The organism is Streptomyces atratus (genome assembly GCF_014648655.1).
GTDB lineage: Bacteria > Actinomycetota > Actinomycetes > Streptomycetales > Streptomycetaceae > Streptomyces > Streptomyces atratus.
This window is the reverse complement of the sequence record NZ_BMRN01000007.1, coordinates 228,122-285,792: the sequence shown is the minus strand read 5'-3', so window position 1 is coordinate 285,792 and position 57,671 is coordinate 228,122. Positions and strand designations below refer to the sequence as shown.

Here is a 57,671-nt window from a genome sequence, read left to right as displayed (position 1 = left end):
GGCCTCGGCCCGCCTCGACGACCTCGCGGGCTGGCCCGGCGCCCGGCTCACAGCCCTGCTCGCCGTGGCCGCCGGGGGGCGGCCACGTGGAGCGGTACGGGCGTGGCGGGCCGACGCGGCGAAGCACCCGAGTCCCAACGCGGGCCCGGTGGAGGCCTCGTTCGCGGGTGCGCTCGGCGTACGGCTCGGCGGGACCCTCGCGTACGGCGGCCGGGTCGAACACCGCCCCGTCCTCAACGGGGAGACGGGCCGGGCGGTGGAAACCGAGGACATCGAACGCGCGGTACGGCTGTCGCGCCGGGTGAGTGCGCTGGCCCTCGGCGTGTGTGTGGCGGGACGACTGGGTGCGGGCCTCGCCGGACGACGGATCGCAGTAGTTCGGTCCGCGGGACTTCAGGTCACAGGACGTCGGATCGCAGGACGGAGACGGACATGAGCGGCGGGCTGCTGGTCGCCGGAACCACCTCGGACGCGGGCAAGAGCGTCGTCACGGCAGGCATCTGCCGCTGGCTCGTGCGCCGGGGCGTGAAGGTGGCGCCCTTCAAGGCGCAGAACATGTCGCTGAACTCGTTCGTCACCCGCGAGGGTGCCGAGATCGGGCGCGCCCAGGCCATGCAGGCCCAGGCCGCCCGGGTGGAACCGACCGCGCTGATGAACCCGGTCCTGCTCAAACCGGGCAGCGACCGCTCCAGCCAGGTCGTCCTGATGGGCAGACCGGTGGGCGAGATGAGCGCACGCGGCTACCACGGTGGCAGGCAGGAAGCGCTTCTCGGCACGGTCGTGGACTGTCTGGAGCAGCTTCGGGGCACGTATGACGCAGTGATCTGCGAGGGGGCGGGCAGCCCGGCCGAGATCAATCTGCGGCGCACGGACATCGTGAACATGGGCATCGCACGGGCGGCACGCTTCCCGGTGGTGGTCGTCGGCGACATCGACCGCGGTGGCGTCTTCGCCTCGTTCTTCGGTACGACGGCGCTGCTCGACGCCGAGGACCAGTCGCTGATCGCCGGCTACCTCGTCAACAAGTTCCGCGGCGACGTGTCGCTGCTGGAGCCCGGCCTGGAGATGCTGCGCGGGATCACCGGGCGGCAGACCTACGGGGTGCTGCCCTTCGCCCACGGCCTCGGCATCGACGAGGAGGACGGTCTGCGGGTCTCGCTGCGCGGAGCCGTACGCGAATCGGTCGTCGCCCCGCCGCACGGCGACGACGTGCTGCGCGTCGCGGTGTGCGCCGTTCCCCTGATGTCGAACTTCACCGATGTGGACGCACTGGCCGCCGAACCGGGCGTCGTCGTCCGGTTCGTGGACCGCGCCGAGGAACTGGCCGATGCCGACCTCGTCATCGTGCCGGGCACCCGCGGCACCGTGAACGCGCTGGCCTGGCTGCGCGAGCGCGGCCTCGCCGACGCCCTGGTGCGGCGTGCCGCCGAGGGCCGGCCGGTCCTCGGCATCTGCGGCGGCTTCCAGATCCTCGGTGAACACATCGAGGACGACGTCGAGTCGAGGGCCGGGCACATCGACGGCCTCGGCCTGCTGCCCGTACGTATCCGTTTCGACCGCGAGAAGACCCTCGCCCGCCCCGCCGGCGAGGCGCTCGGCGCCCCCGTCGAGGGGTACGAGATCCACCACGGCGTCGCCGATGTACGCGGCGGCGAACCGTTCCTGGACGGCTGCCGGGTCGGCGCCGTGTGGGGCACCCACTGGCACGGCTCGCTGGAGAGCGACGAATTCCGCCGCCGCTTCCTGACCGAGGTCGCGCGGGCCGCCGGCCGGCGCTTCGTCCCCGCCCCCGGCACCGGCTTCGCCGCGCTGCGCGAGGAACAGCTCGACCGCCTCGGCGACCTCATCGAAGAACACGCGGACACCGACGCGCTGCTGCGGCTCATCGAGTCGGGCGCACCGTCAGGACTTCCCTTCATCGCCCCCGGAGCACCTGGAGCACGCGCATGAACGCCCCTATGAGCACTGTGCTGTTGCTGTCGACCGCCGACACGGACCTCCTCGCCGCCCGCGCCTGTGGCGCGCCGTACCGGATCGGCAACCCCACCCGCATCGACGCCCACGAGGAACTCCCCGCACTGATCGAGGGTTCCTCCGTCGCCGTCGTCCGCCTTCTCGGCGGCAAGCGCGCCTGGGAGGACGGGCTGGCCGTCCTCAAGGCGTCCGGTATCCCCACCGTGCTGCTGGGCGGCGAGGCCGTGCCGGACGCGGAGCTGATGGCCGAGTCGTCCGTACCCGCCGGTGTCGTCGCCGAGGCGCTGCGCTACCTCGTGGAGGGCGGCCCAGGAAATCTCGTAGAGCTGGCCCGCTTCCTCTCCGACACCGTCCTGCTGACCGGCCACGGCTTCGCCGAACCGCAGAAGATGCCCGAGTGGGGCCTGTACGGCAGCCGCGAATTCATCGAGGGCCGCCCGACCGTCGGCGTGCTCTTCTACCGGGCGCACCAGCTGTCCGGGAACACCTCGTTCGTGGACGTCCTCTGCGACGCGGTCGAGGCCCGTGGCGCCAACGCCCTGCCCGTTTACTGCGGTTCGCTGCGCGGCGCGGACGCCGGTCTCTACGAGCTGCTCGGCAGGGCCGACGCCCTGGTCGCCACGGTGCTCGCGGCAGGCGGCACCCGTGCGTCGGACGCCTCCGCCGGCGGCGACGACGAGGCCTGGGACATCGGCGCGCTCGCCGATCTGAACGTCCCTGTGCTGCAGGGCCTGTGCCTGACCTCCTCGCGCGCCGCGTGGGACGCCTCCGACGCCGCGCTCTCCCCCATGGACGCCGCGATGCAGGTCGCGATCCCCGAGTTCGACGGCCGTCTGATCACCGTCCCGTTCTCCTTCAAGGAGCAGGGTCCCGACGACGTACCGGTGTACCGCGCCGACCCCGAACGGGCCGCGCGCGTCGCCGGAATCGCGGTACGCCACGCCGTCCTGAAGCACAGGACGAACGCCGAGAAGAAGCTCGCCCTCGTCTTCACCGCGTACCCGACCAAGCACTCGCGCGTCGGCAACGCCGTCGGTCTGGACACGCCCGCATCGGCGGTGCGGGTCCTGGACGCCCTGCGCGACGCCGGTTACGGAGTCGACGGGCACCCCGACAACGGCGACGAACTCATCCACCGTCTCATCAACGCCGGCGGCCACGACGTGGAGTGGCTGACCGAGGAGCAGCTCGCGGCAGCCCCCGCGCGTGTGCCGCTCGCCGACTACCGGGCCTGGTTCGACAAGCTGGAACCGGAGCTGCGCGACTCGATGCTGGAGCACTGGGGCGAGCCGCCGGGTTCGCTGTACGTGGACGGGGACGACATCGTCCTCGCCTCGCTCCGGTTCGGGAATGTGGTGGTGCTGATCCAGCCGCCGCGCGGCTTCGGCGAGAACCCGATCGCGATCTACCACGACCCGGACATGCCGCCGTCCCACCACTACATGGCGACGTACCGCTGGCTGGAGGCCGCAACATCGGAGGGGGGCTTCGGCGCGGACGCCGTCGTCCACATGGGCAAGCACGGCACGATGGAGTGGCTGCCGGGCAAGGGCCTCGGTCTGTCGGCCGGTTGCGGCCCCGACGCCGTGCTCGGCGAACTGCCGCTGATCTACCCGTTCATCGTCAACGACCCGGGCGAGGGCACCCAGGCCAAACGCCGTGGGCACGCCACGGTGGTGGACCATCTGGTGCCACCGATGGCGCGCGCCGACACCTATGGCGACCTGGCCAAGCTGGAGCAGCTGCTCGACGAGTACGCACTGGTCAGCGATCTCGACCCGACGAAGGCCCCGTCGGTACGGGCGCAGATCTGGACGCTGGTGAAGGCCGCCGAGCTGCACCACGACCTCCATGTCGACGAACAGCCCGGCGACGACGACTTCGACTCGTTCGTCATGCACATCGACGGCTACCTCTGCGAGATCAAGGACGTCCAGATCCGGGACGGCCTGCACATCCTGGGCGGCGGTCCCGTCGACGAGGCGCGGGTCAACCTGGTGCTGGCCGTGCTGCGCGCCTCCCAGGTGTGGGGCGGAACGGCGAACGCGCTCCCGGGGCTGCGGGCGTCGGTCGCCGAGCACTTCGGTCTCAGCGAGAAGGAGTTGCTGGCCGAGCCCGGCGCTGCGGTGAAGGTGCCGGTCGAGCTGACCGAACTGGTCGACGGCCCGGCGCGCACCGGTGCGGATGCGATCGACCTGCTGGAGCAGCTGTGCCGCCGGCTCGCTGAGGGCATGGAGGAGCGCGGCTGGGACCTCGCGGCCGTGGCGGGGCTGGTACGGGACGTACTGGGCTCCGAACTCCCGGATGCGGTGGCCGTGCTGGGCTTCGCGTGCGAGGAGGTCGTACCGCGGCTGGCCCGGACGACGGACGAGATCGACCACATTCTGCGGGCACTGGACGGCGGCTTCGTACCGGCCGGCCCGTCCGGATCGCCCACGCGCGGGCTCGTCAATGTGCTGCCGACGGGTCGCAACTTCTACTCCGTGGACCCGAAGGCGATTCCGTCCCGGCTGTCGTGGGAGGTCGGGCAGTCGCTCGCCGACTCCCTGATCGCCCGGTATCTCGCCGACACGGGCGACTACCCGAAGTCGGTCGGCCTGACCGTGTGGGGCACCTCCGCCATGCGTACCCAGGGCGACGACATCGCGGAGATCCTTGCGCTGCTCGGCTGCCGGCCGGTGTGGGACGACGCGTCGCGGCGGGTGACCGGGTTCGAGGTCGTGCCGGTGAGCGAGCTGGGGCGCCCGCGCATCGATGTGACCGTGCGGATCTCCGGGTTCTTCCGGGACGCGTTCCCGCATGTGGTGGGGCTGATCGACGACGCGGTACGGGCGGTGGCGGAGCTGGACGAACCGGCCGAGGCCAACTACGTACGGGCACACGCCGACGAGGACACGGCGGTCCACGGCGACCGGCGCCGGGCCACGGCACGCGTCTTCGGCTCGAAGCCGGGGGCGTACGGGGCGGGGCTGCTGCCGCTGATCGACGCGCGGAACTGGCGCAGCGACGCGGATCTGGCCGAGGTGTACGCGGTGTGGGGCGGTTACGCGTACGGGCGCGGGCTCGACGGGCGGGCGGCGCGCGGGGACATGGAGACGGCGTTCCGGCGGATCGCGGTGGCGGCGAAGAACGTGGACACGAGAGAACACGATCTGGTCGATGCCGACGATTACTTCCAGTACCACGGCGGGATGGTCGCCATGGTGCGGCATCTGACCGGCGAGTCGCCCGAGGCGTACGTCGGCGACAGCGCCACGCCGGACCAGGTGAAGACGCGGACACTGGGCGAGGAGACGCACCGGGTGTTCCGTGCGCGGGTGGTGAACCCTCGGTGGATGGCGGCCATGCGGCGGCACGGGTACAAGGGTGCCTTCGAGATGGCCGCGACCGTGGACTACCTCTTCGGCTACGACGCCACGGCGGGGGTCGTCGACGACTGGATGTACGAGAAGCTCAGCGCGGAGTACGTCTTCGACCCGGAGAACCGGGACTTCATGCGGAAGTCCAATCCGTGGGCGCTGAGGGGCATCACCGAGCGCCTGCTGGAAGCAGCGGATCGGGGCCTTTGGGCGGAGCCTGACCAGGAGACCCTGGACCGGCTCCGGGCGACCTACCTCGAACTTGAGGGTGATCTGGAGGGAGAAGCGTGATCTCCCTGGAAAGCCCCGCGGTGGCGGGGAGCGCGTCATCCCGCGCAGTGCCCACGGGTTCGACTTCGGACCACCCCCGCGTCGGCGGGGACTACGGCAACAGCCTGGCAGCCTCCTCGGACCGCGGCGCCCTGCCAGTGCATCAGCCACTCGAAGGAGTGATCGCAGCGTGAGTACCCCGTTTCCCTTCACCGCCATCGTCGGGCAGGACGATCTCCGGCTCGGGCTGCTGCTGAACGCCATCTCGCCGGCCGTCGGCGGCGTGCTGGTGCGTGGTGAGAAGGGCACCGCGAAGTCCACCGCCGTGCGGGCGCTGGCCGCGCTGATGCCGGAGGTTCCGGTCGTCTCCGGGTGCCGGTTCTCGTGCGACCCGGCGTCGCCCGATCCGGCATGTCCCGATGGCCCCCACGAGGCCGGGACCGGCATGTCGCGGGATGCGCGAATGGTCGAGCTTCCCGTCGGCGCGTCCGAGGACCGGCTCGTCGGGGCGCTCGACATCGAGCGGGCGCTCGCCGAGGGCGTGAAGGCCTTCGAGCCGGGGCTGCTCGCCGATGCGCATCGCGGGATTCTGTACGTCGACGAGGTCAACCTGCTCCACGACCACCTCGTGGACCTGCTGCTGGACGCGGCCGCCATGGGCGCTTCGTACGTGGAGCGCGAAGGCGTCTCCGTACGGCATGCCGCGCGCTTCCTGCTCGTGGGGACGATGAACCCCGAAGAGGGCGAACTGCGGCCGCAGTTGCTCGACCGGTTCGGGCTGACCGTCGAGGTCGCCGCGTCCCGCGAGACCGATCAGCGGGTCGAGGTCGTGCGGCGGCGTCTCGCGTACGACGACGATCCTGCGGGCTTCGCCGCCGAGTGGGCCGCCGAGGAAGGCGCGTTGCGGGCCCGGATCGTTGCCGCTCGTGCGCTGCTCCCCGGAGTGCGGCTCGGGGACGGGGCGTTGCGGCAGATCGCGGCCACCTGCGCGGCCTTCGAGGTCGACGGGATGCGCGCGGACATCGTGATGGCACGGACGGCCACCGCCCTGGCCGCGTGGGCGGGACGTACGGATGTGCTCGCCGAGGATGTGCGGCAGGCCGCTCTGCTCGCGCTCCCCCACCGGCGTCGGCGCAATCCCTTCGACGCGCCGGGCCTGGACGAGGACAAACTCGACGACACGCTGGAGCAGAACAGCGGCGAGGACGACGATCCGGACCCGGACGGCCCCGGTGGCGGCGGCCGGCCCCCGCAGGGCGACGGTCCCGACACGCCGCCGCAGCCCGAGGGCGAGGCGGGCGACACGCCCGCGCAGTCCGTTCCCGAGCAGGGGCAGGGACAGGGACAACAGTCTTCCGGGAGCGGCGAGCAGCAGCCCGTACGCGCCGGCGAGCCGTTCCGTACGAAGATGCTGAGCGTGCCGGGTCTGGGCGAGGGCGCGGCGGGGCGGCGGTCCCGGGCGCGTACCGAACACGGGCGTACGACCGGTGCGCGGCGCCCGCAGGGCGCCCTGACCAAGCTGCATCTGGCCGCGACCGTGCAGGCCGCTGCCCCGCATCAACGGACGCGGGGACGGACCGGGCGGGGACTGGTGGTCCGGCGGGACGATCTGCGGCAGGCGACCCGGGAGGGACGCGAGGGAAACCTCGTTCTCTTCGTGGTGGATGCGTCCGGATCGATGGCTGCCCGGCAGCGTATGAGTGCCGTGAAGGGTGCGGTCCTTTCGCTGCTGCTGGACGCCTATCAGCGGCGGGACAAGGTCGGGCTGATCACCTTCCGGGGCAAGGATGCCGAGGTGGTGCTGCCGCCGACGTCGTCGGTGGACGCTGCGGCGGCACGGCTGGAGATGCTGCCGACCGGTGGGCGCACCCCCGTGGCGGCCGGGCTGTTGAAGGCCCATGACGTGCTGCGGGTGGAGCGGCTGCGTGATCCGGCGCGGCGGCCGTTGCTGGTCGTGGTGACCGACGGGCGGGCGACCGGGGGGCCCGAGCCGGTGGCGCTGGCGTCGCGGGCGGCGCGGCTGCACGAGGTCGAGGGCACCGCGTCCGTCGTCGTGGACTGCGAGTCGGGGCCCGTACGGCTCGGCCTCGCGGGAAGCCTCGCGCGCGATCTGGGGGGCACCGCCGTCACGCTCGACGAACTGCGGGCCGACTCGATCGCCGGGCTCGTCAAGGACGTTCAGGGAACCAGCAGGAGGGCCGCGTAATGCCGCAGGGACAGCCGACCACCGTGCCGGACGACGGGCTCACCACCCGTCAGCGCCGCAACCGCCCGCTGCTGGTGGTGCACACCGGCATCGGGAAGGGGAAGTCGACGGCGGCCTTCGGGCTCGCGCTGCGCGCCTGGAATCAGGGGTGGCCCATCGGGGTCTTCCAGTTCGTCAAGTCGGCGAAGTGGAAGGTCGGCGAGGAGAACGCGCTGAAGGTCCTCGGGGCCAGTGGCGAGGGCGGCTGCGTCGCCTGGCACAAGATGGGCGAGGGCTGGTCCTGGGTGCAGCGCGACAAGCAGCTGAACAACGAGGAGGCGGCGCGCGAGGGCTGGGAGCAGGTCAAGCGCGACCTGGCCGCCGAGACGTACCGGCTGTACGTCCTCGACGAGTTCGCGTACCCGATGCACTGGGGCTGGGTCGACACCGACGAGGTGATCGAGGTGCTGCGGAGCCGTCCCGGTACGCAGCATGTGGTCATCACCGGGCGCAACGCGCCTCAGAAGCTGGTGGACGCCGCCGACCTGGTGACCGACATGTCGAAGGTCAAGCACCCGATGGATGCCGGTCAGAAGGGTCAGCGGGGCATCGAATGGTGAGGGGCCCGCGGTGAACGTTCCGCGTCTGGTGATTGCCGCGCCCTCGTCGGGGAGCGGCAAGACGACCGTGGCCACGGGGCTGATGGCGGCCTTCGCGGGGCGGGGACTTGCCGTGTCCGCGCACAAGGTCGGGCCCGACTACATCGATCCCGGCTATCACACGCTGGCCACCGGGCGGCCGGGGCGCAATCTCGACGCGTACATGTGCGGTCCCGAGCTGGTCGCTCCCCTGTTCGCGCATGGGGCGCGCGGCTGCGATCTGGCGGTCGTCGAGGGCGTGATGGGGCTGTACGACGGGGCGTCGGGGCAGGGCGAGCTGGCGTCGACCGCTCAGGTCGCGAAGCTGCTGCGGGCGCCCGTGGTGCTGGTGGTCGACGCGTCGTCGCAGTCGCGGTCCGTGGCCGCGCTGGTGCACGGCTTCGCCTCGTGGGATCCGCAGGTGCGGATCGGTGGCGTGATTCTGAACAAGGTCGGCTCCCAGCGGCACGAGGCGCTGTTGCGGGAGGCGTTGGACGAGTCGGGGGTTCCGGTGCTGGGGGTGTTGCGGCGGGCCGAGCAGGTGGCTGTGCCGTCGCGGCATCTGGGGTTGGTGCCGGTGGCCGAGCGGCGGGGCGACGCGGTGGGCGCTGTCGCGGCGATGCGGGGGCAGGTGGTGGCGGGGTGCGATCTGGAGGCGCTGATGGCGTTGGCGCGGTCCGCGCCTGCGGTGCCGGGTGAGGTGTGGGATGCGATGGGCGCGGTGGGCGCCTGCGACGGGGCTGTTCCTCTGCCCGCCCCTTCCCGCAACCGGGTCGCCGTTGCGTCAGGGGCGGCGTTCACCTTTTCCTACACCGAGCACACCGAGTTGCTTGCCGCCGCCGGGGCCGAAGTCGTGCCGTTCGACCCGTTGCGGGACGAGACGTTGCCCGAGGGCACTCGGGGGCTGGTCATCGGCGGCGGATTTCCGGAGGTGTACGCCTCGGAGCTGTCCGCCAACGAGGCACTGCGCAAGGCCGTGGCCGAGCTGGTGGAATCCGGGGCTCCGGTGGCCGCCGAGTGTGCGGGGCTGCTCTATCTGGCGCGTTCGCTCGACGGGCTGCCGATGTGCGGGGTCCTCGACGCCGAGGGGCGGATGTCCGAGCGGCTGACGCTCGGCTACCGGGAGGCCGTGGCGGTCTCCGACAGTGTGCTGGCGGCGCCCGGGACGCGGGTGCGCGGGCACGAGTTCCACCGGACCGTGCTGGAGCCGGGCGCCGGGGCCGAACCGGCGTGGGGTCTGCATCAGCCGGAGCGCCGCGTGGAGGGGTTCGTGCAGCAGGGCGTGCACGCGAGTTATCTGCATACGCATTGGGCTTCGGCGCCCGGTATGGCCCACCGATTCGTTGAGAGGTGCAAGGGATGAACCACGGTCACGGTACGAGCAGGCTGGTCGGCGTCGGTGTCGGGCCCGGTGACCCGGAACTGGTGACCGTCAAGGGTGTGAACGCGCTGCGTGGTGCCGCGGTCGTCGTCGTACCGGTGATGGACACCGGTGAGCGGGGGCGGGCCGAGGCGACCGTCCTGCACTACGTGACGGCCGACAAGGTCGTACGTGTGGTGTTCGCGCTGAACGAGCGGACGGACCGGGCGCGCCGGGAGGCGGCGTGGGACGCGGCGGGTGAGCGGGTCGCGGAGCTGCTGCGTACGCATGGTTCGGTGGCGTTCGCGACGATCGGCGACCCCAATGTGTACTCGACGTTCACATATCTCGCGCACACGGTGGGTGAGCTGCTGCCGGGTACGGCCGTGGAGACCGTTCCGGGGATCACGGCCATGCAGGATCTGGCCGCCCGCAGCGGTGCGGTGCTGACGGAGGGCACGGAGCCGTTGACGCTGGTACCGGTGACCGCCGGGGCCGCGGTGCTCAAGGAGGCTCTGGAAGGTCCCGGGACGGTCGTCGCGTACAAGTTCGGGCGGCTGGCCGCGGAGGTGGCCACGGCACTGCGTGAGACGGGGCGTACCGAGGACGCGGTGTGGGGTTCGGCGCTCGGGCTGCCCGAGGAGTCGATCCGGCCGGCGGCGGAGCTGGACGAGGGCCCGTTGCCGTATCTGTCGACGCTGATCGCGCCCGCGCCGCGCGACGGCGGGCGGGGCGGGAAATTGTGAGGCGCCCGGGTGCGGCGCGGTGGTCAGTCCGCGATGCCCACCACGAGCCAGATGAAGCCCACCCCGGCCACCGTGCACAGCAGCGTGGAGCGGGCCGGGTGTTCGTGGTGTGCCTCGGGGAGGATCTCGGCGGCGGCCAGGTAGAGCAGTGCGCCGCCGAAGAAGCCGAGATAGCAGCCGAGCGGTTCCTCCGGAAGGGTGAACAGCAGCGTCGTCGCCGCGCCCACGAGCGGGGCCACGGCGTCCGCGAACAGCATGAGCACGGCCTTGCGGCGGGCGTTCCCGTACAGGCTGGTGATCGTGTAGGTGTTGAAGCCGTCGGCGAAGTCGTGCGTGATGACGGCGAGGGCGACGGCGGCTCCCATGCCGGCGCCCACCTGGAAGGCCGCGCCGAGCGCGACACCGTCCATCAGGCTGTGGCCGACCATCGCCGCCGCTGCTGTGAGTCCGACCTGCGGCACCTTCTCCTCGCCCGCGCCGTGTGCCACCTGTCGTACGGCGAGCAGACGCTCCACCAGATGGGCGACGAGGAAGCCGCCGACGAACAGCAGCAGGGCCGCCGGGACGCCGAAGACCGGATTGCCCGCGGCGTCGATCGCTTCCGGCAGCAGGTCGAGGCCGACCACGCCGAGCATCAGTCCGCCGGCGAAGCCGAGCACCAGGTGGCGGCGGTCGGTGACGCGCTGGGCGACCCAGCCGCCGGCCAGGGTCATCAGGAACGCGCCGAGTGCCACGAACACCGCCATGCGCTCTTGCTAGCCGACTGACCCCAGTGCGCGCATCTCACCGCACCCTGCCCCTTTGTCCGCTTTTTTACCGTTACCCGTTTCCCGAAAGGACCCCGTCCCATGTCCGAAGCAGTCGACGCAGCCGGCACGGACGCCGCGCCCACCCACGGCAAAGTGACGTTCGTCGGTGCCGGCCCCGGCGCCGCCGATCTGCTGACCTTCCGGGCGGCGCGGGCCATCGCGGATGCCGACATCGTCATCTGGGCGGCCAGCCTGGTGCAGGCGGAAGTTCTGGAGCATGCCCGAAAGGGCGCGGAGATCCTCGACTCGGCACAGATGTCACTGGAGCAGGTCGTCGCCGTGTACGAACGCGCAGCCTCAGAAGGGCTGAAGGTGGCCCGTATCCACTCCGGCGACCCGGCGCTGTGGGGCGGCACGCAGGAGCAGGTCGACCGGTGTGCCGGCCTGGGGGTCGCGGTCGAGATCGTGCCGGGGGTCTCGTCGTTCTCGGCCGTCGCGGCGATCGCGCAGCGGGAGCTGACGATTCCGGAGGTCGCGCAGTCCGTGATCCTGACCCGTCTCGGTGGCGGCAAGACGCCGATGCCGCCGGGCGAGGAAGTACGGGAATTCGCGCGCCACGGCACGACGATGGCGCTGTTCCTGTCGGCCGCCCGGTCCGGGCAGCTCACCCAGGAGCTGCTGGAGGGCGGCTATCCCACGTCTACGCCGGTCGTGATCGCGTACCAGGCGACCTGGCCGGAGGAGCTGATCCTGCACTGCACGATCGAGACCCTGGAGGAGACGGTCAAGCAGCACAAGCTCTGGAAGCACACCCTCTTCCTGGTCGGCCCGGCGCTTTCGGCTTCGGGGACTCGCTCGCACCTCTACCACCCGGGGCACTTCCACGGTTTCCGCAAGGCCGACAAGGCGGCGCGGGCCGAACTGCGCGCCCAGCGGTCCGGCTCGTGATCCGGGTCTTCGGTACGGGGACGGGCGAGCCGCTCGGTCCCGAGGCCCAGGACGCGCTGGCCGGGGCCACGCTGGTGGTCGGCGCCCGGCGTCATCTGGACGCCGCGGGTCCGCCGGAGCAGGTCGGGCGCATCGTGCTCGGTCCGCTGGCGCCGGCGCTCGACCGGATCGCGGAGCATGCGCACGGGGGCGGGGCGCGGGTGGTCGTGCTGGCCTCCGGTGACCCCGGATTCTTCGGGATCGTACGGGCGCTGGCCGAGCGTTTCGGGGCGAGCGCGCTCGATGTGCGGCCGGGTTCGCCCTCCGTCGCGGTCGCGTTCGCCCGGCTCGGGCTGGCGTGGGACGACGCGGTCGTGGTCAGTGCGCACGGCCGCGACCCGCGTACCGCGGTGAACACATGTCTGGCGCACCCGAAGGTGGCCGTCCTGACCGGGCCCGGCGCCGGGCCCGCGGAGCTGGCGGCCGGGCTGGTGCACGGAGCCGAGGGGCGCACCCTGGTCGTGGCGACGGCACTCGGCGATCCGGAGCGGGAGCGCATCGAGCGGCTGACCCCTGCCGAGGCGGTGGCCCGCGACTGGCCGGATCCGGTGAGTGTGGTGCTGTGTCTGGACGAGTCCCGGGTGCTCTCCCCGGTACGGACCGTCGCGGGGCCGCCCGCGGGGCCCGGCCGGTGGGCGCTGGACGAGACGGAGTTCGAGCACCGTGACTCGATGATCACCAAGTTCGAAGTACGGGCGCTGGCGCTGGCGCGGCTGGGACCGCGCACCGGTGACCTGGTGTGGGACATCGGCGCGGGTTCGGGGTCGGTCGCGGTGGAGTGCGCGCGGCTCGGCGCGGCCGCCGTCGCCGTGGAGAAGACCTCGGACGGGGTCGAGCGGATCAGGGCGAACGCGGCCGCGCACGCGGTGTATGTGCATGCGGTGCATGGCTCCGCGCCCGCCGTGCTCGAGGGTCTGGGCGACCCGGACGCGGTGTTCATCGGGGGCGGCGGGCGTGAGCTGCCCGCCATCGTGACGGAGTGCGCCCGGCGGGCGCGGCGCTCGGTGGTGGTGGCGCTGGCGGCGCTGGACCGGGTGCCTCAGGTGCGTGCGGCGCTGGCCGGTGCCGGGCTCGTGCCCGAGGGCGTGCTGCTGCAGTCCTCCCGGCTGGCGCCGCTGCCCGGTGAGGTGACGCGGCTCGCCGCGACCAACCCGGTCTTTCTGCTGTGGGGCACCCGCCCCGCGGTCCGTGCAAGTGAAGGAGCAACCCAGTGATCGGCCTGATCTCCGCCACGGCGGCGGGCACCGTCGCCCGCGACCGGCTGGCCGCGGCCTGGCCCGGCCGCACCGTGGTCTACGAGGGACCGGTGCGCGAGGCCGTGCAGCGGGCGTTCACCGAGTGCGAGCAGCTGGTGTGTTTCCTGGCGACGGGGGCCGTGGTGCGGCTGCTCGCGCCGCTGCTGTCGGACAAGGCCTCGGACCCGGGTGTCGTCTGTGTCGACGAGGCGGGTCGCCATGCTGTCGCGCTGCTCGGCGGGCACGGTGGCGGGGCGAACGCCCTGGCCGGGGCGGTCGGTGAGGTGCTGGGCGCGGCGCCGGTCGTGACCACGGCGACGGACGCGGCGGGCGTGCCGGGGCTGGACATGCTGGGCCTGGCCGTGGAGGGCGATGTGGCGGGGGTGTCGCGCGCGATGCTCGACGGGGCGGGGGTGGAGCTGCGAGCTGATGCGGTGTGGCCGTTGCCGCCGTTGCCGCCGAATGTTTCCCCCGGCGCCGGGGGTGGTGCGGTGCTGCATGTCACCGACCGGATCGTGGAACTCGGGGCGCGGACCGCCGTGTTGCGGCCCGCGTCACTCGCTGTCGGGGTCGGCGCGTCCAAGGACGCGCCGGTCGAGGAGGTCCTCGGGCTGATCCGGGACGCCCTGTGCGAGGCCGGGCTGTCGCCGCTGAGCATCGCGGAGTTGGTGACGGTCGACGCGAAGGCGGACGAGCCGGGGATCGTCGCCGCGGCCTCGCAGCTCGGCGTACCGCTGCGGACTTACGCCGCCGACGAGTTGGCCCGTATCGAGGTGCCCAATCCGTCCGGCGCGCCGCTCGCCGCCGTCGGGACACCCTCCGTCGCGGAGGCCGCCGCACTCGCCGCGGGGGGCGAACTCCTCGTACCGAAGCGGAAGTCGAGCCCTGTGGGGCGGGCCGCGATGGCCACGTGTGCGGTGGTCCGCCGCAGCCCGCGCGGGCGCCTGGCCGTCGTCGGTCTCGGCCCGGGTGCGCGCGATCTGCTGACGCCGCGGGCCCGTGAGGAGCTGCGGCGGGCCTCGGTGCTGGTCGGGCTCGATCAGTACGTCGACCAGATCAGGGACCTGCTGCGGCCGGGCACCACCGTCCTGGAGTCGGGTCTCGGCGCCGAGGAGGCGCGGGCCCGCACCGCGGTCGCCGAGGCGCGCAAGGGGCATGCGGTGGCGCTGATCGGCAGCGGTGACGCGGGTGTGTACGCGATGGCGTCGCCCGCGCTCGCCGAGGCCGGCGCCGATATCGATGTGGTGGGTGTGCCGGGTGTGACAGCCGCGCTGGCGGCTGCCGCGATCCTGGGCGCCCCGCTGGGCCACGACCATGTGTCGATCAGCCTCTCCGATCTGCACACGCCGTGGGAGGTCATCGAGCGCCGGGTACGGGCCGCGGCCGAGGCCGACATCATCGTGACGTTCTACAACCCGCGCAGCCGGGGCCGCGACTGGCAGCTCCCGAAGGCCCTGTCGATCCTGTCCGAGCACCGGGAACCGGCGACACCGGTCGGTGTCGTACGCAATGCCTCGCGCCCTGACGAGAGCAGCCGGGTGACCTCGCTCGCCGGTCTGGACCCGGCGACGGTGGACATGATGACGGTCGTGACGGTCGGCAACACGGCCACCCGGGAGATCGCGGGCCGCATGGTGACACCGCGCGGCTACCGCTGGCAGTCGGCCACCACGGCACCCGCACAGGAGGGAGCCGAGTGAACCGGCCCTGGGAGAGAACCGTTCACCCCATCGAGCAGGAGTCGTTCCGGCGGCTGCGCGCCCGCCTGGACACCTCGCACTTCGCACCGCTGACCCGGGCCGTCGTGGAGCGGGTCATCCACTCCGCGGCGGATCCGGAGTACGCGACGGACCTGGTCTGCGACGAGGCGTCGCTCGTCGTCGCCCATGCGGCGCTGCACGCCGGGGCGCCGGTCGTCACCGATGTGGAGATGGTCGCGGCGGGCATCACCCGCCGCGAGACCGTGTGCCGTCTGAAGGAGGCCAGGTCCGGCCCGGGGCTGACCCGTTCGGCACATGCGATCCGGCTCGCGTACGAGCAGGTCGGACCCGGCGCGATCTGGGTGATCGGCAATGCGCCGACCGCGCTGGAGGAGCTGCTCGTCCTCGATGCCGCGCCCGCGCTCGTCATCGGGCTGCCGGTCGGTTTCGTCGGCGCGACCGAGTCGAAGGCGGCGCTGCGCGAGAGCGGTCTGCCCGCCGTGAGCAATGTGTCCGAGAAGGGCGGCTCGGCGGTCGCCGCCGCCGCCCTCAACGCCCTGCTGTACCACCCCCTGACCCCCACCCCCACGACCACCGAGGAGAACCTGTGACCACCCCGCCCACCCCGTCCACCCAGCCCGCACTGCTCATCGCCGGCCACGGCACCAGGGACGAGGGCGGGGCCGCTGCGTTCCGTGACTTCGTGGCCGAGCTGGGCGAGCGCCACCCCGAACTGCCGGTCGCGGGCGGCTTCATCGAGTTGTCCCCGCCGCCGCTCGGCGACGCCGTGACCGAGCTGGTCGAGCGCGGTGTGAAGCGCTTCGCCGCCGTGCCGCTGATGCTGGTGTCGGCCGGGCACGCCAAGGGGGACATTCCGGCGGCGCTGGCCCGTGAGAAGGAGCGCCACCCCGGCATCTCCTACACCTACGGCCGTCCGCTCGGCCCGCACCCGGCGCTGCTGAAGGTGCTGGAGCGCCGGGTCGACGCGGTGCTGGGCGACACCGACCGGTCCGAGGTGACGGTGCTGCTGGTCGGGCGCGGTTCGACCGACCCGGACGCCAACGCCGAGGTGTACAAGGCGGCGCGGCTGTTCTGGGAGGGCCGTGGCTACGCGGGGGTGGAGACGGCGTTCGTCTCGCTCGCGGCGCCGGACGTACCGTCCGGTCTCGACCGTTGCGTGAAGCTGGGTGCCGGGCGCATAGTCGTTCTGCCGTACTTCCTCTTCACCGGCATCCTGCCGGACCGGGTGCGTCATCAGACCGAGGAGTGGGCTGCCGCCCACCCGGAGCTCGATGTCCGCTCGGCCGAAGTCATCGGTGCGGCCGAGGAATTGTACGACCTTGTCATGGAGCGTTACCGGGAGGCCGTCAAGGGCGATCTGCGGATGAACTGCGACTCATGCGTGTACCGGATCTCGCTGCCGGGCTTCGAGGACAAGGTGGGGCTGCCGCAGCAGCCGCACTTCCACCCCGACGACGACGGCCATCACCATCACCCCCACGGCGGTCATGCACACTCCCACTGAAAGACCCGACGCGCCAGGCGCGGGCACGCACGATCTGCGGCACCACGGTGACGCGGAAGTACGGGGCCGGGATCTGACCGATCTCGCCGTCAACGTACGGGCCGATACGCCTCCGGCCTGGCTGAAGGCGCGGATAGCCGCGTCGCTGGGCACGCTCGCCGCGTATCCGGACGGCCGTCCGGCGCGGGCGGCGGTCGCGGCCCGGCACGGGCTCCCGGTGGAGCGCGTGCTGCTGACGGCGGGTGCGGCGGAGGCGTTCGTGCTGATCGCGCGGGCGCTGCCGGCCTGCTGTCCGGTCGTGATCCATCCGCAGTTCACCGAACCCGAGTCGGCGCTGCGTGCGGCCGGGCACGAGGTGCGGCGAGTGCTGCTGTCGGCCGAGGACGATTTCCGGCTGGACCCGGCGGCGGTGCCCGAGGACGCGGATCTGGTGGTGGTCGGCAATCCGACGAACCCCACGTCGGTCCTGCATCCGGCGGCCGTGCTGGAGAAACTGGCGCGTCCCGGGCGGACGTTGGTGGTCGACGAGGCGTTCATGGACGCGGTGCCGGGCGAGCGCGAGGCGCTGTGCGGGCGTACGGACATCCCGGGGCTCGTGGTGCTGCGCAGCCTCACCAAGACCTGGGGGCTCGCGGGGCTGCGGATCGGTTACGTACTGGCCGCCCCGGAGACGATCCGCGCGCTGGAGGAGGCACAGCCGCTGTGGCCGGTGTCTTCCCCGGCGCTGGCGGCGGCCGAGGCGTGCATGGAGCCGCGGGCCCTGGCCGAGGCGGCTGCCGCGGCGGAGCGGATCGCGGTGGACCGGGCCCATCTGGTCGCGGGGCTCAGGGAGTTCACCGAGGTGCGGGTGGTGGAACCGGCCGAGGGACCGTTCGTCCTGGTGCGGCTGGAGGGGGCCGCCGAGGTACGGGAGCGGTTGCGGGCGCTGGGGTTCGCGGCGCGTCGTGGAGATACGTTTCCCGGGCTCGGTCCGCAGTGGCTGCGGCTGGCGGTACGCGACCGTGCGACGACCAACCGCTTCCTGCAGGGGTTCGACCAGGCGCTGCAGACGCTGCCCGCGGTCACGCGCTGACGGGACGGCCGCGCTCCGTCCCCCGCCGACGGAGAGTGGCGTTCCGCACGCTCACGGGGAGCGGCGTTCCGTCACGCGAACGCCGCTCCCCGTTCCCCTCCTGACCTACGACTGCCCCCCTCGGGCCTTGGGTCGAGGGGTCAGTTCTGGGCGCGGCGCCTGGCCACGACCATCGCCCCGGCGCCCACCGCCAGCAGCACGGCCGCGCCGCCGGCGATGTACGGAGTCGTGGAGCTGCCGCCCGTCTCCGCGAGGTTGGAGTCGACGGCCGGGGCGTGGCCGGTGCCGGTCTGGGGCTTCACATCGCCGCCGTCACCGCCCGTGCCCCCGGACGTGCTGCCACCGCTGCCGGAGGTGCCTGCGCCGCTCGTCCCACCGTTGCCGGAACCGCCGTCGCTCGAACCACCGCCGCTGGAGCCGCCGTTGCCGGAACCCCCGTCACTCGAACCACCGCCGCTGGAACCGCCGTTGCCGGAACCCCCGTTGCCGGACCCGCCGTTGTCACCACCTCCGGTCGACTTCGGCGTCTCGCAGGTGGCCTCGGCGAGCGTGACCTCACCCTGCACATCGGCGACATTCAGCTTGAGCGGGTTGACCGAGACCTTCAGCTGAAGCGCGGCCGCCGCTGCGGTGCGTGAGGTGGTGTGCGTCTTCGACAGGTCGAGGGTCACCTCGCCGACGCCAGGCACCTTCACCTGTGTGGTACCGCTCGCGGTGAGGGTGATCCGCTTGCCGAGGACCGACACATGCCCCAGCACGTTCGACTCGGCGACCGGCTTCCTGCCCACCTCGCAGACCGCCTTGGAGGTGACCTTCTCGACCTCGATCAGCGAGAGCAGCGGCAGCCCGGGCACATGGACCCGGGCCTTCGCGAGATTGCTGTAGCCCTCGGCCCTGTGCTTGCCGACGGTCGCCCTGGCGGTGGCCACATCGGCGCTCAGCACGCTGAACGGCTGTCCGTGGTCCACCCCGTCGAGCCGCACGCTCAGCGCGGTCCTGTCGGCACTGGCGGGTGCTTGCACTTCATTGAGCGTGACCTTGAGCGGCACATCGATCGTCTTGTTCAGGAGCGAGACGTCGAGTGCGGTACGGAGCACGACCGCGCTCGCCTTCCCGTCGCCGGTGGTCGTGGTGGTCGCGGTGGCGGCCTGCGCCGGGACGGCAACCAGCAGGGCGACGGGAGCGGCGGCGACCGCCAGGGCGGCCAGGCGGAAGGTATTGCTGTTCAAGATGGTGGAACCCCCACAAGAGACATGGAGCCACCGGCGCCGTCCAATGGGGGACATCGCGGGCGCCGGTGACCTCGACCCCGAAAGCTTTACGCACGGAGGGTGAACTGGCAGACACCTGACGTGAGTTCACCCCAAAGGGGGGTTTTCGCGCCTGTATTCGATTATCTCGGTCGTTCGTTCCTCGGAGTCACCCGATCCACTGAGCGTGGACGGCGCGGAGACCGACTGCGCCGGGGTGCGCGTAAAGATGCTTCAACGACACGGCAGGGGTTCGGTAACTGCCTGTCAACACGGCGCACCCCGGCCGGGAGGCGGCTCCGTGAGCCGTCACTCAGCCGATCACCCGCCCGTTCAGCACTACGCGTCGCGGCGCCGCCAGCACCCGTACGTCCGCCCGCGGGTCCTCGTCGTACACCACCAGGTCCGCCGGCGCACCCTCCTCCAGCACCGGCCGCCCGAGCCACTGACGCGCACCCCAGGTCGTCGCGGACAGCGCGTCCAGGGCCGGGATGCCCGCCTTCACCAGCTCGGCGACCTCGTCCGCCACCAGACCGTGGGCGAGCACCCCGCCCGCGTCGGTGCCGACGAAGACCGGGATCCCGGCGTCGTACGCGGCGCGCACGGTGTCGTAGCGCCGCTCGTGCAGCCGCCGCATATGGGCCGACCAGCGGGGGAACTTGGCGTCGCCGCCCGCCGCGAGCGAGGGGAACGTGGCGATGTTGACCAGCGTGGGAACGATCGCGACCCCCCGCTCGGCGAAGAGCGGAATGGTTTCCTCGGTGAGCCCGGTGGCGTGCTCGATGCAGTCGATGCCGGCCTCGACGAGATCGCGCAGCGAGTCCTCGGCGAAGCAGTGCGCGGTGACCCGGGCGCCGAGCCGGTGCGCCTCGGCGATGGCCGCCTCGGCCGCCTCGCGCGGCCAGCAGGCGGTCAGGTCACCCGCCTCCCGGTCGATCCAGTCGCCGACCAGCTTCACCCAGCCGTCGCTGCGGCGCGCCTCGTGTGCGACGTACGCGACCAGATCGTCCGGCTCGATCTCGTGGGCGTAGTTCCGGGTGTATCTGCGGGGCCTGGCGATATGGCGGCCGGCCCTGATGATCTTCGGCAGGTCCTCGCGGTCGTCGATCCACCGGGTGTCGGACGGCGAACCCGCGTCCCGCAGCAGCAGCGCGCCCGCCTCCCGGTCGGCGATGGCCTGCTTCTCGCTGGTCGCCGCGTCGACGGCGCCGTGATGGTCGAGCCCGACGTGACAATGGGCGTCTACCAGCCCCGGCAGCGCCCAGCCGGTGACGGTCACCGCCTCGTCCGCGCCGGCCGGCCTGCCGTACGAGATCCGTCCGTCGACGACCCAGAGCTCGTCGCGGACGTCCTGCGGTCCGACGAGCACCCGCCCCTTCACGTGCAGCACCTGCGGTGCCCTGTGATCACTCATGAGCAGCACTGTACGAGGCACCGCCCGGCGCCCTGGGTACGCTTCGACGGAAGCCCTGTCCGTACGCAGCACCGCGGCGCACCGACCCGATCCGAAGAGAGCACCACCGTGACGCACCCCTTCCTCGACCTCGCCCCGCTCACCGCCGCGCACTTCGCGGCCATCGAGAAGCGGGTGGCCGGCCTCCTCGCCACCGAGCAGGACGTCGTCATCATGCAGGGCGAGGCACTGCTCCCTCTCGAAGGCTGCATCCGGGGCGGCGCCCGGCCCGGCTCGACCGCGCTGAACGTCGTCACCGGCCCGTACGGACAGACCTTCGGGAACTGGCTGCGCGACTGCGGTGCCAATGTCGTCGATCTGGCGGTTCCGTTCCACACGGCGGTCACCGCCGATCAGGTCGCACGGGCGCTGACCGAGCACCCGGAGATCGACTTCGTCTCCCTGGTCCACGCCGAGGCGGCTACCGGCAACACCAATCCGGTCGCCGAGATCGGTGAGGTGGTCCGTTCGCACGGGGCGCTGTTCATGCTGGACGCCGTCGCCTCGGTGGGCGCCGAGCCGCTGCTGCCTGACGTGTGGGGCGTCGACCTCTGTGTGATCGGCGCGCAGAAGGCGATGGGCGGCCCGGCCGGGGTGTCGGCGGTGTCGGTGAGCGAGCGGGCCTGGGAGCGGATCGCCGCCAACCCCCAGGCCCCGCGCCGCTCGTACCTCTCCCTCCTGGACTGGAAGGAGCGCTGGATCGACGGCGGTCGCAGGGCGCTGCTGCACGCTCCCGCCCAGCTGGAGATGCTGGCTCTGGAGGCCTGTGTGGAGCGGATCGAGGCCGAGGGCCTGGATGCGCTGATGGCCCGGCATGCCTCGGCCGCCGCGGCGACTCGTGCGGGTGCGGTGGCGCTCGGCGGCGGTCTGTCGCCGTATGTGCACGAGGCGAAGGACGCGGCGCCGGTCGCCACGACGCTGCGCGCCCCGGCGGGCGTCGACGCCTCCGAGTTGGTCGCACGGGCACTCGCGGCCGACCCGTCGCTGCCGCTGATCGCGGGCGGCGGTGCGCTGTCCAAGGAGATGATCCGGGTCAATCACTACGGTGTGGATGCGACGCGGGGCACGGTGCAGTCCTCGCTCGCGGCTCTGGGGGCGGCGCTGGCCGATGCGGGCCGGCAGGTCGACTTCGAAACTGCCCGCAAAGCAGTTTCGGAAACCTGGCCGAGCGAGTAAATCCGCACCGGGACGTCAATATTCCACAAATGCGGGGAGCTGCTCTATTCAGAGCAGCTCCCCGCATTCTTCTGCCCGCTTTCCCCGACCCTAAACACCCGAGTTTCCAGAAGCCGGATCCACACAATTCCGTTGCGTCACCCGAGAGTTACGACCTTGTGACCGACTCCACATCGCGGCCGTTATGCCGGATAAATAGCACCCAAAGCAGAAGAAAGCGATGCCGGATCGCGCCGGTGCACGCGCCCGCGTGATAACACAAAGGGTCACTCCACCCAAGCCCTTGCGTCGATGCAATTTCAGAATTTGCTGGGTAAATTCAATTCGCATGACCGCCGCACCAGCAGATTTTGCAAGTGCCCGAAGTGAATTCCTCACCATCGACACCCCACGAGTGGAGGACGGAGCCGCGATCTGGCGCATCGCCCGCGACTCCGAGGTCCTGGACCTCAACTCCTCGTACAGCTACCTGCTGTGGTGCCGTGACTTCGCGGCCACCTCCGTGGTCGCCCGCGACGAGACCGGCGGGCCCGTTGCCTTCGTGACGGGATTCCTCCGGCCGGACCGCCCCGAGACACTCGTCGTCTGGCAGGTGGCCGTCGACCACGGCCACCGCGGGACCGGACTGGCGGGAAAGCTGCTGGACGCGCTGACCTCGCGGGTCGCAGCCTCGCAGGGCCTGGCCTCGGTGGAGACGACCGTCACCCCGGACAACACCGCGTCGGACCGGCTGTTCACCTCCTACGCGCTGCGCCACGACGTGGCCCTGGAGCGTGAAGTGCTCTTCGACGGCGAGCTGTTCCCCGAGGAAACGCATCTGCCGGAAGTGCTGTACCGCATCGGCCCGTTCCACGCCTGAGCGCATCGGCCCGTTCCACGCCTGAGCGCATCGGCCCGTTCCATGTCCGAGCGCATCATCGGCCCGTTCCACGTCCGAGCGCCTCGGCCCGTTCCGCACCTGAGCACACCGCAGCCCGTCACACCCCCCTCAAGCAGGAGATTCCCTGTGACCATCACCCCGCCCGCGCTGAGTGTCTTCGAGACCCTGGAGTCGGAGGTACGAAGCTACTGCCGCAGTTGGCCCGCAGTGTTCGACCATGCGCAGGGCGCCCGTCTGACCGACGAGGACGGCCACACCTACCTCGACTTCTTCGCCGGGGCCGGATCTCTCAACTACGGCCACAACAACCCGGTACTGAAACGCGCGCTGATCGACTACATCGAGCGCGACGGCATCACCCACGGCCTCGACATGGCCACCACCGCGAAACGCGCCTTTCTGGAGTCCTTCCAGAACATCGTGCTGCGCCCGCGTGATCTCCCGTACAAGGTGATGTTCCCCGGCCCGACCGGCACCAACGCGGTCGAGGCGGCGCTGAAGCTGGCCCGTAAGGTGAAGGGGCGCGAGTCGATCGTCTCGTTCACCAACGCCTTCCACGGCATGTCGCTGGGCTCGCTCGCCGTCACCGGCAACGCCTTCAAGCGGGCCGGGGCCGGTATCCCGCTGGTGCACGGCACCCCGATGCCGTTCGACAACTACCTCGACGGCCGGGTACCGGACTTCCTCTGGTTCGAGCGGCTCCTGGAGGACCAGGGCTCCGGTCTCAACCAGCCCGCCGCCGTGATCGTCGAGACGGTGCAGGGCGAGGGCGGCATCAATGTGGCGCGCCCCGAGTGGCTGCGGGCGCTCTCCGACCTGTGCCACCGCCGCGACATGCTCCTGATCGTCGACGACATCCAGATGGGCTGCGGACGCACGGGGGCGTTCTTCTCGTTCGAGGAGGCCGGCATCGCCCCCGACATCGTCACCCTGTCCAAGTCCATCAGCGGCTACGGACTGCCCATGTCGCTCTGCCTGTTCACACCGGAGCTGGACATCTGGGGGCCGGGCGAGCACAACGGCACCTTCCGCGGCAACAACCCGGCGTTCGTCACGGCCGCCGCCGCGCTGGACGCCTACTGGGCGGACGGACAGATGGAGAAGCAGACCCTGGCCCGGGGCGAGCAGATCGAGCAGGCCCTTCTTGCGATCTGTGACGAACACGCCCGGCTCGGTGCGCAGTTCCGGGGCCGCGGCCTGGTCTGGGGCATGGAGTTCACCGACAAGTCGCGCGCCGTCGCGGTCTGCGCCCGCGCCTTCGAGCTGGGCCTCCTTGTCGAGACCTCCGGTCCGCAGAGCGAGGTCGTGAAGCTGCTGCCGCCGCTGACCGTCACCCCCGAGGAGCTGGACGAGGGCCTGCGGACACTGGCCCGCGCAGTCCGCGAGACCGCCTGATCCCGGACCCGCCCCCTACGCGGGTCCGACGAGAAACACCACCGCAGAGAGAAAGGCACCGACCCACCGTGATCGTCCGATCGTTCAGTGACATCGAGAACACCGACAGGCATGTGAAGGCCGCTTCCGGAACCTGGGAGAGCAAGCGCATCGTGCTCGCGCGGGAGAAGGTGGGCTTCTCGCTCCACGAGACCACGATGTACGCGGGTACCGAGACATCGATGTGGTACGCGAACCACATCGAGGCCGTCCTGTGCGTCGAGGGCGAGGCCGAGCTCACCAATGACGAGACCGGCGAGAAGCACTGGATCACGCCCGGCACGATGTACCTGCTGAACGGCCATGAGCATCACACCATGCGGCCGAAGACCGACTTCCGCTGTGTCTGCGTCTTCAACCCTCCGGTCACCGGACGGGAGGAGCACGACGAGCACGGTGTCTACCCCCTCCTGACCGAGGAGGGCTGAACCATGACCACCGATGTACGCGCCGATCTGTACCCCACACGCGGCGCAGCCGAGATGATCACGCCCCGTCAGGACCCGGTCATCTGGTCCCCGCCCGGCACCCCGGGGCCGGTCGCCGTGAAGGATCTGCAGGGCTTCGAGCGCGACGGCTTCCTCGGCGTGGACCAGCTGATCACACCGGCCGAGGTCGCCGTGTACCACGCCGAACTGGACCGGCTGATCACCGATCCGGCGGTGCGGGCCGACGAGCGCTCGATCATAGAGCCGAAGTCGCAGAAGGTACGGTCGGTCTTCGAGGTTCACCGGATCAGCGACGTCTTCGCCCGGCTGGTCAGTGACGAGCGCGTGGTGGGCCGGGCCCGTCAGATCCTCGGTTCGGACGTGTACGTCCACCAGTCCCGGATCAACGTCAAGCCGGGCTTCGGCGCTTCGGGGTTCTACTGGCACTCGGACTTCGAGACCTGGCACGCCGAGGACGGTCTGCCGAACATGCGCGCGGTGTCCGTGTCGATCGCGCTGACCGAGAACCACGACACCAACGGCGGGCTGATGATCATGCCCGGTTCGCACAAGTCGTTCCTCGGCTGTGCGGGCGAGACACCGAAGGACAACTACAAGAAGTCCCTGAAGATGCAGGACGCCGGCATCCCGTCCGACGAGGCGCTGACGAAGCTGGCCGACCGGCACGGCATCAAGCTCTTCACGGGCAAGGCGGGTTCGGCGACCTGGTTCGACTGCAACTGCATGCACGGCTCGGGGGACAACATCACCCCGTACCCGCGCAGCAATGTCTTCATCGTCTTCAACAGCGTGGAGAACGCCGCCGAGGAGCCGTTCGCGGCTCCGGCGCGGCGTCCGGAATTCATCGGGGCGCGGGACTTCACGCCGGTGAAGTGACGTGCCGGCGAGCTGAAAGGGACGGGGGCGGCGTTCGTCGCCCCCTCTCCAAAGTTGGTGGACCACGACGGCCACGAGCGGCGACAGTGGGGCCCATGACTTCACTCGTACGTCACATCACGATCGACTGCGCCGACGCCTACGAGCTCGCCGCCTTCTGGTCCGGGGTACTCGGCGCCCCGCTCTCCGACGAGGACGCCCCCGGCGATCCCGAGGCACTCGTCGAGGCCCCCGGTGCCGCGCTGCTCTTCATCTCGGTGCCCGAGCCGAAGAGCAGCAAGAACCGTCTGCACCTGGACATTCAGCCGCAGGACCGCACCCGCGACGAGGAGGTGGAGCGGCTGCTCGGCCTGGGTGCCACCCTCGTGGCCGACCACCGCAGGCCGAACGGGCGGGGCTGGGCGACGCTCGCCGATCCGGAGGGCAATGAGTTCTGTGTCGAGTGCAGTGCGGCGGAACGGGCCGCACTGACCGGGACCCGGCTGCCGGTCACGGCGGACGATGTGACCACCGCGGTCCGCCTGGCGGTCGACGCGCTCCGGAAGTCCCCGGCGGACAACTGGCTGGTCCCGGCCGGGACGTTGGAGTGGGACTGCTGGGAGACCGCGGAGCACCTGAGCGACGATCTCTTCTCCTACGCGGCGCAGCTGGGCCCGCGGCAGCCGCCGCTGGACACGTACGTCCCCTACCGCTGGAGCGCCGAGCACAAGGGCGGACCGGCGAACGCGATCTTCGCGGACCGGTCGGCCGGGACCGCCGGGCTGCTCCAGACGCTGGAGGCGAGCGGCGCGCTGCTCGCGGCGATGGTACGGACGGCCTCGCCCGAGGTCCGCTCGTACCACTCCTACGGGGTGTCGGACCCGGAGGGCTTCGCCGCCATGGGCATCGTGGAGACCCTGGTGCACGTGCATGACCTCGCCGCGAGCCTGGACGTCCCCTGGACCCCGCCCGCCGATCTCTGTGACCGGGTACTGGCCCGGCTGTTTCCGGACGTCCCGAAGGACACCGACCGATGGGCCGTCCTGCTCTGGGCCACCGGCCGCGGCGAACTGCCCGGTCATCCCCGGGTCACCTCGTGGAAGTGGCACAGTGCGCCGCTGGAGGAGTCGGGCCGGGAGTAACGGAGGGGCGCGGGCGCGCCGGGGGCGCTGTCGGAACGCGTCGGCCGCCGAGCGGGGACGGGCCCGCTTCGGTGTGGTGGGCCTGACCCATCTGCCCGACCCGGCCGGCCAAGTACCGGCCGTCGAGGCACAGCACCCCCACCCGCCACGCGGCGCCGGTCCTCGGCCGGGTGAGGGCCTCTGGGCCATGCCCGACATCATGGGCCTGCAGGAGGATGTGCTGAACCCCTTCGCGGACGCCAGGCCTTGACCGCAACCCGGCGACCCGCACGGCCTCAGGACTGAACGGTGTCCAGCGCCGGGTAGTCGACGTATCCCTTCGCGTCCCCGCCGAAGAAGGTCGACGGGTCCGGGGTGTTGAACGGGCCGCCGGCCTTCAGCCGGGCCGGCAGGTCCGGGTTGGCGATGAACAGGGCACCGTACGCGATGATGTCGGCGATCCCGTCGTCGATCAACGAGTGGTCGTCCGGTCCGGTCGGCCCGTCCGTCAGCGGGTTGATGACGAAGGTGCCGGAGAACTGCTTGCGCAGCGCGAGGGTCAGCTCGCGGATCTCCCCCGCTTCCAGGACGTGCAGGTAGGCGAGGCCGAGCGGCTCGATCTCCCGTACCAGCGCGGCGTAGACGGCGTCCGGCGCGGGCTCGTCGATGTCGTTGTACGGGTTGCCGGGCGAGATGCGCAGTCCGGTCCGCTCCGCGCCGATCTCGGCGGCGACGGCCTTGACCACCTCGACGGCGAACCGGATACGGGCCTCCTCGGAGCCGCCCCACTCGTCGTTGCGAAGGTTGGTGTTGGGCGCGAGGAACTGGTGGATGAGGTAACCGTTGGCGCCGTGCAGCTCGACCCCGTCGAAGCCGGCGTCGACCGCGTTACGGGCGGCCGACGCGTAGTCGGCTATGGTCTGCCGGACTTCGTCGCCGGTCAGTTCGCGCGGTTCGGTGAAGTCCTCCAGCCCCGTGCCGGTGTAGAGCTGACCGGCGGGCTTGAGCGGGGAGGCGCTGACCGGGGTGAGCCCGTCCGCCAGCAGGTCCGGGTGGCCGATCCGGCCGGCGTGCATGAGCTGGGCGAAGATCCGGCCGCCCGCCGCGTGCACCGCGTCGGTGACCTTGCGCCAGGACGCGACCTGCTCCGTGCTGTGCAGCCCAGGAGTGGAGGGGTAGCCCTGGCCCACCGCCGACGGCTGGATGCCCTCCGTGATGATGAGGCCCGCCGACGCGCGCTGGGCGTAGTACTCGGCGACGAGATCCGTGGCAATGCCACCCTCACCGGCCCGGCTGCGGGTCATCGGGGCCATCGCGATGCGGTTGGCGAGCTGGGTACCGGACAGGTCGATCGGGTCGAATGCGGTGGTCATGAAAGCTCCAGGAAAATTATGTGGTCGGCCAACTATCTGCGCCGTGCGCCACTGTAACCCATTGATTGGCCGACCAAGGTAAAGTTCGCAGAAAGCGACCGGCTCCGCGCTCCCGACCCACCAGGAGCTCCGCCCGGCACCACCCCGAGGAGTCCCGATGAAGGCCGACCCCGCCTGTACCGACCTGCCGAGCGCCGCCCTCGGCGGCCCCGTCAGCCATGCCGTCTCGCGGGTCGCCCGGCTGCACCGGTTCGCCGCGGGCAAGCTGCTCAAGGGGCTCGGGCTCTACCCCGGCCAGGAGTTCCTGATGATGTACCTGTGGGACGCGGGTGCGGTGCGCCAGTCCGAGCTGATCAAGGCCGTCGACCTCGACCCCTCCACCGTCACCAAGATGCTCCAGCGCCTCGAACAGACCGGACACGTCCGCCGCTGCCCCGACCCGGACGACCGCAGGGCCGTCCTGGTCGAGGCCACCGACGACAGCTGCGCGCTGCACGCCGACGTCGAGCGGGCCTGGACCAATCTGGAGGAGCACACCCTCGCCGGGCTGGACCCGTCCGAACGCAAGGAGCTGGCCCGGCTGCTCGCCAAGGTCGAGGAGAACCTCTGCCACGAGGCCGAGGACTGCTCCGAGGCCGAGGACTGCTCCGAGCGCCACTGATCCCCCGGCGCCCGGACGGGTCCGGCCGGCATCCGGGCGGATTCAGCCGGAGAGCACATCCAGGGCACGGTCCACATCGGCCTCCGTGTTGTACAGGTGGAAGGCCGCGCGCAGACTCCCCGCCCGGTTCGAGACCATCACCCCGGCCCGCGCCAGCTCCGGCTCCCGCCCGCCGAGTCCGGGCACGGCCACGATCGTCGACTCCGTCGGCACCACCTCGTGCCCCAGCCCGGCCAGCCCGGCCCGCATGCGGGCGGCGAGCCCGGTGGCGTGGGCGTGAATGGTGTCGATGCCGACCTCGCCCAGCAGCGCGAGGGAGTGTTCGGCGCCGTGGTACGAGAGGAAGGCGGGCGGTTCGTCGTAGCGACGGGCGGTCGGGGAGAGCCGCCCCACCGGGCCGTACGTACTGTTCCACGGGTCGTCGGAGGCGACCCACGCGGCGAAGGCGGGCGGCAGGGTGCGCTGCGCGTCCTCGGTGACGGTGAGGAACGACGCGCCGCGCGGGCAGAGCAGGAATTTGAAGCCGCCGGTGACGGTGTAGTCGTACGCCCCGGCGTCCAGCGGCAGCCAGCCGGCCGACTGGGTGGCGTCGAGCAGCGTCCGGGCGCCGTGGGCGGCGGCCGCCGCACGTACCGCGTCCAGATCGGCGATCCGGCCGTCGGCGGACTGCACGGAGGAGAAGGCGACGAGATCGGTGCCGGGCCGTACCGCGTCGGCCAGCCCGTCCAGCGGGACGTAGCGCATCTTGAGATCGCCACGGACCGCGAACGGACTGACGACGGAGCTGAACTCCCCTTCGGGCGCCAGGACTTCGGCCCCCGCCGGCAGTGAGGCCGCGATCAGCCCGACGTGTACGGCGACCGAGCTGCCGGTGGCGACCCGGTCGGCGTCGACACCGGCGAGGCGGGCGAAGCCGGCCCGGGCCGCGTCCACCGACTCGAAGTCACCGGCGCCGGACCTGCTGCCCGTGGCGATCGACTCGGCGAGCGCCTTCACCGCGTCCACGGTGCGCCGGGGCAGCAGCCCGCAACTGGAGGTGTCGAGGTAAGTGGTCTGCGACGCGAACTCGTCGTCCACCGTACGGCTGAGCGAAGTGGTCTCCATGCGCCCAGCCTGAAGCCCCTGTGACCCACCGTCAATTACCAAAATCTGAGGGGTATGCCCAAGCGGTGCTTATGTGTACAGCTCAGCGAGGAGGCGGGCGGTGAGCGACCCGGCCGCTCAGGCGCTGCCGGTCTGCGGGACCTCGCAGGCACCGTCGGCGTCGCACGCCGCGGCGTCCCCGCCGATCACGGTCAGCGGCCGGTCCTTCCACGCCTGTTCGAGCGCCTGGGCGAAGACCTCGGCGGGCTGGCCGCCGGAGATCCCGTACCGACGGTCGAACACGAAGAACGGCACCGCGTTGGCCCCGAGCTCGGACGCCTCGCGCTCATCGGCCCGTACCTCGGCGGCATACGCCTCCGGGTCGGCGAGAACGGCACGCGCCTCGTCGGCGTCCAGCCCGGCCTCGACGGCCAGCTCGACCAGCACGTCACCGTCGAAGACGGAACGCTCCTCGGCGAAGTTCGCCCGGTAGGCGAGGCCCAGCAGCTCGTCCTGGCGGCCGCGGGCCTTGGCCAGGTGGAGCAGCCGGTGGATGTCGAAGGTGTTGCCGTGGTCACGGCCCTCGGTGAGGTAGCCGAGCCCCTCGGCCTGCGCGTTGGCCGCGACGTTCGCCTCCATGGCCTTCGCCTCTTCGCGGGTGCGCCCGTACTTCTGCGCCAGCATGTCGATCACCTGCACGGTGTCGCCCTTGGCATGCGTGGGGTCGAGCTCGAAGGACCGGTGCACGACCTCGACCTCGTCGCGGTGGGCGAACCCCGCCAGGCCCTTCTCGAAGCGGGCCTTCCCTATGTAGCACCAGGGGCAGGCGATGTCGCTCCAGATCTCGACGCGCATGTCTCTTCTTCTCTCCGTGTTCTCGTGACTACAGCTCGGGCAGCGCGGAGCCACCCTCCGCTCCCGTGGACAACGCAGGAGCGGACGCCCTCATTCCCCGGTTGCGCGGGGCCGGTCGTCCCACCGGTCCGGGCGGTCACAGCACGGTCCGGTCCATCGGGCGCAGCAGCGGCTGCAGCGCACCGGCTCCCCGCAACCGCAGATAGGCCCGCACTACGTCCTTCACGTCACCGCGCGGAGCGATGTCGAGGAGTACGCCGCCGACGGCGAGCTCCTTGCACCTGGCCCTCATGCCCTCCGGCAGCAGGGCCGCGCGCGCCGGGGAGAGAAAGCCGACCCAGCCGACGCAGGGCTCACCGACCACGAAACCCGCATCGTCCTCCAGGGCGTCGAGCACATCGTCGTCGGTGACATCGCCGAAGTCGGGCTCCCATGCCTCGGCGACAACAGCAAGGAGATTCCCGTCGGGAATCTCGGCGTTGTCCGGCGATCCGATACCGATCACCATCGACTGGAGGAGGAACTCCGAGGCGCCGCCCCCGTTCCCGCTGACCTCGATCTTCCAGTCCTGCTCGCCCGCGAGGACGAGTCGCAGCCCGAACCCGACGCGGTCCGACCAGCCGTCGGCTTCCCGGGCCGCGCGCAGGGCGGCGAGGAGGGAGTCCTCGTTCGGCAGGAGATCGGTGGCGGGCCCGGACGAATGGATCTGCCGCCACGTCCACACCGCTCCCGAGCCACCCGCCGGAAGGATCTCGGCAAGCCGGTCCAGGGTGAGCTTCCATCGCCGGGTCAGCGCCTCGGCGGACTCTTCCCGGGGCCCCCAGAAGCCCCGCACCACACGTCGCATGTCCTGCCCCCGCCGCTCGACGCCCGAACCCGCCCCGGGCCGGATCAGACCGTGGCCGCCGCGGCCGGCACCGCGGTCAGCCTGCTGAAAGAGGCACGGTACGCGCTCGGGGTGAGGCCGAGGCGGCGCTGGATGTGCAGGCGCATCGAGTCGGCGGTGCCGAGGCCGCCGGCGCGGGCGACCCGGTCCATGGGCAGGGTGGTGCCGTGCCGACGGACCGGGCCGGTGTCGCCGCAGGCGTCCTGAACGCCGCCCGCCAGGTCTCTGGCGGCCTGGGCGTGGCGGCGTTCGGCGCCCTGGTCGCGACCGGCTTCGAGGACGGCCTGCGACGAGCCTGGCCGTCAGCGCCGCACTGCTGACGCTGACGGCACTGGCAACGACCCGGCTGCCGGGCGGCGGGCCGACCGCCTCGTCGAGGGGCAGCGACTGAGTTGCCGGGAGCGGCGAGAACAGCCCGACGAGCGGACCCCGCAGAACACAGCCTCCGCTAATACGCGGTGTTGAGTTCCCAGAACCGGAAGACAGTCGATGTGTCCAGGCAATTCTGAAGGCCTCGGACGTTCTCGTGGGCGACCGCGTACTGCTTTCCCTGCCAGAGCGGCAGGAGCGGCAGCTCGCGCGCCACGATGTCCTGCAGCTCGATGAACTTCTGCCGGGTGCTCGCGCGGTCGGTCATGGACGAGGTCTGCGGGATGATCCGATCGGTTATCTCGCGGTTCTCATAATTGTTCGACAGGACGTTGCCCTTGCCGAAGAACGGCTGGGTGAAGTTGTCGGGGTCGGGATAGTCCGGCACCCAGCCCTTGACGTAGACGCCGTACACGCCGTCGGCGATGTCCTTCTCATACTGGTCGAACGGGACCGTCTCCATCCTGGCGTCGAAGAGTCCGCTCTTGTTCAGCTGATTCGCGATGGTCCGCAGCTCGTCGTCGGTAGCGGGTCCGTAACGGCTCGGGGTGGACCAGAGGGTGAGCTTCACCTTGTCGGTGATACCGGAGTCCCTCAGGGCATCCTTCGCCTTCTGCGGCTGCGGGCCGTCGCCGTACGTGTCGAAGAAGGAGGTGCCGTGGCCGGTGATGCCGACCGGGACGATCGAGTAGAGCGGCGTCGCCGTGGACTGGTAGACCTCGCTCAACAGGGAGTTGCGGTCGAGGAGATAGGCGATGGCCTTGCGCACGCCGATCTTGCCGACCACGGGGTCGGCCAAGTTGAAGACCATGTGCTGGACCTCGGCGCTGCTGCCCTGGACTACGTCGATGCCGTCCTTCCCCGCGGTGGGCGAGGTATCCAGGGCGGCTATCGCCTTGGCGGTGAGGCCACGGTATGCGATGTCGACCTCGCCCTTCTCCAGGGAGGATTGGAGGGCCTGCTGGTCTCCCTGGAAAAGTCGCAGCGTCACGCCGGAGTTCTTCACCTCGGCGGTTCCGTGGTAGCCGGAGTAGACCGAGAAGACGGCCTTCGACTTGCTGATGGAGTCCAGCATGTAGGGACCGGAGCCAACCGTTTTTCCGCCCTTGAGCAGCCTGTCCTTGGGATAGACGTGACGGTCCACGATGGAACCGGCACCCGATGCGATCTTGCTGGGAAATATCGCGTCGGGCACCTTGAGGTGGAAGACGACGGTCTTCTCGCTCGGGGTGCTGATCGACGAGATGGTGGAGAGCAGCGGTGCCGGTCCCGCCGGGTCGTTGATCCCGATCGCCCGGTCGAAGGAGTATTTGACGTCCGCCGAGGTGAGGCTGTTGCCGTTGCTGAACTTCAACCCGCTACGAAGAGTGCAGGTGTAGGTCTTGCTGCCGTCCGAGAAATGACACTCCTCGGCGGCCTCCGGCACAGGGGTGGAACTCCCGGGCGGGAAGCTCATCAAGGACTGGAAGACGTTGTTGAACAGCAGCCAGGACCCTGGGTCGTACCCCGCCGCCGGATCCGTCGCAAGGATGCCGTCGGACATCCCGACGACCATTCTCCCCTTGTCCTCGTCGAAGGGCCAGATCTCACCCTGGGAGCCGCAACCCGTCAGCAGCACCCCTGCCAATCCCCCGGCAATCAGAGCGCTCGACCGCCTCGTACGAACCTTCACAGAACGTGCCTCATACTCTCGGCCGGCCCCATGGGGGGTGTCCCCGGACAACCGGATCGGGTCAGGAAATACCGCGAAAGCCGCGACCGTCCAGCCCTGTCAGCCCGGCCGGGCGCGGTGGTGCGGACCGACAGCCTGCCTGGACTCGGCTTTCACCGGGAATTCCACGCATGGTGACTGACTGTCAGAACATCAGCAGATGAACGACAGGGGCATGTCATAGTCGGCCACGTGGTGCCGTTGGGCAATCTAGTAGTACACCGCACTGCGCGGTGGCACATCGTGCGCCAAAAATCGCCCCCGGAGAGCCGGTGCTGTTGGCCTGGTATGCCTGGTATCGGATCATGGTTTTCGAGCTGGCCGACGCGGTCCTCACCCCCGCCCGACCGATCGGCGAACAGGCCCCGGAGGAAGCAGCACACGGGCCGCATGGCGCCCCCGCGGGTCGCTTTTCCGGAATCTGCGGCTGCCCGACAGCTCCAGATCGCCGTCACGTCCTTCACTGCACCATCGAGGCCGAAAATCGCCGGACCCTCCACGGAACATGCAAGCCTTTGACGTTCATCGGCAGACCATGGGCGCCTTTCCCAGTACGCCGAGGTACGGGTGCACTCACTCGCCGCCCGGGGCCCGTTGGTTGCCGGGGCGGGGTGCGCAATCACTGACAGGTGCCGCCCGATGCCGGATGCCCGACGCCTGTTCGCGCCGCGGAGACCTCTGCCCATACCGTCTTGCCGGACGGCGGGTACGGATGTACGCCCCAGTCCGCCGCAAGGGCATCGACGATGACCAGCCCCCGGCCTCCTTCAACGGCTTCCCGGGACGCGGCGGGGAGGTGTTCGCCGCGCGGGTCCGTGACCTCGATCCGCAGCCGTCCGCTCGGGAGGAGAGCAAGCCCGAGCCGGAAGCCCCGCCCGTCCAGCCGCCCGTGCGTGACCGCGTTCGTCGCCAGTTCGGCGACGACGAGCGCGGCCGCGTCGATGCGCTCGCCGTCACGCGGCCACCCCCATGCCACCAGTTGCTCCACGGCCAGCAGGCGAGCCAGGCGGGCACCTCGGCGGGTAGCACTGAACAGCTGTGTGAACTGCGGTGCGGAAGTTGCCGGTTGCGGAATTTCGATCTCTGCGGATTCGCTCGTCACACCACTCAGCGTGGCCGAGTGACCGTACGCCGACCAGCAACGACAGCGGTACGTAGCGTGCGTGTACCGGTACTTACGGCGACCGGTACCGGTTGTCCCCCGTACCGGGACGACGAACACGGTCGGCCCCATGGAACGAAGGCGGGCAGCGATGGAGCTGGACGGTGCGATCGGTGGCGACGACGACTCGGAGGAGGCCGCGGACCTGTTCCGCGTGATCGGCAGCCAGCTCCGGCTGCTACGGGAGCGGGCCGGCCTCACCCAGCGGGAAGTGGGTGACCGGCTCGGGTACAGCGAGGACCTGATCCGGTCGCTGGAACGGGGGCGCAGGACGCCGCAGTCGGAGTTTCTGGACGCGGCGGATGACCTGTTGGAGGCGGGCGGGCTACTGAGGGCGGCGAAGGAGGAGGTGGCGCGGGCGAAGGCGCGGGCCCGGGTGAGGCATCCGGCGTGGTTCCGGAACTATGCGAAGCTGGAGGCGGATGCGGTCGAGATCAGCTTCTTCAGCACGCTGACCTTTCCTGGACTTCTGCAAACGGAGGCTTACGCGAGGACGACGTTTGCGTCGCGCCAGCCCCCGCTCGATGAAGCCACGATCGAGCAACGCGTCACGGCTCGGCTCGCACGTCAGGAAGTCCTCACCACGTGGCCAACCCCCATGGTCAGCGCGGTCATCGACGAGTCCGTGCTCTGCAGGGCCGTGGGTGGGCAGGAGGTACGCCAAGGACAGCTGAAGCACTTGCAGCACCTCGCCCGGCTGCGCAGCACCACGATCCAGGTGCTCCCGATGGACTGCGAAGACCACACCGCATTGGAAGGCCCATTCATCCTGCTCACTCCCAAAGGACGACAGCAACTCGCCTACGTCGAGGTTCAGAGCGTGAACCGGCTGATCACCGACGCGGAGGAAGTACGTATCCTGGCCGCACGGTACGGAAGCATTCGCGGCCAGGCCCTCAGCCCCCACGAGTCCCTGGCGCTGATTGAGAAGTTGCTGGGAGAGCGATGAACATCGAACACGACGCGGCCCCTGGGCTCATCTGGTCCAAGAGCACCTACAGCGCCGGCGACGGCGGCGAGTGCGTGGAGATCGCCACCATCGAGCACGCGGTTCTCGTCCGCGACTCGAAGGACACCTCCCTCCCTCACCTGACACTCACCCGTACCGGCTGGACGCACTTCGTGCGACACGCGGCCAGGGCCTGTGCCAAGTAGTTGACTTCTCGGGCCGGGCAGGCGGCCTGGGGCGGATGTGCCCGGTTTTGAGCAGGACCGCGAGACGGATCGCGTCGTAACGTCCGCGATGACGAGGATGTCCGGGTCACCGGTCTGCTACTGCCCCGCAGTGATCAGTCGCTCAAGCGGAATCGCGCAGCCGCCGGGCCGTGACGGTGGCGATTATCGCGATGCAGCAGACTTGTCCTCACGGCCTTCGCGCCAAACGTGTGTGCCCTGGTCGGAGCACATGTCCAGAGGAAGGCCGCTTCCGCGTATGCCGGTTGCCGAACCGAGCGATCAAGTACGACGCATCGTTCGACGCCCGAGGTCAGAGATCAAGCCAGGCCGTCACCGCGCCCCAGCCAACGACAGCGGTGGCAACAGCCGGAGCAACCCACCTTGCACAGAGCGCAGTTCATGGCGAGTTCTGCCCCCCACTCATGGTCCGAAAATCGATTGCTGACTGTGTGATCCAACTGTAGCGTCACTCCCCGTAATCGAACGTATGCGCAACATACCCGTGGAGGAACCCACGTGACGTGGAAGAACAGAACCGCCACCGCCGCTTCTGCACTGCTCCTCGCGGCGGGAGGCATGCTGGCGTCGGCGTCGCCCGCCGCCGCCGACGGCCCCTGCCCGGCGAACCGGCTCTGCGTCTACGACCAGAGCGGTTTCGGAGGTAACCGCATCGCCAGCGCAAGCACCAATTCTTGTTTCTTCCCGCAAGACTTCACCTTCGGCTCGATCGTGTCCTACGACAACAACCTCTCGGTGGACGCGAAGGTCTGGCACTACTACGCCAATACGAACTCCTACAGCGTGGCGCGCACGCTGGTGGCCGGCGGTTTCAGCAGCAACATCGGCATCCCCGACCTGGGTGTCGCCTATGGCGACCTGGTGTGTATGGGGAACGCACGTCCGTGAGCCATCCCTCCCGGGTGCCGACGCCCGGCAGGCGCCTGGGCCCAGCATGCTCTCCACGCCGTGCCCCCCGCGTTCACGCGGGGGCACGGCCCCGGGTGCCGGCGACGGGCCGGCAAGCACCACCGCATCGACCGCTCGGGGGGCGCCACCACGAACCGGCAGGGGCTGATACGCGCATGACCACAACAAAGAGAGCCGTCCGCAGGGCAGTCATGGCCGCCCTGGCGATGGTGCTGGTACCCCTTTGGACTGCTCCGGCCGGAGCAGCCGACACCGGCGCTGCGGGTGCCGGCACCATCACCCGGATCAGCCTGGCTGCCGACAGGGACATCCCCCGAGGCGAAACGGTCGACCTGCTCCAGCGAACGATGACGCTGGCCGCTGGGGAGAAACGGCACCTGCGCGGGCGGCTGGAAGCCACCAGCACCACGACCGGCATTGTCGGCCTCACCCTGCGCGTCAGGTGCATCAACGCGGCGGGGGCCACAGTGCCCGTCGTCGCGGCATCGGCGCGCAATCACGAGGGCAGCGACACCACTACGTACGCGATTCCGGGTCATCTGCCGCTCTACGCAGACCTGCTCCTCAGCGCGCCGACGGCAGGCGCCTACACCTGCGTGCTCCAGGGCACGGCCTACTCGTCCCTGCCGGGCACATACCATCTGACCGCAGTCGCGGGAAGCACCTGGCTGGAGGCCGACGACACCGACCAGACCGGCGCGCGCTGGTGGCAGAACCCCGCGTGCGAGAGCGCAGACCCCTCCGGCGCCTGCACCTATGTCGGCGGCGGACCGGCCCGCCGGGACGCTTGGGTCTTCTACGACGACGGGACCCCGGTCCAGCAGTGGCAGGCCCACCCGAGCGCGGTCACCGTCTCAGCCAGGGCGAATGTGGAACTGACCACGTGCTACCAGGGAACCGCCTCCTGCTCCGAGGCGATGCAGGCGTACCCGCGCGGCCAGAACGCGGTCGTGGACACGCGCTTCGAGTTCATCCAGCTCGACACGACCGGTCACGCCTGCCGTACGCACAGCACCTCAGCTCGCCGGACTGTCACCGACGACGCGCATCATTCGGTCGGCTACTCCGCGCTTTCCGGTATCCCCATCGACTCGGCGTGCGGCACCCGGACGTTCCTCATGCGGGTGTACGTGAAACACGTGTCGGGGCAGACGGTCAAGATCGACGGGGTGCAGAGCGGGATCACGTCCCTCACCAACGGCATCGCGTTCAACGAATTCCCCTGACGGTGGCTCGTACACCGACCGATGGCAGTCGGCACGGGAGATGGGGGGCCGTGCCAGTCGGTGATGCGTGAGTGGGAGGCCCGATGGGGCGCCGACGTCCACTGGGCTCCGGCGCGATGGGCAGTGGTGTTCATGCGGCCCCCAACCCTCCGGCGGGCGCCGGAGGGTTGGGGGCCGGCACTCGGCTCCGCCGAGTATCCGCGCTCGGCCGTGAGACGGCGCGATGTATGTGCGGGACGGTTCAGCTCCCGTCGCGCAGATCCTCAAGTCCCGCCGCACGGAACGCGATCCGGTCGAACGTCGCTTCGCAGCCCTCGCCCGTCGGCGACTGGACGAGGAAGCCGACCGACGCCTCGGCCGCCTGCTCGGGCTCGCCGAGGGCGAAGACGCGGACGAAGGTCCACTTCTCGCCGTCGGGCGAGGCATGGAAGGCGAACGCGCTGCCCGTGCGGCTGAGGCGGAGCCAGCAGCTGTCGCCGTCCACGACGAAGGAGTTGACGTCGTCGGAGTGGCCGCGGGTGACGACCGTGCAGACGGTGGGGTGGTCCGGGGAGAGCTCCAGACAGATCTTGGCCCACTCCCGTTCCCCGACGTGGAGGTAGAGCACTCCGGCGTCGAAGGCCGCGGCGAAGCCGACCTTCACCCGGGCGATCAGCTGGAAGTCGCCCCGGGGCGCGGGGCCGAGGAGGCGCGGTGCGTCGCTCACGGTGTCGAGGGCTTCGCCGCCCGGCGGTACGAAGCGGTCCTGGCGGGCGCCTGCCCGGCCGGTCAGTACGCCGTTGTCGTACGTCCACTCGGCCTCGGGGCCGAACGGACTCAGGTCGAAGGGGAGTTCGGGAAGGTGCGGGGTCATGCGCGGCGGCCGTCCACTCGGCGGGGCAGGTTCAAGGGGTTGTCGTCACGGAGTTCCGGCGGGAGCAGGGCCTCGGGGGTCGTCTGGTAGGTGATGGGGCGCAGCCAGCGTTCGATCGCGGTGGCGCCGACCGAGGTGGAGGTGGAGGTGGTGGCCGGGTAGGGGCCGCCGTGGTGCTGGGCGGGGGCGACGGCTACGCCGGTCGGCCAGCCGTTGACGAGGACCCGGCCGGCCAGCGGGGTGAGGGCCGCGAGGAGTCCGGCGGCGTCGGCGTCGGCGCCGTCCGTGGCTGTCTGGAGGGTGGCGGTGAGGTTGCCGGGGAGCCGGGAGAGGACAGCGGTGATCTCGTCCTCGGAGGCGTACCGGGCGACGACGGTGACGGGGCCGAAGCACTCCTCCAGGAGCGCGTCGTGCGGGCCCTCGGTGGCGAGGAGGTGCGCCGGTACGGTCAGGAAGCCGGCCGCGACGGTGTGGTCGCCACCCGCGCCGGGGGTGACCGGGGCCTCCACGTCGGGGAGTTCGGCCCGCTCGCGTACCCCTGCGAGGAAGGCGTCGCGCATCCGGTGGTCGAGCAGGACCCCGGCCTCGGTGTCACTGACCGTCTCGGTCAGGGACTTCAGCAGCCGGTCGCCGGTCTCGCCGGCCGGGGCCAGGACGAAGCCGGGCTTGGTGCAGAACTGGCCGGCGCCCATGGTCATCGAGCCCCCGAGCCCGGCACCGATCTGCTCGCCGCGCTCGGCGGCGGCCGCCTCGGTGACGACGACGGGGTTGAGGGAGCCCAGCTCGCCGTGGAAGGGGATGGGGGCGGGGCGGGCCGCCGCCGCGTCGAACAGGGCGCGGCCGCCTCGTACCGAGCCGGTGAAGCCGGCGGCGGCGACGAGCGGGTGCTTGATCAGCTCGATGCCCGCCTCGAAGCCGTGGACCAGGATGGCTACGTCCTCGGGCAGTCCGACCTGCGCCGCGGCCCGGCGCAGTACGGAGGCGCACAGCTCGGAGGTGGCGGGGTGGTCGGGGTGGGCCTTGACGACGACCGGGCAGCCGGCCGCCAGTGCGCTCGCGGTGTCGCCGCCGGGGACGGAGAAGGCGAGCGGGAAGTTGCTGGCCGCGTACACGGCGACGACCCCGAGCGGGATCTTGTAGCGGCGCAGGTCGGGCCAGGGCGGGGTCCTGGTGGCGTCCTCGTGGTCGATGTGGATGTCGAGGAAGGCGCCCTCGTCGACGACCTCCGCGAAGGCCCGCAACTGACCTGCGGTACGGGCGAGTTCGCCGGTGAGCCGGGCCGGGCCGAGTGCGGTCTCCGCGTCGGCGGCCTCGACGACATGCTCCCCGGCCTCGGTGAGCAGATCGGCCGCGGTGCGCAGGAACGCGGCGCGTACGGTGCGGTCGGCGAGCGAGTCGCGTACCGCATGGGCGGCCCGGACCGCACGGTCGACCTCCTCCGCTGTAGCCTCCACCGCGACCTGCTCACGCGGGTTCCCGGTGCGGGGGTCGACGCTCCAGACTGGTGCTGCTGCCACCGTGATTCCTTCCGCTCCACTGCCACACATCAGAAGTTGTTCGGTATTCTGAACAGAGTTCTTGATCGTGAATATAAAGCGACTCTATTTCCGGGCGTTCAGTGTGGCAAGGATTCGCAGGGTTTCGTAAGTGGGCTGGAAGGGGCGTAGGGCGATGTCGGCCGAGTCTGGTGGGGCGCAGGTCAAGTCCGCGGTGCGGACCGTGGAACTCCTCGAATACTTCGCCGGGCGGCCCGGCATGCACTCGCTCGCCGCGGTGCAGGAGGCCGTCGGCTACCCCAAGTCCAGCCTCTACATGCTGCTGCGCACCCTGGTGGAGCTGGGCTGGGTGGAGACCGACGCGACGGGCACGCGGTACGGGATCGGCGTACGGGCCCTGCTGGTCGGCACCTCGTACATCGACGGTGACGAGGTCGTCGCGGCCGCCCGCCCGACCCTGGACCGGCTCTCCGACGACACGACGGAGACCATCCACCTGGCCCGCCTCGACGGGACGAACGTGGTGTACCTCGCCACCCGGCAGTCCCAGCACTATCTGCGCCCCTTCACCCGCGTCGGCCGCCGGCTGCCCGCCCACTCCACCTCGCTCGGCAAGGCGCTGCTCGCCACGCACAGCGACGAGCAGGTGCGCAAGATGCTCCCCGAGACGCTGCCCGCGCTGACCGAGCACACCATCACCGACCGCGAGAAGCTCATCGAGGAGCTGCACCTCATCCGCGAGCAGGGGTACGCGGTGGACCGCGAGGAGAACACCCTCGGGCTGCGCTGCTTCGGCGTCGCCATCCCGTACCGCACCCCCGCGCGCGACGCCATCAGCTGCTCGGTGCCGGTCGCCCGGCTCACGCCCGCGCACGAGCAGATGGTGAAGGACGCGCTGTTCGACGCGCGGGACCGGCTGACGCTCGCCACCCGGAGGCTCTGATCATGCGGGTTGCCCTGCGCGAGGTGCGCGACAGCGATCTGTCTTTGTTCTTCGCGTTCATGTCCGACCCGGAGTCGGTCAGGACGGCCGCCTTCACCAGCGAGGACCCCACCGACCGGCATGCGTTCGACGCCCACTGGCGACGGATCCTGGCCGACGGCTCCCTCGTGATGCGGACGGTGGTCGTGGACGGCGTGGTGGTCGGCAACGCCGGGGCGTACGGGCCGCCGGACGACCGCCAGGTCACCTACTGGATCGACAGGGCGCACTGGGGCCGCGGGCTCGCGACGGCCGCGCTGCGCGCGCTGCTCGACGTCGTACCGGAGCGCCCGCTGCACGCACGGGCCGCGGCCGACAACACCGGTTCGCGCCGGGTTCTGGAAAAGTGCGGGTTCGCCGTCACCGGCAAGGACCACGGATTCGCACACGCCCGCGGCGAGGAAACCGACGAGCTGCTGTTCACCCTGCCGGGGTGACGCGGGGCATCGCCCCCGGCCGCCCCGGCCGATCATGAGGAATCGGTGAGAAGCGGCACAATCGGGAACGCCGCACGGCACCCCGCTCGTCCCTCCCGTGGGATGAACAAAACGATCAGGCGCGCCTCGGTCTTCTGCCTGCTGCTGGTCCTCGCCCTGCTGGGACGGGCGACCTGGTTGCAGGCGTACCAGGCCAAGGCGCTCGCAGACAACGAACACAACCGGCGGAACACCATCGCGCAGTACGCGCAGCCGCTCGGCGACATCATCGTGGCCGGGAACCCGGTCACCGGATCGAAGGGGACGGAGGGCAGCGACCTCGCGTACAAGCGCACGTATACGCAGGGCGAGCTCTACTCGGCCGTCACCGGCTACAGCTCGCAGGCGTACGGCGCCACGCAGCTCGAAGGGATCTACAGCCATGTGCTGGACGGTACCGACGACCGGCTGAAGAGCCCGATGGACGTGGTGACGGGCAAGCAGGCCTCCCCCGGCAATGTCCTGACGACGATCGACCCCGATGTACAGAAGGCCGCGTACGAGGCGCTCGGCGACGACAAGGGTGCGGCGGTCGCGATCGACCCGAAGACCGGGCAGATCCTGGGCATGGTCTCCACCCCTTCGTACGACCCGTCGACCATCAGCGGGACGACGGACGGCGACGCCTGGAAGAAGCTGCTCGACGACGAGAACAAGCCGCTGGTCAACCGCGCGCTGCGGCAGCCGCTGGCGCCCGGTTCGACGTTCAAGCTGGTGGTGGCGGCCGCGGCGCTGGAGAACGGGCTGTACGGCTCCGTCGACGAGCGCACTGACAGCCCCAATCCGTACACCCTGCCCGACACCAGCACCGTCCTGACCAACGAGAATCCCTCGGCCCCCTGCGAGAACGCCACGCTGCGCACCGCGCTCCAGTACTCCTGCAACAACGTCTTCGCGAAGGTCGCCGCCGACCTCGGCCAGGACAAGATGAGGGCGATGGCGGAGAAGTTCGGCTTCAACACCGAGAAGCTCGATGTGCCGGTACGGGCCGCCCAGAGCGTCTACCCGTCCGGCATGGACAAGCCGCAGACGGCGCTGACGGGCATCGGCCAGTTCGAGGTCACCGCGACCCCGCTGCAGATCGCCATGGTCTCGGCCACCCTCGCCAACGGTGGCGAACTGGCCGCACCGCACATGGTGTCCGAGGTGACGGACTCCAAGGGCAACACGCTTGAGGACTTCGCGGACGGGGACACGAAGCGGGTCGTCTCGCAGTCCACCGCCGAGCAACTGCGCAGCGCGATGGTGACCGTCGTCGAAGAGGGCACCGGCACCAACGCCCGGATCGCCGGGGCCGAGGTGGGCGGCAAGACGGGTACCGCGCAGAACGGCGTGGGCAACAGCAAGACCCCGTACGCCTGGTTCACCTCGTACGCGAAGGACGACTCCAGCGGCAAGGAGGTCGCGGTGGCAGTGGTCGTCGAGGACTCGGGCGCGGCCCGCTCGGAGGTCAGCGGCAACGGTCTGGCGGCGCCGATCGCGCAGAAGATGATGAAGGCGGCGCTCAAGGGGTGAGAAGGGCAGGAGCGGAGAGCCGGCTGCGGCTGTCAAAATCGGGATCATGACTCCTGGGCCTCCTGACCCCCGCACGCTCGACGGACTGGACCGGACCGACTGGGCCGCGCTGAAGCATGTGTACGGCTCACGACGGCGGCTTGGCAGCCGCTTGCCGCGGCCATGTGATCACTCCGCGCCAAGGAAATCCGCGTGCCGGCGGACGAGCAACTGACGTTGCCTCGAACGACTGTTGGCGGTCCGTCGGTCAGTAGCCCTTGTCGGCTCCGACGCCGGCTCCGACGATGCCGGAGCCGGCTCGCGGGTTGTCGTTCCGGATGCGCAGGGTCGGGGTCCAGCCGGCGCCCGAGGTGAACTGCCCGGCGGGCACAACCGCGTTGTGGACGGCGATCAGGTCGGTCCTGCGGCCGTTGACGGAGTTGTCCTCCGCGGTGATCGGGGACTCCTTCGCGGACATCCGGCATGCGCCGTACACCGGGCGCAGGGCCAACGCGCCGGGCCGGGCAGGGATAGGGCATCTGCCCGATGCCGCCGGACGCCCTTGGACACCAGCCTGAACACGTAACGGGCGTGCAGGTCGGGAGGGTTTCGGTGGGTGCGATGGCGGGGTCGGCGACGGTACGGGTGCTGCGGGACCGTACGGCGGGGCTGTTTCTCACGGCGGTCGTCGTCTCCGGTTTCGGGACGTCCGCGATGTGGCTCGCGGCCGGGGTCTGGGTCAAGTCGCTCACCGGGTCGGACAGTCTGGCGGCGCTCGCCGTGTTCGCCATGTGGCTGCCGGTGCTGGTCGGGCCCGCGCTCGGGGTGATCGCCGACCGGCTCCCCAGAAAGCCGCTCCTCGTCTGGTCGAACCTCGTCATGGCGGGGCTGCTGGCCTCGCTGCTCGTGGTCGATTCGGCGGGGCGGATCTGGATCCTCTTCACCGTGCTCGTCCTGTACGGAACGAGTTTCGTACTGATGGACGCGGCTGAGTCGGCGCTGGTCGCCGGGGCCGTCGACGCCCGGTTGCTGGGTGACTTCAACGGGCTGCGGATGATGGCGGGCGAGGGGATGAAACTGCTGGCGCCGCTGACCGGCGCCGGGCTGTACGCCCGGTACGGGGGCGGTGCGGTGGCACTGCTGGACGCGGTGTCGTTCGCGCTGGCGGCCGGGGTCTACGCGCTGCTGCCGGTACGGGAGCCGGCCACGGCCCCTCCGGCCGGCCGGAGGGGCGAATTCGCCGCGGGCCTGCGACAGGTGTGGGGGTCACCGGCGCTGCGGCCGCTCGTGCTGGCGGGCTCGGTGACGATGCTGTGCGCGGGGCTCAACGGGGCCGCGATCCATGCCGTCGTCGATGACGGTCTCGGGCACTCCCCCACGTACGCGGGTGTGCTGTACGCGGTGCAGGGCGCCGGGTCCGTCACTGCCGGGCTGCTGGCCGGGCCGTTGCTGCGCCGACTGCCGGAGCGGGTGTTCACGGCGGCCGGGATCGCGCTGTTCGCGGTGGCGGTGGGGGTACGGGCACTGCCGTACGACGCGGTGGTGCTGGTGGCGAGCGCGGCCATCGGGATCGGGCTGCCGTGTGTACTGATCGCCGCGATGACGGCGGTGCAGCGGGAGACCCCGGACGCCGTGCTGGGCCGTACCGCCGCGACCGCCAACACGTTGATGATGGTGCCGAACGCGGTGGCGCTGGCGCTCGGTGCGGGACTGGTCGCGCTGGTGGACATCCGGGTGCTGCTGCCGGTGGTCGCTGCCGCGGCGCTGCTGACGGCGGCCCTGCTGGTCACGGGCCGGCGAACGGGGTCTCCCCTGCTCGAACGAAGTGGAGAGCTCGGGGATCGCTGACGGACGCCCCCACCGGCCCGCTTCCTTCATCGACCGAGGCGTGACAGTGCTCCGGCGACGGTCCTGAGGTCCGGGTCGGAGGCCAGCCCGGTGTGGTACAGGCGCAGTTGGTTCGCACCGCGCGATGCCGCATGCGCGGCGTCGCGCTCCAGCGTGGTGGGGCTGCCGCCCATCCCCGTGACCACGGTGAAGTTGGCCGCGAGCACGCCCTCGCGCCCGGCGAACGGGCCGAGTACGGCCTCGCGCGCCGCGTCGCCGCCGGTGCAGGGCAGCACCACACCGTCCGCCACGGACAGGATGTGCTCCGGGTCGACACCGACGTTGGCACCACAGCGGTACGGCGCGGGGTCGGCGTGCAGCAGCACCTGGAAGCCCGGCTCCGCCGCCGCCCGCACGGCGGCGACCGCGGACTCCTGGAGCGTACGGGCGACCCCGCCGCGCCACTGGAGGGTGGCGGCGGCGAGGTCGGCGCCGAGGAGCTTCTCGATGCCCGCCCACCCGGCCTCCGAGGAGCCGGAACCGGACCAGGCCGGTTTCAGCGCCCGCCGTACGGTCGCGGCCAACTCATCGGCGTCCAGGCCGTGTTCCGCGTATCCGCTCCGGCAGTCGGGGCAGAAGCAGAGCGACATCAGATACTGCGCCGCGTCTTCGAGGCCGACGCCCGCGATCTTGTCGTGGGCGTGCAGATGCGCGAAGCCGTACCAGCCGCAGGACTCCAGTTCGGTGCCGCGCGCACCGCCTCGTACCGCCGCCTCCGCCGCAAGAGCGACCAGATACTCGCCCACCGCGGGCCGTGCGATGCACGGCGCCCACGGATAGCGGTCGCCGTAGGCGTTGACCACGGAGGTATCCGGGTGCTCGGCGCCCAGCCGGGAGTTGTGCGCGAGGACCACCCAGGTGTGCACCTCGAGACCGGCGTCGGTCAGGGCCTGTGCGGCCTCGGCGTACGGATCGTCCGAGGCCACCCAGGACTGCTCGTACGGACGCAGCTCACGCCCTGCCCACCGGGCGGCATCCGGCGGGTAGAGCACCGCGGCATGCTCGGCCGTGACGATGCGGCGGCCGGGGTGGCGCGGGGTCAGCGCCCGGGTGGAGTGATAGGCGGCGGCAAGCGTCACCTGCTGGACTCCCAGGTCGGCGACGCGGGCGGCCGCGTCCGGGTCGCCGACGACGTCCCACGGGTAGAGGAAGGCGGAGGTCTTCACCCGCGCCGCCCCTGCCCGTACTTCTCCAGCAGGGCCCGGCCGCGCGCGATGATCTCGGTGAGCTCCTCGATGTGAGCGGCGGGCGGCTCGGTGAGCGGGGTGCGGACCTCGCCCACGTCCAGGCCGCCCAGCCGGACGGCTGCCTTGACGAGCGAGACCGCGTAGCCGCGGCCCTTGGCACGCAATTCGACGAGCGGCCGGTAGAAGTGGTCGAGGAGCGCGCCCGCGAGATCGTCGTCGCCGGAATCCAGCGCCCGGTAGAAGGCGAGCGCGATGTCGGGTGCGAAGGCGAAGACGGCGGAGGAATAGAGGGTGACGCCGATGCCCCGGTAGGCGAGGCCGGTGAGTTCGGCGGTGGGCAGCCCGTTGAAGTAGAGGAAGTCCTGGCCGGGCAGTTCGGTACGGACGGCGCTGACGATGCGCTGCATCAGGTCGAGGTCGCCGTAGCCGTCCTTGAGGCCGATGATGCCGGGCGCCTGGGCCAGTGCGACGACGGTCTCCGGGGTGAAGACGGCATTGTCGCGCTGGTAGACGATCGTCTCCAGACCGGTGGCCGCGGCGAGCGCCGTGTAGTGGCTCAACAGCCCTGCCTGGTCGGCGAGGACGAGATACGGGGGCATGGCGAGGAGTCCGTCCGCGCCCGCGTCCTCGGCGAGCTTCGCGTACTGGATCGCGAGCGCCGTGCCGTATCCGGCTCCCGCGACGACGGGCACCTCTCCGGCGGTCTCCTCGACGGCCGCGGCGACGACGAGGCGGAATTCCTCCGGCGTCAGGGCGTGGAACTCACCGGTGCCGCAGCAGGCGAAGACGGCCGCCGCACCGGCGTCGACGCCGGTCCGTACATGCGCGCGGAAGGCGTCGATATCGATCGCGCCGTCCGGTCCGTACGCGGTGACGGGGAAGAAGAGCGGCCCGGCGACACGGGTGAGTCGGGCGGCAAGAGGGGCTGAGGTCACGGGCGCTCCCTGAGCAGGTCCAGGCGTGCACAATTCTGATCGGTGTCCATATTCATGAACGTCTTCACGCTAAGGCAGCATCCCGGCACAGGTCAAGGCGAGAACGCGCAACCCGTCCGATCACGAAAACGGGGTTACCGGCTCCGCGGGAGACTCCGCGGGAGAGGCGCCCGACACTTGACGCAGTACGTCATGACTTCTTAGCTTGTCCATGCATATGAATATCGTCCATGGATTTGATGCCCCGCGGGTATATGTCGCAGGTCCCGCAGGGGCCGTGCACGCGCGCGCAGGCCGCGCGCGTGCACCTATGCACCGAGGAGATCCGCGTATGCCCGCTCCCCGCACCGTCCTGCTCACCGGCGCCGCCGGCGGCCTCGGCACCCTGATGCGCGGACTTCTGCCCGCGTACGGCTACGAGCTCCGCCTCTTCGACGTCGCCCCGATCGAGGGCGAGCCGGACGCGATCACGGCCGACCTCGGCGACAAGGAGGCGCTGCGCGAAGCCGTACAGGGTGTCGACGCGATCATCCACCTCGCGGGCATCTCGCTGGAAGCCTCTTTCGACAAGATCCTGAAGGCGAACATCGAGGGGACGTACAACCTCTACGAGGCCGCGCGCGAAGAGGGCGTCGGGCGCATCGTGTCCGCCTCCTCAAACCATGTCATCGGCTACACCCCCCGCCCGCTCCCCGGCGACCCGCTGATCCCCGTCGACGCCCCGCGCCGCCCCGACACCTTCTACGGCCTGTCCAAGTCCTTCGGCGAGGACCTCGCCCAGCTGTACTGGGACCGGCACGGCATGGAGACCGTCTCCGTACGCATCGGCTCCTGCTTCCCGGAACCGACATCCGTACGGATGCTCTCGGTCTGGATGAGCCCCGAGGACGGCGCCCGGCTCTTTCACGCCGCACTCACCGCCGAGGACGTACGGCACACCGTCGTCCACGGCTCGTCCGACAACACCCGGCTGTGGTGGGACCTGACGACGGCCCGCTCGCTCGGATACGAGCCGAGGGACGACTCGGAGCCGTACGCGGCCGAGCTCATCGCCGAACAGGGTGAGCTGGACCCGGACAACCCCGACCACGCCCACCTCGGCGGCCATTTCTGCACCAACCCGCCGATCTGGCCGCACTAGCCGGACCGACCGGGCCGGCCGCCCCGCCGCGCCAAGAGTGCGCCAAGGCGGGTGAAGGTAAGGGAACGGCAAAGCCAGGTCGTTCGTTACCCCGTGCATGACCGCTATGACCCCCGGCTCGAACATCCCTCTCTCCGCCGCCTGCGTGGCAGTGGACGTCTCCGCACCGGTGCGGCTCGACGTTTCGGGCCTGCTGCTCACCGCCGACGGCAAGGTGCGCTCCGACGACGACTTCATCTTCTACAACCAGCCCGCCGGCCCCGGCGTGACCTACCGCTCCGGCGGCGGCACCGCACCGGACGCGATCGTGGTGGACACCACCGCGGTCCCGTCCGGCATCGAGAAGATCGTCGTCACGGCGAGCCCGGATGCGGCGGGCCAGACCTTCCAGGGCATCGAGCCCACCGCGACCGTGCGCAACGCCGACGACGGCAGTGTGCTCGCCACCTTCACCCCGCCCCGGCTGGGCACCGAGACGGCGCTCGTGGTCATCGAGGTCTATCTCCGCAACGGTGCCTGGAAGGCCCGCGCGGTCGGCCAGGGCTATGCGAACGGACTGGCCGGCATCGCCACCGACTTCGGCGTCTCGGTCGAGGAGGAGCCCGCCGCCGCGCCCGCGCCCGCACCCGTGGCACCCCCGATGCCCGCCGCCGCTCCGGTGGACCCGCGGATCGCCGCGCCTGCGCCCCCCGCGGCGCCGCCCGCCCCGCCCGCGCCCGCCGCCTCCGGCAAGATCAACCTCGACAAGGGCCGGGTCAGCCTCCAGAAGAACCAGACGGTCTCCCTGGTCAAGGGCGGCCGCCCGCTGCTCTCCCAGGTCAAGATGGGCCTCGGCTGGGAGCCCGCGTTCCGCGGCAAGGACATCGACCTCGACGCGTCGGTGATCGCCTACGGCCCCAACCGGAACCACCTGGACAGCTGCTACTTCGGCAAGCTCTCCATCCTGAACGGCGCGATCAAGCACTCAGGCGACAACCTCACGGGCGAGGGCGCGGGTGACGACGAGGTGATCGTCGTCGACCTGGGCCGGATCCCGGCGGAGGCGACCGGTCTGGTCTTCACGGTCAACTCGTTCACCGGCCAGAAGTTCACCGAGGTCGCCAAGGCCTACTGCCGGCTGATCGACGCCGCCACCGGCGAGGAACTGGTCCGCTTCGACCTGACCGGCGCCGAGCCGCAGACCGGCGTGATGATGGCCAAGCTGATCAAGCAGTTCTCCGGCGAGTGGGAGATGACGGCCATGGGCGACTTCGTGAAGTCGCGCACCGTTCGAGGCATGGTGAAGCCCGCCGCCCAGGCGCTGTAACCCCGCAAAGCCTTCCGACACGGCTTCAGGGGCACCTGCGAATACCAGGTGCCCCTGAAGCCGGAGAGCGTGACGGGACGCGAACGCTGTGCGTGCTCGCCGCCTCTCTCAGAGCTTGGTCAGCTTGGAGTACGGGCTCAGGATCCTCCCCTGTCGCCCCGAGAAGTCGATGAGCACTGCGTCGTTGTCGCCCTCGACAGCAAGGACGCGACCGAGTCCGAACTGATCGTGCGACACCCTGTCGCCCACATCGAACAATTCGACCGGTGGGGCCGCCTGGGCCGGGCGGTTGAAGGGACTGGAAGGCAGGTGGCGCCGGGATCCGGCTGACTGTTTCATTACCTTGAGTATGCGCCCTGGGAACGCCCGACGCCATGCCCGTCCACTCCTGGGGGCGCACTGATGCCGGATTCGTAATCAGCGATTCCAGGGCCAGTCCGCGTCCCGGCCCGCTTCCAGCAGCGGCACCATGCGGAACGCCGCGTCCGAAAGACCCCCGAAGGTGTGGCGGTTCCCGCCTCCCGCCGGGGCGTGCCCGACCCGGTATCCGGCCAGGTTCCAGGTGTAGACAGGCACGCCGGACGGCACGGCCGCGGTGGCATCCGCGGCGTACGAGAACGACGCCTGCTCGTCGGTGACGATCAGTACCCGGTCATGGGTCCGGTAGCGCCGGCGCACCGCCTCCGCGGTGTTGGTGCCGCCGAGGTCACCGAAGCGCTCCAGGACCTTCAGCACGGACTCGCCCCGGCGATACGTCACCGGTGCACTGTTCGTACCGAACTGCACCAGATCGGCATCGGCTGCCCGCAGCGCCAGCGCCGTACCGAAGATCGCGGCGGCGTCGGCCCGGTTGAGCTGCGAGCGGTCCGAGAGCGGCGACCACATCGAGCCCGAGCGGTCGACCAGGATCAGCGTCCGCCCCGGCAGCGCGGGCACATTGCCCAGGGAGTGGCCGAGCGCCTTCTCCAGCGGGTGTGCCCAGCGCAGCGAGGGCGCGTGCTGATAGGCGGCGAGGTAGCGGAACGGGAACTGCCGCGACGCGGCGACCACGGCCGGGTCGCAGATCTTCGCAGCCACCTGCGCGGCGACCTCGTCCGAGACGCCCGCCTCGTCGAAGTTGCGCAGATTGCGGACGAGTGCCATCGCGCCCATCGACGGAATCACCGCTTCCCAGGCCTTGGCGTCCATCGGCCCCTGCAGCCAGCCCGCCAGCGCCTCCCAGGTCATGCCCGCCGCAGCCAGCCGGTCCGCACCGTCCACACCTTCGACCACTGCCCGCCGCTCCTCGACCGGCAGCTCCATCAGCGCGCGGTGCGCGGTGAGGGCGCGGTCGGAGGCCGGCACCACGGCCGCCTCCGGGTGGTGGCGGCGGTCGAGCGCGTACCGGAACAGCTCACCCTGCCACGGCTTCTCCGGGTCCGGCGAGGCGTGCACCAGGTTCAGGATGTCGCCGAAGCGGTATCCCTTGGACGCGGTGTCGTACTTCAGCAGCGACTTGCCGTTGTAGAGGCGGCGTACGGCATCGGCGATGCCCCGCTTGACGGGCTTGGGCACGGCACGGCCGTAGCGCGAGGTCCAGTACCCGAGGAGTTCACCGGGCTCGTCGGCACGCAGCAGGACGGAGTCGACGACCCGCCGGTTGGACGGTCCGTCCTCGGCACCCGCGTCGAGCCGTGCCTTCACGTACTCGGCGGCGCCGACGATCGAAGCGGTACGCATCCGGCCCTCGCGGCGCAGCCAGTGGAGCAGACCGGCGGTCCACTCGGGGTCGCCGACGGCGAGCACCCGCACGAGTTCGGCGAATCGGTTATCGCGCTGTTCTCCGTCCTCGTAAAAGGTCTGCTGGGAAACGAAATTGGCGACCGCCAGCAGAAAGAGCTCGGAGCGATTGTCGCGGAGATACCCTCGGCCGCCCTGATGGGTCGGCGCGGTACGCCCGGTCGACTTCACGGGCGAGGTGGTGCGGGGCTTGGTGGTGCGGGTGTTGAAGCGTGCCACGTGAATTCCCCCGAATTCATTGGGAGAAGGCACAGCGGAAAAGGGGTGCCCGAGATCAGGAGTCGGCGACGAACTTGCCTGATGCTCTACCACTTGAGCTACCGGCCGTGGCCGGACGGGACTTGAACCCGCAACCGTCAGATCCGAGAAGTATCCGTCACCTGCGCACCGGGCACCCCCCGATGTCTGTGCCTCCCGAGATCAGAGTCGGCGGCGGCGATTTTCGTTTCAAGAAGTAGCCGCAGCCTGCGCACCGGGAGGTGCATGCATTGCTGATGAAGTTGTGGTGTCCAGAGATCAGAGTCGGCGGAACCGACGTAGGTGCTCTGCCCCCTGAGCTACACCGGCACAAATGCCGGTGGCGGGACTCGAACCCGCGACATCCCCATTATCAGTGGAAGTAGGTCCTGCCTGCGCACCTGGACACAGACAGGACTCTAGAGGGGGAGCTCCACCGAGCGCGAGGGAATTACACGCGAGGGAAATAGGCTCGCGCGAATCCGGCGCGGGTGACCTCTGGCGGTGCGGCCTCAGTGACGGTTCGGCTGACGCTTCCACGGACCGGTGATGGCGAGCATGATGCCCGGCGTCTGGATGTTGGCGTACAGCGTCTTTCCGTCGGGCGAGAACGTGACACCGGTGAACTCGCTGTACTCCGGCTCCTGTTCGCTGCCGATGTTCAGCTCGTTGCGGGCGATCGGGTACGTGCGGCCGCTGTCGGTCGCCCCGAACAGGTGCTGGATGCCGTTGCCGTCCTCGGAGATGACCAGACCGCCGTACGGCGAGACGGTGATGTTGTCCGGGCCGTCGAAGGCGCCGTCCTTCGACGGGTCGGCGTTCACACCGAGGAGCACCTTCAGCGTCAGCGTGCGACGCTTCGGGTCGTAGAACCAGACCTGGCCGTCGTGCTGGACCGGGCTCTCCGCGCGGGCGAAGGAGGAGACGATGTACGCGCCGCCGTCGCCCCACCACATGCCTTCGAGCTTGCGTGCGCGGGTGACCTCGCTGTCCGCGAACTGCTTGCGCACCGAGACGGTCTTCGCGTCACGGTCGGGTACGTCGACCCAGTCCACGCCGTACACCGTGCCGATCTTGGTGGCGCGGGACAGGTCGTCGACGAACTTGCCGCTGCTGTCGAAGCACTTGGTGGCCTGAAGGACACCGGCGTCGTCGGCGAGCGTGCGCAGCTTGCCGCGGCCGTGCCGGAAGCCGTGCGGCGGAACCCAGCGGTAGAGCAGTCCGTTGGGGCCCGCGGCGTCCTCGGTCAGGTAGGCGTGGCCGCGCTTGGGGTCGATGACGACGGCCTCGTGGGCGTACCGGCCGAGCGCCTTGATCGGGCGCGGGTCACGGTTGGCGCGCTTGTCGTACGGGTCGACCTCGAAGACGTAGCCGTGGTCCTTGAGCAGGCCGTTCTTGCCGGCCTTGTCCTCGGTCTCCTCGCAGGTGAGCCAGGTGCCCCACGGGGAGGCGCCACCCGCACAGTTGGTGGACGTACCGGCGATGCCGACCCACTCGGCGGTACGGCCGTCGCGGCGGGTCTCCACGACGGTGCAGCCGCCGGCCGCGACCGGGTCGTAGACGAGGCCCTCGGCCAGCGGCACCGGGTGCTCCCAGCCGGCGCGGGTGCCGCTCAGCTCGTGGTTGTTGACGAGCAGGGTGACGCCGCGCGGGCCCTCGAAGGTGGCCGTGCCGTCGTGGTTGGAGGGGGTGTACTCGCCGGACTCCAGCTTGGTGACACCGCTGTGGGTGATGACCTTGTAGGAGAAGCCGGCGGGCAGCGCGAGGAGTCCCTCGGGGTCGGCGATCAGCGGCCCGTAGCCGGGCTCGTGGCTGTGACCGTGGTCGTGACCGTGGCCGTCGTGGCCGTGCTTCGAGTCCTCTGCGGCCAGGGCACCGGGCGCGGTGGCCAGCGCGGCGACCGTACCGGTCAGGGCGATGCCGGCACCGGTGAGGGCGGACGTTCTGGTGAATTCCCTGCGCGTGAAGGGCATCACGTACTCCTGGAGCAACTGGGCGAGTTGTTGGCGCGCCCACAGTCGCGCCTCTGTGCCAACACCAGTTGAACTGCGGACGACGTTGAGGGGCATCCTTCCTGTGCAGTTGGCCGGATGCGGTCGGCCGGAGTGGATGACGCGCCCGGTCCGTGCCGTCCGCCGCGAACCGCCACGCTCACGCCGCCCGCGCGAGCGGGCGGGCGGGCGGGCGGCGCAACCGCCTGGGTCTCAGGCCCCCGTCCGCGACCGCGCCTTGAACGCCGCCTTGCGGGCCTCCTTGGCCTTCTTCTTGTCGCTGTGCAGCCGCCCCATCGCTTCGAGGACGTCCGCCGTCGCCGGATGCTCCACGCGCCACGCCTCGTCGAAGAAGCCGCTGTGCTGGCCTGCCAGACCCTCGACCAGGCCCTGGATCTCTTCCAGATCGCCCTCGGACTCCAGCTGGGCCGCGATCGTGTCGATGGCGAGCCAGAAGATCATCGACTCCGGCGGTGCGGGTACGTCCGCCGCGCCCAGCTCCGCGAGCCAGACCCGTGCGAGACCGCCCAGCTCGGGGTGGTCCAGTACCGCGCGCACCGCGGGCTCCGCCTCCGCGCCGACCAGGGCGAGCGCCTGCTGGCAGTGGAGGCGACGCAGCGGCGCCTGCTGGTCCGCGCCGCTTGCCGCCGCGAGGAGTTCGGCCGCGGCGCCGTCCGCGCCGCGCCGGGTGAGCCACAGCTCCACCTCGCTGCGCGCCGCCGTCTCGGGGTAGTACGCGATGCCGCCGAGGAGTGCGTCGGCGCCCTTGTCCGCCAGGTCGCCGATCGCCGGGGCGTCCACTCCGGCCTCCAGCATCCGGGCCCGGATGCCGTACAGGCCGAGCGGGGTCAGCTTCACCATTCCGTACCGGGTGACGTCCTCGTCGTCGGCGGGCGGGGTGGCGTCCTCGCCCTCCTCGGCCAGCAACGCCTCGTCCAGCGGGCGGTATTCGACGATCCCGATGGGTTCGAGGACCCGGAACTGGTCGTCGAGACGCATCATCGCCTCGGACACCTGCTCAAGGACGTCGTCGGTGGGCTCGCCCATGTCGTCGGGCACGATCATCGACGCGGCGAGCGCGGGCAGCGGTACGGGCGCCACGTCCGCTCCGCCGTCGCCGACGGTGAGCAGATACAGATTGCCGAGGACCCCGTCGAGGAATTCCGCCTCGACCTCCGGGTCCCAGTCCAGGGATTCGAAGTCGATCGAGCCGTCCTCGCCGACGAGATCGGCGAAGTCCTCGAAGACGGGCGCGGTGGCGTCGGCGTGGACGGCCTCCAGACCGTCGAGCCAGATCGAGAGAACGTCCTGCGGTGAACCGCCGGTGATCAGTGCCAGGTTCTCACCGGCGGCGGCGGTCCCCTCCGCGTCCTCTCCCGCGGCCTCCTCCGGGTCCTCGACGTCGACGAGCCCCGCGTCGACCGCGAGCCGCCACGCCTCGCTCGCCTCCGCTGCACCGTCCTCGTCCGCCGTGAGGCCGAGGTGCTCGGCCGCCGCGGGCAACTGTTCCTCGACGAGCTCGCCACCGGCGCCGACCCGGGTCTCCGGGCCCGCCCAGCGGGCGAGCCGGACAGCGCGGGCGAGCAGCGGCGCGGCGAGCGCGTCCCGTGCCAGCTCGGCCTCGGTGTGCAGCCGTACGGGCGGCAGGGTGGGGCGCTCTGCGGACATCAGGTGGTTCTCCTCGGGACGTACGGGGCGTACGGGTTCAGGCGGCCCAAGCGTAGACGCATTTCGCCCCATGCCACCCGGTTCATGCGACGGACAGTGGGCGTCCACCCGGGGGACCTTGACAACTGCCTTGCCCACACAAGAGATTGACGCGCGTAGACCTCCACTCCTGACCCTCGATACCCCCGGAGCCCGTGATGCCCGCCGCATCGTCCAGAACGACCGCTGTCTCCGCCGTAGTCACCGCTGCGCTCGCCGCGGGCCTGCTCACCGGCGCAGCCACCACCTCCGCGTCCGCCTCCCCGTCCGCCGACGGCCAGGTCCGGATCCACGACATCCAGGGCACGACCCGGATATCCCCGCTCACCGGCCGGCAGGTCAGTGGTGTCGCGGGCATCGTCACGGGTGTGCGGACGTACGGCTCGAAGGGCTTCTGGTTCCAGGACCCCGAGCCCGACGCCGACCCCGCCACCAGCGAGGGCGTCTTCGTCTACACCGGCTCCGCACCGACCGTCGCGGTCGGTGACGCGGTCACGGTCTCCGGCACGGTCACCGAGTACGTCCCGGGCGGCCTCTCCTCCGGCAATCAGTCGCTCACCCAGATCAGCAAGCCCACCGTGGCCGTGGTGTCCTCCGGCAACGCGCTGCCCGCGCCGGTGACGGTCTCGGAACGCTCTGTTCCCTCGCGGTACGCCCCGGAGGGTGACCCCGCGGCGGGCGGCTCCATCGACGCGCTCCCCCTCGCCCCGTCCCGCTACGCCCTGGACCACTACGAGTCCCTGGAGGGCATGAACATCCGCATCGGCACCTCGCGGGTGGTCGGCGCCACCGACCGGTACGCCGAGCTGTGGGTGACGGTGAAGCCGCACGAGAACGCAAGCCGCCGCGGCGGGACGGTCTACGGCTCGTACACCGCGCAGAACACCGGCCGGCTCCAGATCCAGTCGCTGGTGCCGCTTGCCGAGCAGCCCTTCCCCACCGCCGATGTCGGTGATGTGCTGTCCGGTACGACCGAGGGGCCGCTCGACTTCAACCAGTACGGCGGCTACACGCTGACCGCCCGCACCCTGGGCACGGTCACCGGCAAGGGCCTCGCCCGGGAGACGACCCGCAGGCAGCGCGGCGGCGAGCTGGCGGTGGCGACGTACAACGTCGAGAACCTCGACCCGAGCGACCCGCAGGAGAAGTTCGACGCGCTCGCCGCCGCCGTGGTCGACAATCTCGCCTCGCCCGACATCGTGGCGCTGGAGGAGATCCAGGACAACAACGGCGCGAAGAGCGACGGTACGGTCGCCGCCGACCGAACGGTCAAGAAGTTCACCGACGCGATCGTGGCGGCGGGCGGCCCGGCGTACGAGTGGCGTTCCATCGACCCGGAGGACAAGAAGGACGGCGGCGAGCCCGGCGGCAACATCCGCCAGGTGTTCCTCTTCAACCCGGCGCGGGTGTCGTTCACCGACCGCGCGGGCGGCGACGCGACGACGGCGACCGATGTCGTACGGGAGCGGGGCCGGGCAGCCCTGACCCTCTCCCCCGGCCGGATCGACCCGGCGAACGCAGCGTGGCAGGACAGCCGCAAGCCGCTCGCCGGAGAGTTCAGCTTCCGCGGCCGTACGGTCTTCGTCGTCGCCAACCACTTCGCGTCCAAGGGCGGCGACGAGTCGATCGTCTCACGGCACCAGCCGCCGGCCCGCTCGTCGGAGGTCCAGCGGCACGCGCAGGCCGAGGCGGTCAACACCTTCGTCAAGAAGCTGCTGAGCGTCCAGAAGAACGCGGACGTCCTGGTCGTCGGCGACATCAACGACTTCGAGTTCTCCGGCACGACAAAGGCGCTGACGGCCGGTGGCGCGCTGTACCCGGCGGTGAAGTCCCTGCCGCGCCCGGAACGTTACTCATACGTCTACCAGGGCAACACCCAGGTCCTCGACCAGATCCTGACCAGCCCGTCGATCGACGACTTCCACTACGACAGCGTGCACATCAACGCCGAGTTCGCCGACCAGAACAGCGACCACGACCCGCAGGTGCTCCGCTTCCGCCCGTAGCCCCCGCTCGACGTCACGCGCCCGCCCTCGGCCTCATGCTGAGCGCGGGCGTGTACCGGTGCACGCCCGAGCCGATGACCCCCGGGTACGACTGCACCCGCCCCCACTGCGGCGTCCTCGACCCGATCCCGTCACCGGGCCCGGCCAGCGCGTCGGCATGGGCCTGCGCGCTCTGCCATTCGGCGTAATTGAGTACGCGCGTTCCGTCGGTGCTCACATGGAAGTGTCCGGAGATGCCGCCGGGGGCGGGCGCGGGATCGGTTCCCAACGCCTCGAACACGGTGTCCACCCAGTCCCGCTGCCGCGCCTTGTCCGCCTCCTCGAACTCGACGTCGACGATCACGACG

Annotated in this window: 49 protein-coding genes and 3 pseudogenes (2 of these 52 running past the window's edge); 32 read left to right on the top strand and 20 right to left on the bottom strand. The window is 70.7% G+C overall.

Translation table 11 applies throughout. From position 1 onward, the window contains the following. The 7 genes from IEZ15_RS15195 to cobI form a co-directional block, all read left to right on the top strand. Positions 1–436: the final stretch of a cobalamin biosynthesis protein gene (locus tag IEZ15_RS15195; protein ID WP_229845895.1), read on the top strand. Its footprint begins 578 nt before the window's first position; only the last 436 of its 1,014 coding nucleotides appear in the window; its start codon lies beyond the left edge, outside the window; the stop codon is at positions 434–436. Then, on the top strand, positions 433–1,950 hold the full coding sequence (locus tag IEZ15_RS15190; RefSeq protein ID WP_189277246.1) for a cobyric acid synthase: 1,518 nt from the start codon (positions 433–435) through the stop codon (positions 1,948–1,950). The genes IEZ15_RS15195 and IEZ15_RS15190 overlap by 4 nt, the downstream gene beginning before the upstream one ends. An 8-nt stretch (positions 1,951–1,958) precedes the next feature. Further along, a complete protein-coding gene (cobN, locus tag IEZ15_RS15185) occupies positions 1,959–5,624 on the top strand; it encodes a cobaltochelatase subunit CobN (protein ID WP_189277244.1) in 3,666 nt (1,221 codons plus the stop codon). A gap of 169 nt (positions 5,625–5,793) precedes the next feature. After that, positions 5,794–7,809 carry a putative cobaltochelatase gene (locus IEZ15_RS15180; RefSeq protein WP_189277243.1) on the top strand — a complete coding sequence of 672 codons (2,016 nt, stop codon included), beginning with the start codon at positions 5,794–5,796 and terminating at the stop codon, positions 7,807–7,809. Beyond that, complete coding sequence (gene cobO / locus IEZ15_RS15175; RefSeq protein ID WP_189277242.1) at positions 7,809–8,408, top strand: cob(I)yrinic acid a,c-diamide adenosyltransferase; 600 nt, start codon at positions 7,809–7,811, stop codon at positions 8,406–8,408. Before IEZ15_RS15180 ends, cobO begins: the two co-directional genes overlap by 1 nt. Further along, complete coding sequence (locus IEZ15_RS15170; RefSeq protein WP_189277241.1) at positions 8,371–9,789, top strand: cobyrinic acid a,c-diamide synthase CobB; 1,419 nt, start codon at positions 8,371–8,373, stop codon at positions 9,787–9,789. Before cobO ends, IEZ15_RS15170 begins: the two co-directional genes overlap by 38 nt. After that, entirely contained in the window at positions 9,786–10,532 is a 747-nt protein-coding gene (gene cobI, locus IEZ15_RS15165) for a precorrin-2 C(20)-methyltransferase (protein ID WP_189277240.1), read from the top strand. Before IEZ15_RS15170 ends, cobI begins: the two co-directional genes overlap by 4 nt. Before the next feature lie 23 nt (positions 10,533–10,555). Here cobI and IEZ15_RS15160 read toward each other — a convergent pair whose 3' ends face one another. Further along, entirely contained in the window at positions 10,556–11,278 is a 723-nt protein-coding gene (locus tag IEZ15_RS15160) for a ZIP family metal transporter (protein ID WP_189277239.1), read from the bottom strand. A 102-nt stretch (positions 11,279–11,380) separates the two neighbouring features. On the opposite strand from IEZ15_RS15160, the gene cobM reads away from it, so the two are divergent. The 6 genes and pseudogenes from cobM to cobC form a co-directional block, all read left to right on the top strand. Further along, complete coding sequence (gene cobM / locus IEZ15_RS15155; protein ID WP_189277238.1) at positions 11,381–12,229, top strand: precorrin-4 C(11)-methyltransferase; 849 nt, start codon at positions 11,381–11,383, stop codon at positions 12,227–12,229. Continuing rightward, positions 12,226–13,482 (top strand): precorrin-6y C5,15-methyltransferase (decarboxylating) subunit CbiE, encoded by a 1,257-nt coding sequence (cbiE, locus tag IEZ15_RS15150; protein WP_189277237.1) that lies wholly within the window; start codon positions 12,226–12,228, stop codon positions 13,480–13,482. Before cobM ends, cbiE begins: the two co-directional genes overlap by 4 nt. After that, on the top strand, positions 13,479–15,203 hold the full coding sequence (gene cobJ, locus IEZ15_RS15145) for a precorrin-3B C(17)-methyltransferase (RefSeq protein ID WP_189277235.1): 1,725 nt from the start codon (positions 13,479–13,481) through the stop codon (positions 15,201–15,203). Before cbiE ends, cobJ begins: the two co-directional genes overlap by 4 nt. Then, positions 15,200–15,814: a precorrin-8X methylmutase gene (locus tag IEZ15_RS15140; RefSeq protein WP_189277233.1), complete on the top strand. Its 615-nt coding sequence runs from the start codon at positions 15,200–15,202 to the stop codon at positions 15,812–15,814. The genes cobJ and IEZ15_RS15140 overlap by 4 nt, the downstream gene beginning before the upstream one ends. Beyond that, the gene (locus tag IEZ15_RS15135; protein WP_189277231.1) at positions 15,811–16,728 is read left to right on the top strand and encodes a sirohydrochlorin chelatase; all 918 of its coding nucleotides are present in this window, start codon (positions 15,811–15,813) and stop codon (positions 16,726–16,728) included. Before IEZ15_RS15140 ends, IEZ15_RS15135 begins: the two co-directional genes overlap by 4 nt. Then, a pseudogene (gene cobC / locus IEZ15_RS15130) lies at positions 16,661–17,800 on the top strand (Rv2231c family histidinol phosphate aminotransferase CobC); the annotation flags it as partial. The gene IEZ15_RS15135 and the pseudogene cobC, both read left to right, overlap by 68 nt. 140 nt (positions 17,801–17,940) lie before the next feature. On the opposite strand, the gene IEZ15_RS15125 reads toward cobC, so the two are convergent. Both IEZ15_RS15125 and IEZ15_RS15120 read right to left on the bottom strand, forming a co-directional pair. Then, positions 17,941–19,029 carry an SCO1860 family LAETG-anchored protein gene (locus IEZ15_RS15125; protein WP_189277228.1) on the bottom strand — a complete coding sequence of 363 codons (1,089 nt, stop codon included), beginning with the start codon at positions 19,027–19,029 and terminating at the stop codon, positions 17,941–17,943. 334 nt (positions 19,030–19,363) lie between these two features. Beyond that, positions 19,364–20,440: an amidohydrolase family protein gene (locus tag IEZ15_RS15120; RefSeq protein WP_189277335.1), complete on the bottom strand. Its 1,077-nt coding sequence runs from the start codon at positions 20,438–20,440 to the stop codon at positions 19,364–19,366. A 132-nt stretch (positions 20,441–20,572) separates the two neighbouring features. On the opposite strand from IEZ15_RS15120, the gene IEZ15_RS15115 reads away from it, so the two are divergent. The 6 genes from IEZ15_RS15115 (at position 20,573) to IEZ15_RS15090 (ending at position 26,439) form a co-directional block, all read left to right on the top strand. Continuing rightward, positions 20,573–21,679 (top strand): pyridoxal-phosphate-dependent aminotransferase family protein, encoded by a 1,107-nt coding sequence (locus tag IEZ15_RS15115; protein ID WP_114243870.1) that lies wholly within the window; start codon positions 20,573–20,575, stop codon positions 21,677–21,679. Positions 21,680–22,007: 328 nt separating this feature from the next. Then, positions 22,008–22,538, top strand: a complete 531-nt coding sequence (ectA, locus tag IEZ15_RS15110; protein ID WP_268250382.1) for a diaminobutyrate acetyltransferase — start codon at positions 22,008–22,010, stop codon at positions 22,536–22,538. A gap of 147 nt (positions 22,539–22,685) precedes the next feature. Continuing rightward, positions 22,686–23,954 (top strand): diaminobutyrate--2-oxoglutarate transaminase, encoded by a 1,269-nt coding sequence (ectB, locus tag IEZ15_RS15105; protein WP_189277226.1) that lies wholly within the window; start codon positions 22,686–22,688, stop codon positions 23,952–23,954. 68 nt (positions 23,955–24,022) lie between these two features. After that, positions 24,023–24,421: an ectoine synthase gene (locus IEZ15_RS15100; RefSeq protein ID WP_189277224.1), complete on the top strand. Its 399-nt coding sequence runs from the start codon at positions 24,023–24,025 to the stop codon at positions 24,419–24,421. Positions 24,422–24,424: 3 nt separating this feature from the next. Beyond that, positions 24,425–25,318: an ectoine hydroxylase gene (gene thpD, locus IEZ15_RS15095; RefSeq protein WP_189277222.1), complete on the top strand. Its 894-nt coding sequence runs from the start codon at positions 24,425–24,427 to the stop codon at positions 25,316–25,318. Positions 25,319–25,413: 95 nt separating this feature from the next. Then, positions 25,414–26,439, top strand: a complete 1,026-nt coding sequence (locus IEZ15_RS15090; protein WP_189277220.1) for a VOC family protein — start codon at positions 25,414–25,416, stop codon at positions 26,437–26,439. Between the two features lie 275 nt (positions 26,440–26,714). On the opposite strand, the gene IEZ15_RS15085 is transcribed toward IEZ15_RS15090, so the two are convergent. Further along, positions 26,715–27,791 carry an alkene reductase gene (locus tag IEZ15_RS15085; protein WP_189277218.1) on the bottom strand — a complete coding sequence of 359 codons (1,077 nt, stop codon included), beginning with the start codon at positions 27,789–27,791 and terminating at the stop codon, positions 26,715–26,717. A gap of 157 nt (positions 27,792–27,948) precedes the next feature. On the opposite strand from IEZ15_RS15085, the gene IEZ15_RS15080 reads away from it, so the two are divergent. Next, positions 27,949–28,452: a MarR family winged helix-turn-helix transcriptional regulator gene (locus IEZ15_RS15080; protein WP_114243877.1), complete on the top strand. Its 504-nt coding sequence runs from the start codon at positions 27,949–27,951 to the stop codon at positions 28,450–28,452. Positions 28,453–28,494: 42 nt separating this feature from the next. Here the strand turns inward: IEZ15_RS15080 and IEZ15_RS15075 are convergent, their stop codons facing one another. The 4 genes and pseudogenes from IEZ15_RS15075 to IEZ15_RS15060 all read right to left on the bottom strand — a co-directional run. Beyond that, positions 28,495–29,556 carry an aminotransferase class V-fold PLP-dependent enzyme gene (locus tag IEZ15_RS15075; RefSeq protein WP_189277216.1) on the bottom strand — a complete coding sequence of 354 codons (1,062 nt, stop codon included), beginning with the start codon at positions 29,554–29,556 and terminating at the stop codon, positions 28,495–28,497. Between the two features lie 117 nt (positions 29,557–29,673). Next, positions 29,674–30,390 (bottom strand): DsbA family oxidoreductase, encoded by a 717-nt coding sequence (locus tag IEZ15_RS15070; RefSeq protein WP_114243879.1) that lies wholly within the window; start codon positions 30,388–30,390, stop codon positions 29,674–29,676. A 136-nt stretch (positions 30,391–30,526) separates the two neighbouring features. Next, positions 30,527–31,237, bottom strand: coding sequence for an Imm52 family immunity protein (locus IEZ15_RS15065; protein WP_189277214.1), 711 nt, complete (start codon positions 31,235–31,237; stop codon positions 30,527–30,529). 44 nt (positions 31,238–31,281) lie between these two features. Then, a pseudogene (locus tag IEZ15_RS15060) lies at positions 31,282–31,440 on the bottom strand (AraC family transcriptional regulator); the annotation flags it as partial. A gap of 3 nt (positions 31,441–31,443) precedes the next feature. Between IEZ15_RS15060 and IEZ15_RS15055 the strand changes: the two are divergent. After that, on the top strand, positions 31,444–31,596 hold the full coding sequence (locus tag IEZ15_RS15055; RefSeq protein WP_373302566.1) for a hypothetical protein: 153 nt from the start codon (positions 31,444–31,446) through the stop codon (positions 31,594–31,596). Positions 31,597–31,724: 128 nt separating this feature from the next. On the opposite strand, the gene IEZ15_RS15050 is transcribed toward IEZ15_RS15055, so the two are convergent. Both IEZ15_RS15050 and IEZ15_RS15045 read right to left on the bottom strand, forming a co-directional pair. After that, positions 31,725–33,317: an ABC transporter substrate-binding protein gene (locus IEZ15_RS15050; protein ID WP_114243881.1), complete on the bottom strand. Its 1,593-nt coding sequence runs from the start codon at positions 33,315–33,317 to the stop codon at positions 31,725–31,727. 658 nt (positions 33,318–33,975) lie between these two features. Then, positions 33,976–34,458 carry an ATP-binding protein gene (locus IEZ15_RS15045; RefSeq protein WP_229845894.1) on the bottom strand — a complete coding sequence of 161 codons (483 nt, stop codon included), beginning with the start codon at positions 34,456–34,458 and terminating at the stop codon, positions 33,976–33,978. A gap of 130 nt (positions 34,459–34,588) precedes the next feature. On the opposite strand from IEZ15_RS15045, the gene IEZ15_RS15040 reads away from it, so the two are divergent. The 4 genes from IEZ15_RS15040 to IEZ15_RS15025 all read left to right on the top strand — a co-directional run bounded on the left by IEZ15_RS15040 (position 34,589) and on the right by IEZ15_RS15025 (position 37,847). Then, entirely contained in the window at positions 34,589–35,467 is an 879-nt protein-coding gene (locus IEZ15_RS15040; protein WP_229845893.1) for a helix-turn-helix domain-containing protein, read from the top strand. Next, complete coding sequence (locus tag IEZ15_RS15035) at positions 35,464–35,673, top strand: DUF397 domain-containing protein (RefSeq protein ID WP_189277211.1); 210 nt, start codon at positions 35,464–35,466, stop codon at positions 35,671–35,673. The genes IEZ15_RS15040 and IEZ15_RS15035 overlap by 4 nt, the downstream gene beginning before the upstream one ends. Positions 35,674–36,210: 537 nt before the next feature. Next, entirely contained in the window at positions 36,211–36,600 is a 390-nt protein-coding gene (locus IEZ15_RS15030; protein ID WP_114243884.1) for a peptidase inhibitor family I36 protein, read from the top strand. 176 nt (positions 36,601–36,776) lie between these two features. Next, entirely contained in the window at positions 36,777–37,847 is a 1,071-nt protein-coding gene (locus tag IEZ15_RS15025; RefSeq protein WP_229845892.1) for a hypothetical protein, read from the top strand. A gap of 241 nt (positions 37,848–38,088) precedes the next feature. Here IEZ15_RS15025 and IEZ15_RS15020 read toward each other — a convergent pair whose 3' ends face one another. Both IEZ15_RS15020 and IEZ15_RS15015 read right to left on the bottom strand, forming a co-directional pair. After that, positions 38,089–38,700, bottom strand: coding sequence for a DUF1349 domain-containing protein (locus tag IEZ15_RS15020; RefSeq protein ID WP_189277209.1), 612 nt, complete (start codon positions 38,698–38,700; stop codon positions 38,089–38,091). Continuing rightward, on the bottom strand, positions 38,697–40,217 hold the full coding sequence (locus IEZ15_RS15015; protein WP_189277207.1) for an aldehyde dehydrogenase (NADP(+)): 1,521 nt from the start codon (positions 40,215–40,217) through the stop codon (positions 38,697–38,699). Before IEZ15_RS15015 ends, IEZ15_RS15020 begins: the two co-directional genes overlap by 4 nt. A 154-nt stretch (positions 40,218–40,371) precedes the next feature. On the opposite strand from IEZ15_RS15015, the gene IEZ15_RS15010 reads away from it, so the two are divergent. The 3 genes from IEZ15_RS15010 (at position 40,372) to IEZ15_RS15000 (ending at position 43,169) form a co-directional block, all read left to right on the top strand. Further along, a complete protein-coding gene (locus IEZ15_RS15010; RefSeq protein ID WP_189277205.1) occupies positions 40,372–41,139 on the top strand; it encodes an IclR family transcriptional regulator in 768 nt (255 codons plus the stop codon). A gap of 2 nt (positions 41,140–41,141) precedes the next feature. Next, entirely contained in the window at positions 41,142–41,615 is a 474-nt protein-coding gene (locus tag IEZ15_RS15005) for a GNAT family N-acetyltransferase (protein ID WP_189277203.1), read from the top strand. 102 nt (positions 41,616–41,717) lie between these two features. Continuing rightward, positions 41,718–43,169, top strand: a complete 1,452-nt coding sequence (locus IEZ15_RS15000; RefSeq protein ID WP_189277201.1) for a peptidoglycan D,D-transpeptidase FtsI family protein — start codon at positions 41,718–41,720, stop codon at positions 43,167–43,169. A gap of 247 nt (positions 43,170–43,416) precedes the next feature. Here the strand turns inward: IEZ15_RS15000 and IEZ15_RS14995 are convergent. Further along, positions 43,417–43,614 (bottom strand): annotated as a pseudogene (locus tag IEZ15_RS14995) (pectate lyase); the annotation flags it as partial. A gap of 155 nt (positions 43,615–43,769) precedes the next feature. Between IEZ15_RS14995 and IEZ15_RS14990 the strand changes: the two are divergent. Then, on the top strand, positions 43,770–44,996 hold the full coding sequence (locus IEZ15_RS14990; protein WP_114243891.1) for an MFS transporter: 1,227 nt from the start codon (positions 43,770–43,772) through the stop codon (positions 44,994–44,996). Between the two features lie 26 nt (positions 44,997–45,022). On the opposite strand, the gene IEZ15_RS14985 is transcribed toward IEZ15_RS14990, so the two are convergent. Then, positions 45,023–46,201: a hypothetical protein gene (locus tag IEZ15_RS14985; protein WP_189277199.1), complete on the bottom strand. Its 1,179-nt coding sequence runs from the start codon at positions 46,199–46,201 to the stop codon at positions 45,023–45,025. Next, positions 46,198–47,157, bottom strand: a complete 960-nt coding sequence (locus IEZ15_RS14980) for a 5-dehydro-4-deoxyglucarate dehydratase (RefSeq protein WP_189277197.1) — start codon at positions 47,155–47,157, stop codon at positions 46,198–46,200. The genes IEZ15_RS14985 and IEZ15_RS14980 overlap by 4 nt, the downstream gene beginning before the upstream one ends. A gap of 331 nt (positions 47,158–47,488) precedes the next feature. On the opposite strand from IEZ15_RS14980, the gene IEZ15_RS14975 reads away from it, so the two are divergent. Next, entirely contained in the window at positions 47,489–48,298 is an 810-nt protein-coding gene (locus tag IEZ15_RS14975; RefSeq protein ID WP_189277195.1) for an NAD-dependent epimerase/dehydratase family protein, read from the top strand. Positions 48,299–48,395: 97 nt separating this feature from the next. After that, positions 48,396–49,604: a TerD family protein gene (locus IEZ15_RS14970; protein ID WP_189277193.1), complete on the top strand. Its 1,209-nt coding sequence runs from the start codon at positions 48,396–48,398 to the stop codon at positions 49,602–49,604. A gap of 108 nt (positions 49,605–49,712) precedes the next feature. Here IEZ15_RS14970 and IEZ15_RS14965 read toward each other — a convergent pair whose 3' ends face one another. From IEZ15_RS14965 to IEZ15_RS14950, 4 genes are all read right to left on the bottom strand, one after another. Beyond that, entirely contained in the window at positions 49,713–49,943 is a 231-nt protein-coding gene (locus IEZ15_RS14965) for a hypothetical protein (protein WP_037711258.1), read from the bottom strand. 78 nt (positions 49,944–50,021) lie between these two features. Next, a complete protein-coding gene (locus IEZ15_RS14960) occupies positions 50,022–51,602 on the bottom strand; it encodes a TROVE domain-containing protein (RefSeq protein ID WP_189277192.1) in 1,581 nt (526 codons plus the stop codon). 530 nt (positions 51,603–52,132) lie between these two features. Next, the gene (locus IEZ15_RS14955) at positions 52,133–53,593 is read right to left on the bottom strand and encodes an alkaline phosphatase PhoX (RefSeq protein ID WP_114243897.1); all 1,461 of its coding nucleotides are present in this window, start codon (positions 53,591–53,593) and stop codon (positions 52,133–52,135) included. Between the two features lie 231 nt (positions 53,594–53,824). Then, the gene (locus IEZ15_RS14950) at positions 53,825–55,279 is read right to left on the bottom strand and encodes a hypothetical protein (RefSeq protein WP_189277190.1); all 1,455 of its coding nucleotides are present in this window, start codon (positions 55,277–55,279) and stop codon (positions 53,825–53,827) included. Between the two features lie 197 nt (positions 55,280–55,476). On the opposite strand from IEZ15_RS14950, the gene IEZ15_RS14945 reads away from it, so the two are divergent. Beyond that, positions 55,477–57,324 carry a DUF8508 domain-containing protein gene (locus IEZ15_RS14945; protein ID WP_189277188.1) on the top strand — a complete coding sequence of 616 codons (1,848 nt, stop codon included), beginning with the start codon at positions 55,477–55,479 and terminating at the stop codon, positions 57,322–57,324. 13 nt (positions 57,325–57,337) lie between these two features. Here the strand turns inward: IEZ15_RS14945 and IEZ15_RS14940 are convergent, their stop codons facing one another. Beyond that, positions 57,338–57,671 carry the 3' portion of an antibiotic biosynthesis monooxygenase gene (locus tag IEZ15_RS14940; RefSeq protein ID WP_189277184.1) on the bottom strand. It continues 380 nt past the right edge of the window, so only the last 334 of its 714 coding nucleotides appear in the window; the start codon falls outside the window, past its right edge; the stop codon is at positions 57,338–57,340.

Bases quoted from the DNA above. Each gene is read 5' to 3' on its own strand.
- IEZ15_RS15190 (WP_189277246.1), top strand. From the start codon at position 433: ATGAGCGGCGGGCTGCTGGTCGCCGGAACCACCTCGGACGCGGGCAAG.
- cobN (WP_189277244.1), top strand. From the start codon at position 1,959: ATGAGCACTGTGCTGTTGCTGTCGACCGCCGACACGGACCTCCTCGCC.
- cobO (WP_189277242.1), top strand. From the start codon at position 7,809: ATGCCGCAGGGACAGCCGACCACCGTGCCGGACGACGGGCTCACCACC.
- IEZ15_RS15170 (WP_189277241.1), top strand. From the start codon at position 8,371: ATGCCGGTCAGAAGGGTCAGCGGGGCATCGAATGGTGAGGGGCCCGCG.
- cobI (WP_189277240.1), top strand. From the start codon at position 9,786: ATGAACCACGGTCACGGTACGAGCAGGCTGGTCGGCGTCGGTGTCGGG.
- IEZ15_RS15160 (WP_189277239.1), bottom strand. From the start codon at position 11,278: ATGGCGGTGTTCGTGGCACTCGGCGCGTTCCTGATGACCCTGGCCGGC.
- cobM (WP_189277238.1), top strand. From the start codon at position 11,381: ATGTCCGAAGCAGTCGACGCAGCCGGCACGGACGCCGCGCCCACCCAC.
- ectA (WP_268250382.1), top strand. From the start codon at position 22,008: ATGACCGCCGCACCAGCAGATTTTGCAAGTGCCCGAAGTGAATTCCTC.
- thpD (WP_189277222.1), top strand. From the start codon at position 24,425: ATGACCACCGATGTACGCGCCGATCTGTACCCCACACGCGGCGCAGCC.
- IEZ15_RS15090 (WP_189277220.1), top strand. From the start codon at position 25,414: ATGACTTCACTCGTACGTCACATCACGATCGACTGCGCCGACGCCTAC.
- IEZ15_RS15085 (WP_189277218.1), bottom strand. From the start codon at position 27,791: ATGACCACCGCATTCGACCCGATCGACCTGTCCGGTACCCAGCTCGCC.
- IEZ15_RS15080 (WP_114243877.1), top strand. From the start codon at position 27,949: ATGAAGGCCGACCCCGCCTGTACCGACCTGCCGAGCGCCGCCCTCGGC.
- IEZ15_RS15075 (WP_189277216.1), bottom strand. From the start codon at position 29,556: ATGGAGACCACTTCGCTCAGCCGTACGGTGGACGACGAGTTCGCGTCG.
- IEZ15_RS15070 (WP_114243879.1), bottom strand. From the start codon at position 30,390: ATGCGCGTCGAGATCTGGAGCGACATCGCCTGCCCCTGGTGCTACATA.
- IEZ15_RS15065 (WP_189277214.1), bottom strand. From the start codon at position 31,237: ATGCGACGTGTGGTGCGGGGCTTCTGGGGGCCCCGGGAAGAGTCCGCC.
- IEZ15_RS15040 (WP_229845893.1), top strand. From the start codon at position 34,589: ATGGAACGAAGGCGGGCAGCGATGGAGCTGGACGGTGCGATCGGTGGC.
- IEZ15_RS15035 (WP_189277211.1), top strand. From the start codon at position 35,464: ATGAACATCGAACACGACGCGGCCCCTGGGCTCATCTGGTCCAAGAGC.
- IEZ15_RS15025 (WP_229845892.1), top strand. From the start codon at position 36,777: ATGACCACAACAAAGAGAGCCGTCCGCAGGGCAGTCATGGCCGCCCTG.
- IEZ15_RS15020 (WP_189277209.1), bottom strand. From the start codon at position 38,700: ATGACCCCGCACCTTCCCGAACTCCCCTTCGACCTGAGTCCGTTCGGC.
- IEZ15_RS15010 (WP_189277205.1), top strand. From the start codon at position 40,372: ATGTCGGCCGAGTCTGGTGGGGCGCAGGTCAAGTCCGCGGTGCGGACC.
- IEZ15_RS15005 (WP_189277203.1), top strand. From the start codon at position 41,142: ATGCGGGTTGCCCTGCGCGAGGTGCGCGACAGCGATCTGTCTTTGTTC.
- IEZ15_RS15000 (WP_189277201.1), top strand. From the start codon at position 41,718: ATGAACAAAACGATCAGGCGCGCCTCGGTCTTCTGCCTGCTGCTGGTC.
- IEZ15_RS14990 (WP_114243891.1), top strand. From the start codon at position 43,770: ATGGCGGGGTCGGCGACGGTACGGGTGCTGCGGGACCGTACGGCGGGG.
- IEZ15_RS14975 (WP_189277195.1), top strand. From the start codon at position 47,489: ATGCCCGCTCCCCGCACCGTCCTGCTCACCGGCGCCGCCGGCGGCCTC.
- IEZ15_RS14970 (WP_189277193.1), top strand. From the start codon at position 48,396: ATGACCGCTATGACCCCCGGCTCGAACATCCCTCTCTCCGCCGCCTGC.
- IEZ15_RS14965 (WP_037711258.1), bottom strand. From the start codon at position 49,943: ATGAAACAGTCAGCCGGATCCCGGCGCCACCTGCCTTCCAGTCCCTTC.
- IEZ15_RS14955 (WP_114243897.1), bottom strand. From the start codon at position 53,593: ATGCCCTTCACGCGCAGGGAATTCACCAGAACGTCCGCCCTCACCGGT.
- IEZ15_RS14950 (WP_189277190.1), bottom strand. From the start codon at position 55,279: ATGTCCGCAGAGCGCCCCACCCTGCCGCCCGTACGGCTGCACACCGAG.
- IEZ15_RS14945 (WP_189277188.1), top strand. From the start codon at position 55,477: ATGCCCGCCGCATCGTCCAGAACGACCGCTGTCTCCGCCGTAGTCACC.